Genomic DNA, 57671 nt, shown 5'->3' with positions numbered 1-57671 from the left:
GCTGCTTTCCAAAGACGAACCCGGGCGAAAATATCCGTGGATTGATTTGAAGTATCTTGAAAACGACTGTTTCCTTACTCTGAAAAAGAAAATGCGGCTGGGACAGCTGGCTTCGGAAATTCTGGAAAGTCATGCGATTTCTCCCAGAATTGCGGAACTGAGTACCATTGATACCGTTCTGTCCCTGGTGGCACAGGAATACGGTGTGGCATTTGCCAGCAGTTTCCGCATTGAGAAACATGAGACTGCTGACAAAATCAGCTTTTTCTCCTTTGGAGAACACCCAGAGGTTTGGGATTTTGTTGCCGCATATAAGCAGGACTATCTGGTTTCACAACCGGCTAGATTCCTGATTAATCTGGTTGGTGCTCTGTACTGATTCACTCCCCTTTCTGAGGTCAGACAGGTGGGAAACCATACCGCTTATTTCGAGAGGAATTTACAAAGGAGTGACATGAATGATCGATATTGTTGCACTGGGGGAAATCCTGATTGATTTTACGCCCAGCGGAGTAAATGAGCAGGGAATCGCTATGTTCGCCCGGAATCCCGGTGGTGCGCCAGCCAATGTGTTGGCTATGAACAACCGGTTGGGAGGAACCTCTGCCTTCCTTGGTAAAGTTGGTGCAGACGGATTCGGCCGTTATCTGCGGCAGACACTGACAGAATGCGGCATCTATGATGCCGGTCTGGTAGAAGACAACTCTATTCCGACAACGCTGGCATTTGTTCAACTGAATGAACAGGGAGACCGATCCTTTTCTTTCTACAGAAAACCGGGAGCGGATCTAATGCTGAAAGCATCGGAGGTTCGCAGAGATCTAATCGACCAGTGTAAGATATTCCATTTTGGATCAGTGTCTCTGACTGATGAACCTTGCCGCAGTACATGTCTTGATGCTGCGGCCTATGCAAAGCAGCAAGCTAAGAGAATCAGTTTCGATCCAAACTACAGACCGCTACTTTGGGATACGGAGGCAGATGCATGGGAACAAATCATGCGAGGTATTGCTTTGGCAGATATCTTGAAGGTATCTGAGGAAGAACTGCTGCTGATTACCGGAACAGCCGATCTGGAGGCGGGTTCCAAAATCCTGATGGAAAAGGGACCTTCTCTGGTGCTGGTAACGCTGGGAGAGAGGGGAGCATTCTACCGTAACCGAACCAACGCGCAGCTGATTCCTACATACCCTGTGAAAGCTATCGATACGACAGGATCAGGGGATGCGTTTGTCGGCGCAATGCTCTGGTCGTTGAAAGACCTGCCTGAAGAGGAATTATTCCTTGGTGACCTGAGCCAAATAGTGGATTTTGCAAATGCCGCAGGAAGCCTCACTGCAATGAGGGGCGGCGCAATTCCAGCATTGCCATCCATAGAGGAAATCCAGGTCTGCCGTCAGAAAAAAATAGGAATTTTGTAGTTTAAGCGGCTCATGGGTTTCTTAGGTTCATCCAATGAATTAATGCATTCATATGATACTGAGATAGGCTCCCTACTCAGTTCATGCATTCTTGAAAATCCCCAGAACTTCATCTTCTTCCCGGATGAAGCTCTGGGGATTATTTCGTTTTGGAATGAATGCCCACAAACCATTTCCCATTTGTGGGTACTCATTTCAAAGCGGGCTGAGATTCCAAAGGGATGGCAATTCCTTTTGCTCAGGGTTGCCCGGCATTGCTGCCGAGCATAAAGAAAGCACCGACCAGATTTCTCTGACCGATGCTAATAAACTGCTATTCTATTGAGATTTACAAATTTCGATTTGTACTTATTTCTTAAACAGCTCAGAATGTGAAGCAAGGCGAAAAAGCATCAAAACAAGAACATCTCCACGAATCTCATAAATAAGCAGCCAGTCCGGTTCGATGTGACATTCACGAGTACCTTTGTAGTTTCCTGTAAGGTCATGATCCCTGTGTTTTGCATCCAGCGTACCGCCATTCGCCAGAATATCGATTACCTCAAACAGCTTATCCAGATTCTTATTTTGCTTTTTGGCAAGCTTCAAATCCTTTTTAAACTGATTGGTAAACTACGCATCATATTTCATACTTCAAGTGCCGCCTTCAAAGCATCCATATTGGAATATCTCGGTGCAGAAGGATCAGACAGCATTTTCCGTCCTTCCTCAATCGCAGCGGTTGTAGTATTATTCGGTACTTCCAGTTTTAATTCAAAAGGAATACCATGCTCACGGATAGCGGTTCTCAGGAACATATTTACAGCAGTTGTCATATTCAGACCAAGTTCATTGAAGATTTCCTCCGCCTGATCCTTGATTGCCTTGTCTATACGAATATTTAAATTAGTTGTTGCCATACAAAACACCTCCATTCAAGTATAGTATACTCAAAAACACGTCTAATATCAACACATTGTCATTATAAAAGATGCATAAATTCTGTTAAAGGTGAATTGAAAGAAGATGAAATTTAAATGGTTAAATGAAAGTGAAATAATGATGGAGGGGGATAAAATAGAAGCGGATTTACCGTTAATTATAGACAATATCCGTGCAGGTATGGGAGTTGGACTATTGTTCCCGGTCACTTTATTAATCGTTCTTTTTATTTTTGCAAGGCAAAAAAATAATAAATGAAATCTTTTTCCCCAAAGTGGAAAAAAGTCTGAGAATAGCCAACGGCGGTACAGGCTTAAGGAGCCGAGCGGGAAGCTTGCGAAATATTTTATAGATGAAATTCTGCAGGAAACCATGTATAATAGAGATACTGGATCAGCGAAAAATAAAACGAATGAGGGAATTTGGGGAATGGAAGGAAATTTAACAAAGGGGCCGATCATGAAGACGCTGGTGAAGCTCGCTGTCCCGATCATGGCATCGGCATTTCTGGGGACGCTTTACAACATTACGGACATGGCGTGGATCGGCCTTCTGGGATCAAAGGCAGTAGCGGGAGTCGGCGTCGGGGGAATGTTTACCTGGCTTTCGCAGGGGCTGGCGTCCATGGCGAGAATGGGCGGGCAGGTTCAGGTGGCACAATGTATCGGGCGCGGGGACCGGGAAAAAGCCCACGGATTTGCCCAGGCTGCAGTGCAGCTTTCAGCGGCAATGGGAATCGCGTATGCGGTCCTCTGTCTCATATTTGTCAATCAGATGGTGGGATTTTTTAAACTTGAGGATGCGGAAGCCCAGGCGTCAGCGCTGGCCTACACAAAGATCGCCTGTGGACTGATCGTATTTTCATTTTTGACGTTGACACTCACTGGACTCTATACGGCTCAGGGAGATTCAAAAACGCCGTTTATGGCAAATCTGATCGGACTCGTGACAAACATGATCCTGGATCCGGTCCTGATCCTCGGACCGGGGCCATTTCCGAGACTTGGTGTAACCGGGGCGGCGATCGCTACGGTGACGGCCCAGGCGATCGTGATGAGTATCATGATCCTTGGGATCATTGCGCGGAAGAAGGAGAATGTGTTAAAAGGAACCCGGCTCTTTGCGAAGATCCCGGCTGAATTTTTAAGGGGGATCTGCAGGATCGGAATTCCAACCGCGATTCAGGGCATGGCGTACTGCGGAATTTCCATGATCTTAACGCGAATGGTGTCCGGATACGGTGCGGAGGCAGTGGCAACGCAGAGAGTTGGCGGTCAGATCGAATCGATCTCCTGGAATACGGCTGATGGCTTCGCGGCGGCGTTAAACGCGTTTGTGGCCCAGAACTATGGGGCAGGGGAGAGAGAACGCGTCCGGAAAGGATATCAGGTATCCCTGTGGACGGTCGGAATCTGGGGAGTGCTGGTCTCTGCCGTATTTATCTGTTTCCCAAATGCGATCGCGGATATTTTCTTTCATGAGCCGAAGGCGGTTGCGACAGCTGTGGGCTATCTCGTGATCATTGGATTCAGCGAGGCATTTATGTGCGTGGAGCTGACGACGATCGGAGCACTGTCGGGACTCGGAAGAACGAGACTCTGCAGCGTGATCAGTATTGTGCTCACGAGTGCCAGAATACCGCTTGCCATCGTTCTTAGCGGTATCATGGGGCTTGACGGAATCTGGTGGGCGCTTACGTCCACGTCGATCGTAAAGGGAATTATATTTACATGCACGTTTTTCTGGATAATGAGAGAAAAAAGCGTGTGAGCAGGCAGTGCGGCAGGATGAGCTGAGGTATGATTATAGAAAGGTTTCCTTTGAAGTGCCTGACCGAATGAGGAGACAGAAGTCTTGGAAAGCTCTGGTATGAGGAAAACAGTATGGAAAGGTTGATATTTCATGTGGATGTGAACAGCGCCTTCCTCTCCTGGGAGGCGGCGAAGCGTGTAAAGGAGGGGCTGCCGGATCTTCGGGAGATCCCGTCCTGTATCGGCGGGGACCCAAAGCTAAGGCGCAGCATCGTTGTGGCGAAATCGATTCCGGCGAAAAAGTACGGGGTGACAACAGGGGAACCTGTGGCTCTGGCACTGCGGAAATGTCCGGATCTCGTGTGCGTGCCGGGGGATTTTGCGCTGTACCAGAGATGTTCCCGGGCGTTTAAGGAGATCTGCGCATCCTATGCGCCTGCGATGGAGTCCTTTTCGATCGACGAGGTGTTTCTCGACATGACCGGTACCCATCTGATCTATCCGGATCCGGTGGCGGTTGCTCACGAGATCAAGGATAAGATCCGGGATGATCTGGGCTTTACGGTGAATGTCGGGATCGGAACGAATAAGCTGTTAGCGAAGATGGCATCGGACTTTGAAAAGCCGGATAAGGTTCACACGCTTTTTCCGCCTGAGATCCCGAAAAAAATGTGGCCGCTTCCGGTGCGGGATCTTCTATTCCTTGGAAAGGCATCGGAGCAGAGACTTTTACAGGAAGGAATTAAGACCATCGGAGATATGGCGCGGAGCGGGGAAGCTGAGCTTAAGCGGATCCTGGGAGAAAAGGCCGGGCATCAGCTTTACCGGTATGCCAATGGCATCGACGATTCCCCGGTGCGTGCGGAGCGGGAGGAAGCGAAGGGCTACAGCGCGGAGACGACCGTGGAAGAGGATCTTGTGACGTATGAGCAGGCACTGGCGCTTCTGCTTGCCCAGTGTGATGTGGTGGCTGCAAGGATGCGCAGAGACGGGAAAAAGTGCAGCTGTGTGGCGGTGACCTATCGGACACTGGATTTTAAGACGAGGTCACATCAAAGAGCTTTTGAGGATCCCACGGATGTGACGGATGAGATCTTTGCGCAGGTGAAAAAACTGTTATATGAATGTTGGAAGTGTGAGCCTCTGCGGCTGATCGGAATGGCGCTGACAGATCTTACAACGGATGATTTCAGACAGATCTCCCTGTTTGAGAATCCTGATGAACGGGAAAAACAGAAGAAAGCAGATGAGGCGTTCGACGATATCCGCAGGCGTTTTGGAAATGGAATGATCGTCCGGGGCAGTACGATGAGTACGGCCGGGAAGGTTGCGAGAAAGGCGAAAGCTCAGATGGATCAGGACGTGCGGATAAAGAAGGAAAAAGAAAAATAGGAAATTCTTTACTTGCAAATTTTCGAAGATGCGCTATAATAAGTCTTACAAAAAACAGGGGAGCTCGTTGGCGGGCTGAGAGGAAGTAATCGAACTTCGACCCTTTAACCTGATGCGGATAATGCCGCCGTAGGAAGTCATGATGTGAATTTTTACAGGGGACATGCCGCGATGGGTGTCTCCTGTTTTTATGTCATCTGACTTAAAGAGTTCGGGATCATTGTGTTTCCGAAACAGGTGGCAGAAAAAACAGTAACAAAAACCATACTTTGGGAAAGGAGGAAACGGGATCCGCCAGCAGGCGGCGGGCCGAGGGGGAGCGCCCTGGGCCATGTATGAGATCAGCGATGGGAAGCCGTGTTCCGGCGTGAGAGGATGCCAGTAAGCATCGACCGCCTTCCATACAGTGATCCGGAGAGGGGAACTGTACATTTTTATGTGGAGTACATGGTACTTCGCCTGTGGAAGCGCTGTTGTCGTACAGACGTTTCCTAAAAATGCAGCTGCGCAGGGAAGCTTTGCGGCTGCGGAAAATTTTCAAAGGAGGAATGTGTGACGGTCCGAAGGAAGGACCGGTCACGCGGAATAAAACATGAAACAGACAAATACGAAAAAATTAGCGGTGGCAGCCGTTTTCTGTGCTGTCGCAGTGGCAGGAAGCTTATTTTCATTCCCGGTATTCGGGAGCAAGTGTTCCCCGGTACAGCATATGGTGAATATTCTCTGTGCAGTCCTCTTAGGACCGGGATACGGACTGGGTGCGGCATTCGCGGCGGCGCTGATCCGGAATCTTCTGGGACTTGGAAGCCTGATGGCATTCCCGGGCAGTATGTTCGGCGCGCTGATCTGCGGGCTTGTGTATCAGAAGACACAGAATATTCCGGCGACACTGATCGGTGAGGTATTTGGAACCTCTGTTCTTGGCGGACTCACGGCCTATCCGGTAGCGGTCTTCCTTATGGGAAAGAGCGCGGCAGGTCTGGCATTTTACGCATATGTGATCCCGTTCCTTGTTTCAACTGCCGGAGGTGCAGTGATCAGCGGTGTGCTGATCTACAGCTTAAAGAAAGCCAATATCCTTGCAGGGATGCAGGAAGCAATGGGACAGTAGAGGAGAGAGAAGCATGTTAAAACAGATGTTTGATCAGGTGCGGGAGAAGAGCCCGCTGATCCACAATATTACGAACTATGTGACGGTCAATGACTGCGCAAATATGGTTCTGGCCTGCGGGGCTTCCCCGATCATGGCGGACGACAAGGAGGAGGTCGCGGAGATCCAGACGATCTGCGCAGGCCTCAATATCAATATCGGTACGCTGAACAGCCGTACCATCGAGTCCATGAAGATCGCGGGAATGCGGGCCAATGAGCTGGGACACCCGGCAGTGTTGGATCCGGTGGGCGTCGGGGCATCGACATTCCGGACATCGACGGCAAACAAACTCTTAAAAACGGTAAAATTCACCGTGATCCGCGGAAATATCTCTGAGATCAAGACGCTTGCGGTGGGAACAGGGACCACAAAGGGCGTGGATGCGGATATCGCAGACCGTGTAACCGAAGAGAACCTTGATGAGGCGGTGGCATTCGTGAAAAGATTTGCGGGGAGGACAGGGGCTGTGATCGCGGTCACAGGCGCTATTGATCTCGTGGCAGACGCAAAAAAAGCGTACTGCATCTACAATGGCCATCCGATGATGTCCTCCATCACGGGAACCGGCTGCCAGCTTTCTGCTCTTACAGCAGCATTTGTGACTGCAAATCAGGAGCATCCGCTTGAGGCGGCAGCAGCGGCAGTCTGTGCCATGGGACTCGCAGGGGAGATCGCCCATAAACGGCTGACACCGCAGGACGGGAACGCAACATACCGGAATTATATTATCGACGCGATCTATCATATGGACGGGGATGAGCTGGAGCACGGGGCGAAGTTTGAAGTAAAATAGGACTTGAAATTATGTCGATGCCCACATATACTGTGTATAGTATTTCAGACAGAAGGAAATGAACAGCATGGTCATTGATGAAGAACTTTACAGACAGTATCTGCGCGGCGATGAAGCAGGACTTGAGGCTTTAATGAGAAAATACGGTAACCCGCTGACCCTATACATCAATGGCTATCTGCATGATGTCCACGAAGCGGAGGACCTGATGATCGAAGTCTTTTCCTATCTGTTCACAAAAAAGCCACGCATCCGGGACGGCGGTCTTAAGGCTTACCTGTATAAAGCAGCGCGGCACATGGCTCTGCGCCACAAAAGCAGACATCGGCTTTTCTTCAGCCTCGATGACCTGACGGAAGAGCCGGATGGAAAGACGTTGGTGGAAGAGGTCATTCGGACAAAGGAACGGGATCAGATCCTGCATATCTGTATGGATGAGCTGAAGGCGGATTACCGGGAAGCTCTTTATCTGACCTATTTTGAGGGAATGAGCTATCGGCAGGCCGCTGAGGTCATGGGAAAAAGTGAGAAGCAGATCACCAATATGGTATACCGGGGAAAAGCGCGTCTGCGTGGATTGCTGGAGCGGGAGGGAATTACCAATGCGAAGTAATGAGGAACGGATCGCGGAAGTAAAACGTCGTATTGCGGAAAAAGAATACAAAAAAAGACTGCGGAGAGAATGGTCTGCCGCAGTTTGCTGCGTGGCCGCATGTCTTGCGGTGATCGTAGGTGTTTCCCTTTCCATGCCTGATACTGTCAGCCGGATTGAGATGGGAACTTCCTCTGGCTTTGAAACAGCGGCGACGATATTAGGCGGCAGCACCGCACTTGGATATATCGTGGTCGGACTGCTCGCTTTTGTTCTCGGCGTGTGCGTGACGGTGTTATGTTTCCGCATCCGTAGACTGAACGAAGAAGAACAGACAGGAGAGCAAAAGGGGGAAAATGCAGATGGAAGTCATCAGTAACCTCTTGCAAGCCGCGGTTACCCTGTTAGGCTTTTTTCTGGGCGGTATCCGGTATCTGAAAAGCCGGAAACAGGAGTATTTCCTGCTGACCTGCTTTTATGGCTGTTTCTTCCTTGGATCCTTCTACTGGACGCTGTATCTGCTCTTATTTTCCAAAACACCGCAGGTCTTTTATGTGTCAGAGTTCGGCTGGGTAGCAAGTGTCATTTTCCTTTTCATGCTGCAATACGCGCTTTCTTCGGCAGAAGAAAGGAGATTTCCGTGCAGGAAGGCCCTGAGTGCCGTCCTGATCGGTGTTCCGCTGTGCATGTTTTACTGCACATTTGGAGATATCCTCTCCAATCTGCTCTGGTGCGGCATGATGATCATTGTTTCCTGTTTTTCTATCCGGGGACTTGCCTATGCCAGAAGGCAGAGGGGAACTGCAAATAGTATGAAATATTTTCATATCTGGGTCCTTTGCTATGTGACATTAGAATATGCCCTCTGGACTTCTGGCTGCTTCTGGCCGGGAGATTCCATTTTCAGCCCATACTGCTGGTTTGATCTTCTGCTGGCAGGCTGCTTGCTCGCTTTGCTGCCGGCAATGGGAAAGGCGGTGCAGGAATGACGTATATTGAAAATGTTTTTATCTGTATGGCATCGCCGTTACTGATCGCTGCCCTGTGCATGGGAAAACGGCAGACAAAATTCTTTCTGTTCTGCCTTGCAGGAATGGGGGCGTGTCTTCTTTCCGCTTATATCAATACCTTTTTCGCTGCACTTTATGGTGCGGATACCTTTGCCGCCACTGCGGAGATCGCCCCGGTGGTGGAGGAAGTCATGAAGCTTCTGCCTCTGCTCTTTTATCTTCTGATATTTGAGCCAAAGACGGAACAGATCAAAATCTCCGCTGTGATCACAGCTCTTTCCTTTGCCACCTTTGAAAATATCTGCTACCTGATCCAAAATGGAGCCGGACATTTTTCCTTTATTTTTTTCCGGGGGATCGGAACAGGAGCGATGCATGTGATCTGCGGAGCCATTGTAGGCGGAGGCCTTGCGTATGTGTGGCAGCGGACCTGGCTGAAGATTGCCGGAACCTGCGGTCTGCTGGGAGCAGCCATCACGTTTCACGCGCTCTATAATCTGCTGATCGCTTACGGCGGCGCAGTGCAGTATGCTGCCTATGTTCTGCCTGTAATGATCTTGGCAGCGGGAAAGCTGATTGCCCGCCGTCTGACATCGTAATATAACTTTATTTTGTGATTTTTGGGAGCTGTTTTTAAGCAGCTCTCATTTTTTTTGAAAAATCTGCTTTCCGGGTGAGAGTTTTTCCGGATTTTTGTACCTATATAAGTGAAAGGCCTTTAAGCTGAGTTTTCAGAAAGGAGGTTTTGCGTGCATGTACGATACACAAAAGCGTGTTGCACTGGCAAAGGAGCGGATAGCGGAATCTCGCCGCCGACAGGCGCGGCGAAGCATTCGCAGTCTGTCGGCACTGTGCGCTCTGCTGTTTTTGTCTCTTCTGGGAACGGTAGGGACGGTGCAGAGCCAGCCGATGGATGCCGTGGGAATGTACGGGGCGATCCTGCTGCATGAGGGTGTGGGCGGATATGTGCTGGAAGCGGTCATTTCCTTTACCGCGGCAGTTGTGCTCACTGCTTTATATATCAAGTTCAGAAAAAGGAAACAGATACCATAGAAATGGGGGAAAATCAATGAGAAAGCCAGAAAAACAAAAGAAACAAAGAGAACGGATCTATGCGGCACTGCTCTGCATCTGTACGATGCTTTCTTTAGTTTCTGTGCCTGTATTGGCGGCAGAAATGAGAAAAGGAGTGGGCAGCCATAAACATACCCCGGAGTGTTATACGTGGATGGAAAAATGTGTCCATGAACATACGCTGGAATGTTATCCGCAGAAGGAGATAACGGAATCTGCCTCCACCTCATCTGATGCGGTGGAGGCCACCGAGTGCTGCCATGTATGCAGTGAGGAAAGCGGCTGCATCACAAAAGAATTAAATTGTCAATATGACAGCGAAAGCACTCCAATCACAGCAAAAGCGCTTATGAAAAATAAAGCGATCGCCACCCGGTCCAATGCGCGGAAAGTCTCTTCTATCGATCGCGCACAGGAAATGATCGAAGCTTTGCCGGACGTAACAGATATCAATAACGATAACATCGAGGAGGTAAGGCTTCAGTTTAAGGCTGTTGAGGACGCAATGATACAGCTTTCCGTTGAGGACTCGGTCGTACTTGATATCGCTCGCTATCTGAAGGTTGCCGCGGTGCTGTATGGACCGTTTCCTGACATCCAGAATCCTATCCTCGGCACAGATATTAAATGGACGATCAGCAGAGACAATAAGACCATTACGATATCCGGTAAAGGGAAAATGCCTGATTTCGACAATACTAGTTCCGGTAAAAGGTGTCCCTGGGAGGACAAAAAGTCTGAGATTGACAAGGTGGTCATAGAGGAAGGAGTGACAACGATTGGACAAAATGCATTTAGTAAATGCATAAGACTCAGTGAGGTGCAAATTCCAAAAACAGTCACAACAATAGGGAGTGCCGCTTTTCAGGACTGTAACACCCTCAGGCAGATTGATATTCCAAATAGTGTTAAAACTGTGATGCCCTTCGCGTTTCATAAATGCCCGCAACTTGGGCAAGTTCACACCCATTGGAAAGATCCGGATGAAGCAGTCTTGTCATTTGCATTTTATCTGCCCGGTGAATCATGGCCGGAGAATCTGAAGATATACGTTCCTGACGCGTATAAAGAAAAATTTGAAGCTGCATGGACAAACTGGAAGGTAATGGGCGAAACTTACACGGTCTCTTTTGATGGAGACGGAGCACCCGGGTATATGCAGTCAGTGGAAGGCATATCCGGGAATTATGTTCTTCCGGAGTCTGGTTTTACATATCAATCAGCGATCCTTGATTACTGGGCGCTGGATAATCCTGAGGGAGAGAAAGCGGGCTGCCCGGGAGAGACCTTTCCTGTTACGGAGAATGTGGTGTTTTATGCCAGCTGGAGACTTGTGATCGTGATACCGGAGCCAGAAAATCCGGTTGTGTGTATTCACGCATGGGGCGAATGGCAGAGCGATGCCGATAAACATTGGAGGAAATGCTCTAACTGTGAGGCAAGTGACATCAGGGAAGATCACTCCGGCGGAACAGCCACCTGCAAAGACCAGGCGGTGTGTTCTGTCTGCGGCGCGGCTTATAGGGAGCTGAATCCAGATCACCACACGGGCGGCACCGAGGTGCGCGGCAGAGTTGAGGCCACCGCCAGCGCAGATGGCTATACGGGGGACACCTATTGTAAGGGCTGTGGTATCAGAATTGCGGCAGGACAGGCTATCCCGAAGGATCCTACGACCCCGACGACACCTACGACCCCGACGACACCTACGACCCCGACGACACCTACGACCCCGACGACACCTACGATTCCGACGACACCTACGATTCCGACGACACCTACGGTTCCGACGACACCTGCGATTCCAACGACACCCACGGTTCCAACGGCCCCGACGACCCCGAAAAAGGACAGCAGCAGTTCCGGAAGCAGCGATGATACCACTAGCTATATGCTGAACTTCCATGCGAACGGTGGCGGCGGCATAAGTGCAATTGGGGGAACCTACGGTAAGACGGTCAGCCTTTCCGATTATATTCCGACCCGTGAGGGCTATGATTTTACCGGCTGGTATTCCGATCAGGCATTGACACAGAGGATCACGGAACTCAGGACGATCGGAAACAGGACGGTTTACGCCGGCTGGATAAAGAGCGATCCAGACGCAGGGACGAATCCATTTACAGATGTGTATGCGAACGATTGGTTTTATAAGGTTGTGATGTTTGTCTATGAGAAGGGATTGATGTCCGGAATCAGCGCAACGACCTTTGCACCGAACACCAATATCACCCGTGCCCAGATCGCAGTGATATTCTACCGTATGGCGGGCAGCCCTGCCGTTGAGGGAAAGAACCACTTTACGGATGTTGAGTACGGTCCCGGTACCGTAGGGGTTTACGATGCGGTAACCTGGGCACAGCAAAACGGTATTATGGGAGACTGTGACGGCAAGAAATTTGGTCCGGATGATCCTGTTACGCGTGAACAGCTTACATCGATCTTTTATCGCTACGCACAGGTCAGGGGCCATGATACCACACAGGATGGCATGGCAGCCGGCAGCGATCTTCCTGATCTGAAGGGCACGGTTACCCGCGCTGAGACTGCGGAGATGCTCCATCAATTTGTAGAAAAACAGGGACTGAAACCTGTTGCTGCGTCGACAGGTGCGACAGAATGGGTGAAACCGGCGAGCTGAGACGATACATCGGGCTGACTATCCGGTAAAAGGTGGAACCTGAGCACAGGCGGCTGATGACCTGTGTGTCCGGGTCAAAAAATGAATAAAAGACCTTTTGACATCGTTGGTTATTTTGTGTCAAAAGGTCTTTTTACTATTTATAAAATCTATGTAGTTCATGCTGGACGTCAGTTGTAGAAAACATATTTCTGGGCAGGATGGAATTTCTGCAAACAGTCCTAAAAAGAGATGAAAGAGCAGGGATTTATTTTATCTGCGTGAAGACAGAATATCCACACCCCACACAAGTAGAATCAGTCCCAAAAGGATCGCTCCAGCCTTATTCCAGTCGTACTGGTTCATCGCGAAGATAAGCGGTGCGCCGATCCCGCCTGCGCCCACGAGTCCGAGAACGGACGCCTCACGGATATTGACGTCAAAGCGGTAGAGGACGGCGGAGCAGAATGCCGGAGCGATCTGCGGGAGAACGCTGTGGAAGACGGCTGGAACCGGGTGGACACCCATGGCGAGGAGTGCACGGTACGGGCCGGGATCGATGGTCTCCAGACATTCGGTGAAGCGCTTTGTGAGAAGTCCGATGCTGCATACAGCTAACGTCAGGACACCTGTGAAGGCGCCGGGACCGGAGACCCGGATAAAGATCAGTCCGTAGATCAGGAACGGGATCGACCGGATCGCCATGATGATCAGGTTAAAGAAAAAAGCAGCCGGCGCCGGGACAAAGCGTCGTGTGTTGAGAAAGGCAAGAGGTGCGGAAAGGAAAGCACCGATGGATGTTCCGACGATAGCGATGCAGATGGTCTCAAGGAGAAGGTAGCCGAGCCCGTCTTTCTCTGTGGAGAAAAAGAAGGTCCAGTCCGGATGCGTGAGTCCGGCTGCCATACTTTTTAACGCCGCGGCACTTGTCCTTGAAAAATCCGGCGGGGTCTGAGCCGCGAGGCAGAAGAGGAAGAGGGTAGCGAAACCGAAAAGGATCATCCGTCCAGAGACACAGGCTTTTTTAGACAAGGCTTTGCTGCCTGAAAAAAGTTCTGCGATCTGTCCGCTGTGGATCACAGCTGTAAAATACCGGTTTGCGTACTCGATGACACAGACGGTGAGAAAGAGCAGCAGCAGGATCGTTCCGACTTTGTGGAATTCCCGCCAGGAGATCTTTTCATTTAAGATCAGGCCGATCCCGCCTGCCCCTACGTATCCGAGGATAGAGCTGTGCCGCACATTCGTCTCAAAGAGGTACAGGGCGTTTGTCAGAAACGCGGGCAAAATCTCCGGCAGGACGGCATGGATAAATGCCGGAAAACGGGCGCAGCCCATAGAGATAAGGGCCTGATAGGGGGCTGTGTCCGTATGCTCCGCATCCTCGTAGGTGAGCTTAGTCATGATCGCAAAGGTGTAGAGCGTGATGGCGAAGGTTCCCGCAAAGGTTCCGAGTCCGAAGAGAAAGGTCGCGGCGAGCGCCAGGATCAGCGCCGGAAAAGACCGGAGTATCTGGATCAGGAGACGCAGCAAACGCCTTGCCCAGGACGGAAACTGCAGGGACACAGCGCCGAAAGGGGAAACGATCAGTGCCAGAGCGGATCCTGTCACGGTACCAGTAACGGACATCTGGACTGTGTAAAAGAGAGGCAGCAGGACCTTCGGAAAAAAGGAGAGATCCGGCCGCATCATGTCGGCTGCCAGATCTGAAAGATGGGAGCTCCTTGAAATAAAAAGAGCCGGATCACATCCGGTGAAGGACGCGGCGGCGTAAAAGCAGAGAAGGAAGAGGATCCAGCCGGCAGGTTTTATATATTTTTTTCGATTTCTGTACATGGATTGCTTCCTCCTCTGAAATGCTTCTCTGCAAGGATCCGTTGGGACGGATAAATGCGTAAATAGCAGAGTTCTATTATTCATCACCTAAGATAGGTGGGCGTCTTCGAGACTGAGATAAATGCTTCTCAAGATTTCCTCATTCATTTCCGATGGCGTTCCATCAAAAACCACATTTCCGTCCTTCAGCCCGATGATCCGGTCGGAAAACTCCTGAGAAAATTCAAGGTTATGGCTGTTCATAAGAATCGTGACGCCATCCTTTTCCTGAATCTCCTTTAAAAGTGTCAGGATCTGCCGCCCGGTGACCGGATCCAAGGAGGCGGCGGGCTCATCAGCCAGCAGGATTTTTGGATGACGCATGAGGGCTCTCGCGATGGCGGCGCGCTGTTTCTGACCACCGGAGAGATTTTTTACCGGTTCTTCTGATTTTTCCAAGAGTCCCACGCGGTCAAGAAATTTCAGTGCTTCTGCCCGGCGCTTTTTTCCGTAGATTCCGAACACAGCGGGGAAAAATCCCATATCCGGCAGACAGGCAGTGAGCACATTTGCAAGGCAGGTGGAATTTTCCACGAGACAGAAATCCTGATAGATGGTGCCGATGGATCTCTTTACATTCTTCCTGGCGGTTCCGGACATGGACGATATGTCGCTGCCATCAAAAAGGACAGCCCCGTCCCCCGGCGTCTCCATGCCGTTTAAGATCCGGAACAGGGTGGTTTTTCCAGCTCCGGACGGACCGATCACGGAGACGAACTCGCCCTGAGGGATGGTAAAGGTTACATGGTCCAGGGCGCGTGTCCCGTTTTTAAATTGTTTTCCAATGTTCTGAAGAACGATTTCCATGAAGATACCTGCCTTACAAATAATGAATCAGTAAAAAATTGGGATCTGTTTAGTTCATAGACTTTAACATTTCCTGTGCGGCGCGTTCCCCGTCATAGTTCGCGTCATCGCCCCACTCGTAGCCGACCTGACTGAAGACTTTGATGATGTCTTTGCCTTCATCAGTTCCTGCGATCTCGATGAAGGAATCACCGAGAGCCTGACGGAAGTCAGCGTCCTGCATAAGGTCGGAAGTTTTGCTGTATGCGATCATATCGTTGTAGATTCCCTCTGTGACGCCGATGATGCCGGTCTGCTTTACCATATCATCAGTGCCGCCGAATTTCTCTTTCCAGTCCGGCGCATATTTTGTGCGGATATGGCCGTAGGAGACCATGAGGTCTGCCTGTCCGGAGGCGAGGCGGGCGAGGGATGTGGTGTAGGAATCGGACTGGACCGCATTTGCGAGGTCAGCGATGGTCTTTCCGTAGCGCTCGTTTAACCATAAGGACGGATAAATGTAGCCGGACGCGGAGGTCGGTCCCATGACTGCCCAGGTGGCGCTGTTTAAGTCATCCCAGGTAAGTTCCTCGCCGTTGTTGACTTTTGCCAAGAGCTCCTGACCTTTTTCACTCGGTCCTGCGAGAATGATGGAGCGGTAATATGTGCTCATTTTGTCTGTGTTTTCCTCGATGGTGCCGTCGTTCCATTCCTTCGGATCTTCGGAGTCCTTATTGATGGCGTAGCGGAGAGCCGTCAGGAGAACGTCGCAGTCATCGGAGAACAGGACATAGTTTCCTCCGGAGATAAATCCGATATCAGCGCTTCCTGCGCTCAGTGCCTCACCGACAGCAGTGTAGCTTGTTCCGACGGTCATGTCGATGTCTTTGACATCGTAGCCTTTTTCAAGCAGTGTCTCTTTTAAAAGGTTCTCTAACGGCTCTGTTGCTGTCGTGATCGTATCTGCGTCCGCGTACGGGGAGAAAGCGATCTTTAAAGAATCGATGGATTTTGTCTCTGCGGAAGCGGCTGCTTCAGAAGTGCTTTCCGCAGAAGCGGCAGCTGTGGTCTCCCCTGTGGAAGCAGCCGGTGCGTCCGTTTTGGAAGAACATCCTGCAGTGAGTCCGAGGCAGAGTGCCAGGGAGAGAGCCGGTACAACAAATTTTCTCATAATATAATACCTCCATAGCCCGTCAGGGCAGAATATATTTTCTGCTGAAAGAATGGGACACCGGGAAATACGGTGAAATAGTTTCAATATCCGCTAATGGTCAGGACACTGTGAGAGCGTGATCGTTCCGAATAAGAAATAGAACGCGTTCAGCTGCCATGAATCCGGAAGAGACAGGCGGATAAAGAAAAAGGCATGCTTTCTGCAGCATGCCGTAAAAATGACTTTCAGGCAGAATGCTGACAAGCCGCGGACATGGATCCGCGGCATGGGACGGTCGATCCTTTCTGGGATCCTCTCAGCCCGGAACACGGGCTCCCTCGCAATCTGGTCTTCGTCATCAAATAATTGAATTGACCGCAGCACCAGGGCGCTCCCCCTCATGCTGCATTCCGTTAACCGATTTGGATTGTAGCACAGGAGATGGAAAAAGGCAAGAGAGGAAATTTATGAAAGGTCCGCCGGGAAAAAGCGATGGGCGGGGAACACAAGGCTGTAAGCAGGCTGCACGGAATACATGAAAAATATCGATGGATCCATGCAAAATCCGCAGTCTTAAAATCATGTACGAAACCAGGTGCAAACTTGACTTTTCCGCACAGAAAGTATATAGTAAATCTTGTCAGAAAAAAGAAAATAAACAGACCGGGGAGCCTGACGGATCAGGCTGAGAGTTGGCTGCATCGCCAAGACCCGTATACCTGATTTGGATCATGCCAACGTAGGAAGCTGCTGAAGAGAAAGAGTAGAAGTGGAGATACCTGCGGGTGTCTCCTTTTTTTACGCGAACAACGAGCCAAAGTCCGCGCTTGCGCGAGACCTTGGCGACTGTCGCGATAACAAGGGGAAACTCGCGAAGCGTGTTTTCACTTGTTATTACAGGAAATTCCGGGGAATTCCCTGTTACACAAAAGGTACTGACGTGCCAATGCTGTGCACTCGCGCGAAGATGTAGATCGTCGCAAGCGGCCGCGCGAGGAGCGGGAATGTGCGAGGCGCGTTTCATGTATTGTAGGAGGTAGAAGATATGAACTGCAGACCGGAAGATATGCTGCTCTACGCGGTGACGGACCGCGCGTGGTTAAATGGTGAGACTCTGGAGAGCCAGGTGGAAAAGGCTTTAAAGGGCGGCGCGACCTTTGTTCAGCTCAGGGAAAAAGAGCTGGATGAGGAGATGTTTTTAGAAGAGGCGAAGAAGATCAAAAAGCTCTGTGCCGAATATCATGTTCCCTTTGTGATTAACGACAACGTGGATATCGCCCTCAAGGTGGACGCGGACGGCGTTCATGTGGGACAGAGCGATATGGAAGCGGGAAAAGTGAGAGAAAAGCTGGGACCGGATAAGATCATCGGTGTTTCCTGTAAGACGGTGGAACAGGCGCTTCTTGCGAAAAAGCACGGGGCAGATTACCTCGGCGTCGGAGCAATGTATCCGACAGGAACAAAAAAGGACGCCACAGCGGTGACACCGGAGGTACTCTCTGAGATCTGTCAGGCGGTGGATATTCCGGTGGTAGCCATCGGCGGGATCAATAAGAACCGCCTGGAGCCCATCAAGGGAACCGGTGTGGATGGCGTTGCGGTCGTCAGCGCGATCTTCGCGGCAGAGGATATTGAGAAGGCGACGAGGGAACTGAAAGAGGCGGTAAGAGAAATCTTATAAGACTTAGAAGAGTTTTCAATGATATGTCGATATATGATGTAAAATCTAAACAATTTGTAACTAATCAGTACCTTCATAGTTACACGCAAAAATCCATTCCAGATCAGCTTCGCTGATGGGATTTTTGCCTCCTATCCTATGTTGTCTTACGGTCAGCTGAGCAAGTGCGCAGACCTACTGAACAGTTACAATAATTTCAAAAAATATAATTTTTTAAACATTATGTTCAAACACGCCAATAAGCCAGAAGAAAAATACTACTTGCCTGAAAATATGAATTCTAAATTCACAGAGCAGCAATTTTCCCTCTGGGTTTTGGAATAGATCAAGCGGAAAACATTTCCGCGGCGGCACATTGGGGGCACCACCTTGCGTCGCCTAATAAAAAGTTATTGATGCCTGAAAGGAGTTTTTATGATGAAGACAGCATTAACGATCGCTGGAAGCGATTCCAGCGGAGGCGCCGGCATCCAGGCCGACTTAAAGACGATGATCGCAAACGGAGTATACGGAATGAGCGCGATCACAGCACTGACGGCCCAGAACACGACCGGCGTCCAGGGGATTTTCGAGGTAACACCGGAATTCCTGGAACAGGAGATCGACAGCGTATTTACGGACATCCGTCCGGACGCGGTAAAGATCGGAATGGTTTCTTCTGCGGGACTGATCAAGTCCATCGCAAAGAAGCTTCATGAACACAAAGCAGAAAATATCGTTGTGGACCCGGTCATGGTGGCGACAAGCGGATCAAAGCTGATCAGCGACGATGCCATCGGCACATTAAAAGAATACCTGTTTCCGATGGCGGCGGTCCTGACCCCGAATATCCCGGAGACAGAGGTTTTATCGGGGATGGAAGTAAAGTCCGCCGAGGACATGATCGCGGCGGCAAAACAGATCAGTGAGACCTATCACTGCGCGGTCCTCTGTAAGGGCGGTCATCAGTTGAATGATGCCAACGACCTGTTATACCGCGACGGCAGCTGCCGCTGGTTCAACGGTAAGCGTATCGACAACCCGAACACCCACGGAACCGGCTGCACCTTATCGAGCGCCATCGCCTCCAATCTGGCGAAGGGTTATGACCTCGATACGGCGGTGGAACGCGCAAAGGCTTACATCTCCGGAGCTCTGGCAGCCATGCTGGATCTCGGACATGGATCCGGACCGATGGACCATGGATTTGATTTTCGCGGAAAAGGATTTGCGGAGGAACAGGCATGACGATGACAGAACGCCTTTTAGAGGCAACAAAGGAGATCTGGGACGGCTATAACGAAACGCCTTTTGTAAAGGGAATCGCGGACGGCAGTCTGGATCATGAAAAATTTAAATATTATATGATACAGGATTATCTGTATCTTCTTGACTATACAAAGGTATTTTCCATCGGCACGGCGAAGGCGAAAAACCTCGACGCTATGCGCCTGTTCGCGGGTTATATCCATTCGATCCTGGACGGTGAGATGGATATCCACCGCGCATACATGACGAGACTTGGAATCGCGAAGGAGGAGGCGGAGCAGACACCGGTCGCTCTTGATAATTTGTCCTATACCTCTTATATGCTTCGTGTCGCTTACGAGGAAGGAGAGGCGGAGGTCATGGCGGCGATCCTTTCCTGCGCGTTGAGCTATGAGTTTATCGCGAAGAAGATCCTTGCGGAGTATCCGGCTGCAGATAAGCATGAGTTCTATGGGGAATGGGTCAGCGGATATGCGTCCGATTCCTACCACGAGGACAATGAGGTGCTGGCAGACCTGATGAACCGCCTGACGGAGGACTATTCCGAAATGCGGAAACAGCATCTCGTGGACATCTTTACAGCATGCTCCCGCTACGAGGCGGCATTCTGGGATATGGCATGGGAAATGAGGCAGTAGGATGCTGAAATTTGACAATGTAAGCTTTCAATATGATGTGGAAGATTTCTCTATCATTGACCACCTTTCCTTCGATGTACAGGACGGGGAATTCGTGTCCGTCATCGGCGCTTCCGGCTGTGGTAAGAGTACGATCTTCCGGCTTGTGAACAAGCTTCTTCTGCCGGCTTCCGGCGAGATCCTGGTGGACGGAGAGTCCATTGAGAAGAAGAGAAACTACTGTGGATACATGCCGCAGCAGGATCTTTTATTTCCATGGCGGACCGTGAGGGAGAATCTCCTGCTGCCGATGGAGATCCGGGGCGGATATTCGAAAACGGAGATGAGAGAGAAAGCGGACGCGGCGCTGGAATCGGTTGGTCTTAAGGACTGGGGTGACAAGATGCCGAAGGAGCTTTCCGGCGGCATGCGCCAGAGAGCGGCGTTTGCGAGAACGGTGCTCACGGGTTCCGACCTTCTGCTTCTCGATGAGCCATTTTCAGCCCTCGATTACCTGACAAGAATCTCCATGCGGGAATGGCTTTTAGAGCAGTGGGAGAGGGAGAAAAAGACAGTCCTTTTTATCACGCACGATGTGGAGGAAGCGGTCTTTTTGTCCAGCCGGATCCTGGTTGTAGAGGAATCACCGATCACCCATCTGCGGTCCATTGATGTTCCGGCAGAATATCCGAGATCCAGGGACGAGCTTCGGAAACCGGAGATACTGTCCCTGAAGGAGGAGTTGATCGGTATGCTGAGGAAGGAGACGTCATGAGTAAGAAGATGAAGAAGGATCATGCGCGGGTTCCTTCCGGGGCTTCGCACGGACAGACCCATAATTTTCTGAGTACGAATCTTCCGGCGGCGATTCTGGTGGCAGCTCTGCTGATCTTCTGGCAGGCGGCGGCTATGGGAATCGACGCGGCGTATATCCTGCCGTCACCGACCCAGGTGGTGGTACGGCTCTGGGAGCTTAGAGGTCCGTTATTTAAGGCACACCTTCCGGCAACGATGTCGGTGGTGGGGATCGGACTTCTGATCTCCATTATTCTTGGCCTTGGTCTGGCCGTTCTGATGGATGCCAGCGAGACAGCGGAAAAGGCACTTTATCCGCTTATCATCGCGTCCCAGACGATCCCGACGACAGCTCTGGCGCCGCTTTTTGTGCTCTGGTTCGGATATACGATCTGGAGCAAGGTGCTTGTGACGGTACTGATCACGTTTTTCCCGATCACGATCACGGTATTCGACGGATTTAAGTCGGTGAAGACGGAGATGGAAGAGCTCTTGTTTACCTTTGGCGCGGATAAACGCCAAATTTTTATGAAGTTAAAGGTTCCGGCTGTCCTGCCCTGTTTTTTCTCAGCGATCAAGATGGCGGTTCCGTTATCGATCATCGGAGCGGCCATCGGTGAATGGCTGGGAGCTCAGAGCGGACTTGGATACTTCAGCAGGAGGATGATGACACAGCTTGATGGAGCCGGAGTGTTCGCACCGATCTTATTGTTATCGGTGGCAGCGATGGCGGCTGTCTGGGTGGTCACACTGCTTGAAAAACGGATCATTCACTGGAGAAATGAGTAGAAAACACAACATGAAATTCTGGCTGACCAGTGAAAGAGCAGGACAAATTATTTTGATAACGAAAGGAAATGACATGAAAAAAGGAATGAGAATCGCTGCAGCGGTGATGGCTGCGGCTTTCAGTATGACAGTACTTGCAGGATGCGGTAAGAGTGAGACAAAGACAGCGGAGACGACGGCAGCGGCTTCAGCGGACAACAGCAGCGCGGCAGAGACAGCGGCTGCTTCTGAGGAGAAAAAGGATCTCCGTGAGGTCAACGTGGTATTGGACTGGTATCCGAACGCGATCCACACCTTTATCTACACCGCCATCGAGCGCGGATATTATGCGGAAGAGGGGCTTGATGTGAAGGTCCGCTTCCCGGCGAATGCGAATGATGCTCTGGCACTTGTCGCTGCCGGCAAGGCGGAGATCGGAATGTATTATCAGCAGGATGTGATCCAGGCGGTTGCAAATCAGGGAACGAAGATCAAGTCCATCGGCGCGATCGTGCAGTCTCCGTTGAGCATTGTACTTTCTTTAAAGGATAAGAATATTACAAGCCCGTCTGATCTTGTCGGAAAGACAGTTGGATACGGCGGAACAGCTCTCAGTGAGTCTATTGTGAAGACCATGATGGAGTATGTGGGCGCGGATGCGTCAGATGTAAATCTGATCGACGTTGGATTTGACCTGATGAGCTCTATGACTACCGGCAACGTGGATGCCACTATCGGCTGTCTTGTGAACCATGAGGTTCCGCAGCTGGAGGAAGAGGGCTTTGATGTCAATTATTTCATGGCAAACGGATATGGCATTCCGAATTATTATGAGGAAGTGTTCCTCGCAAATAATGAGATGATCGAGAGTGAGCCGGAGGTCTTAAAGGGCTTTTTACGTGCATCTGCAAAGGGCTTTGAGGACTTTAAGAAGGATCCGGACGGCTGCCTCGCGATCCTCATGAACAACCAGAATGAGGAGAATTTCCCGCTGACACAGAGCGTTGAGGAGAAATCCTGTGAGACTCTGCTGCCGCTTATGGAGACGGAGGATGTTCCGTTCCTGACACAGACGGAGGAGTGCTGGCAGGAGAACATTGACTGGATGTTTGAGAGTGGACTGATCGATCAGAAGGTTGAGGTTTCTGATGTGATGGTGGACCTCGGGGAGTAGGTTCCTTGGGGAAATCTTATAGGAATTGAGAAATACCGGGATGGCGGGGAGACTGCTGTTCCGGTATTTTTGTTGGTTTGAGTCAGGAAAAGAGAGGTTGAGTCAACTTGGCGGAAGTACGCGCAGGTCAGCTTCCGGCTCCTGGTGCTGTCGATTTCCAGGCGGTTCCTCTATGCTTGCAGAAAAATGCTAAGGGCGGAGAGAATGGGACGCAACTCGCTTCGCTCAGACAAGCGCCCCATTTCCTCCAACGCATTTTCCTGCGAGCCAAGAGGAAGCCAGGCCTGTAAATCAGGCACCCGGTTCCGGAGGCTGACCTGCGCTGGGGATTGAAGATTTAAGTATAGATCTGGATGATGTATATAGTTGTTACTGTGGAAAAGAACGCTTGTTCATATGAAAGATATGTATTATAATTGAGGTTAGATAACGTTTTTTCGAAGAAAAAAGAGATGTCTGGATGGAGGAAATGAACATGGCGGAACAGATGAAGAAGGAGAGGGCAAGACGGCTGTTTTTGATCGCTTTCGTCCTGTTTACGTTTGCGAACGGATTTGGCGGCAGTATTATCTCGAACTATTTTAAGGGCGTGTATCAGGTGGACTCGGTGCAGAGGGGGCTTTTGGAGATCCCGAGGGAGCTGCCGGGAGTTGTGGGAGTGTTTGTGATCACGGCGCTGTCGGGATGTGGAAATCTGACGTTAGCGATGATCAGTTTCTGCCTGTACGCGGTGGGAATGTTTGTCCTTGGTCTTTTATCTCCGGGATATCTCTTAATGCAGCTGTTTGTGTTTACCTATTCTCTCGGGGATCATATTGTCATGCCGGTCCGGGATGCGATCGCGATGGATCTCGCGGATGAGGGGAAGACGGGAACCTTTCTCGGAAAATACCGGGGATATGCGACGATGGGGTCCATGGCGGCATCATTGCTTGTATTTATCGGGTTCCGGTACGGGGCGTTCTGGTTCCGGGCGGACAGATCGATCGTTCCGTCGTTCTGCGTGTCACTTGTAGTCGTTGCGGCGGCGTTATTCTTCCTGTGGAGACTGAGAAGAGAGGCTCCGGCCCTTGATGTGCGAAAGCATGATGAGAAGAAAAAAGGACTGCCGCTTAAGAAGAAATACATTCCTTATTATATCGTTACGGGAGTTTATGGTTTCCAGAAACGGATGCGTCTGGTGTTTGCACCGTGGATCATTATCGAGCTCCTTGCGATGGGGGCAGATACGGTGGCGCTTCTTGGAATCGCGGCGCATTTTGGCAGCAGTATGATTGCTCCGCAGATCGGAAAATTTCTCGACCGGTATGGTGTGAAAAAGGGACTTGTTCTGGAGAGCGTGACGATCGGGGCGATCTTTCTGTATGCGGCCTGGGCGGTCCACGGGATCACGTCCGGTGTGTTTACAGGAAGAGTGGAGCAGATCTTTGCGTTCACGGCATATATTTTTATTATGATCGCAGATCATTTTAACGCGGTCCATGTGATGTTAATGAAAAAACTCAGCGACTCTCCGGCGGACGTGATGGAGAACCTGTCGTTTGGACTCAGTGTGGATCATGTGCTGGCCGTGACGGTCTCCGGGCTTTTAGGAGCTGTCTGGAAGTTTGTCGGTCCGGAGTGGGTGTTTGTATTGGGAGCAGCGGTCTGCCTGGTGCATTTCGGGGTGGCTGTGTGGCTTGGAAAGAGAGCATGATAAAGAAGACACAAAATAGCTGGCGGATATGATAAATTTAAGGAGGAACAGAATATGATTTTTGTATCGCACTATGATTCACCGCTTGGAATCCTTTATCTGGCGGCGGATGAAGAAGCGTTAAAGGGAGTCTGGTTTGAGGGGCAGAAATATTTTGCTTCCGGGTTAAAAGAGAACGGGACAGAGGAGAAGGAAACTCCTGTCTTGAAGAGGACGAGAGAGTGGCTGGATCTTTATTTCGCAGGGAAAGATCCGGAGTTTCTTCCACCGCTGGCGCCGGACGGATCAGAATTCCGGAAAGAGGTCTGGAAGCTCCTGCTTACGATCCCGTACGGGAAGACGATGACTTACGGAGAAATCGGCAGAAAAATTGCTGAGATGACAGGAAAAAAGCACATGTCCGCTCAGGCCGTCGGAGGCGCGGTCGGCCACAATCCGATCTCGATCCTGGTTCCATGCCACCGGGTGGTCGGAACAAACGGGAGCCTTACCGGGTATGCGGGCGGAATTGAGAAGAAGATCGGGCTTTTGAAACTGGAACAGACAGACATGTCCGGGATGTTTGTGCCGAAGAGAGGGACGGCGCTGTAGTTGAGAAGTGCTGGATGTTCACGTGTATGGTTTCGTCTTCTGAGCTGTGAGCAAAATATACAGTTACTGTTTGCGCAAGGCGCGAACAGTAACATACGAAATGACGGGTGTAGTGTAGAAATGTGAAAATTTTGCATTACACTTGTTTTTTATGATATTATGGTAGCGGAAGAATTTAGATTGCGTTGAGGTGCGGCATGAAAATACAGAAAAAATGGCTCTATATACTGCTGGCTGCAGCAGGTGTGATTGGTGTGGTCACAATTCTCTTTTTTTCAGGTGAAAAATGGCTGCGTGATGGCTGGTATTATATCCCTGACAGGGCGATCGCCATTGCACTTGGGCTCTGCGTGTTCTGGCAGATCGTGCTGACAGCGGGGACATTTTTTTTGCTGGCGTGGAACAGAAAGAAATTCGACGGCTGGATGAGAAGAATTATCAGGATACCGGTGATCGTGGCGGCGGTTTTTCTGTTCCTGTTTTTTGCATGGAACTGGTTTCTTTACAGTCTTGGATTTGAGCAGAAAGTGGAACAGTATGATGAACACATTGCCCTGTATGTAACGAATACATTTGTGAGAACGAGATTTCGGTATCCGCATTATATGTATGAGGAAAACTGGCTGTTTATGAGGAGTCTGAGTGATGAAGAACAGCAGGAAGCTGTTTTAAAATACGGAGATCCGGATGATTATTACAGGGAATATCATTAACGGCAGATGCAGATATGCGCCGGAAGAAAAGCTGCAGTTGGAGAGTTATGTGATTCAGAAAGGAAAATAAACGATGCGATATTTGAAACCACATTTTTACGATAAATTTGTCTGTACGGCCGGAGACTGCCTGGATACCTGCTGTGCGGGATGGCAGATTATGATCGATGAGGATTCTCTTAAGAAGTATAAAAATGTGCAGGGGGAGTTTGGAAAACGCCTGCATGGGTCGGTCAACTGGGAAGAGGAGTGCTTCTGTCAGAATGAACGGCGGTGCGCATTTTTGAATGATGAGAATCTGTGTGATCTCTATAAGGCACTGGGACCGGACGCGCTCTGCGATACCTGCCGCCTTTATCCGAGACATACGGAGGAATTTGAAGGACTCAGGGAATTATCCCTGTCCCTTTCCTGCCCTGAGGCGGCGAAGATCATTCTTTCCTGCAAGGAGCCGGTCCGGTTCCTTGAGGAGGAGACGGACGAGGAGGATGATTTTGACGAGTTTGATTTTATGATGTTTTCGAGACTGGAAGACACCAGAGATGTTCTCTTCTCTGTTTTACAGGATCGAAATCTGCCGCTGACACTGCGTATGGCAGCGTGCGAGCAGCTGGCGGAGAGATACCAGATCTGTATGGAGGAAGGAAGAGAGTTTGAGATCGATGATCTGCTTCAGGAATGCGAACGCCATCACAGGGAGGGAACCTTGCGGGAGTTTATATCGGAAAGTCTCTCAGAAAAGGGCGTGGATGCGGCATCTTTTCATCAGTGGGAGTGGCAGAAGGAAGAACTTCAGGTGCTTTATGGCCTGGAACGTCTGCGCCCGGAGTGGGATCAGGTGCTTGACGAGGCGGAAAAGCGGCTGTATCAGGGAAGCAAAGAGGAATATTTTAAGATCTGTGAGGAATTTCACCGGATGTATGGGTCGCTGAGCAGCCATAAAGAAGAGTGGGAAAATCTGGGCGAACAGCTTTTAATGTTCTTTGTCTATACATATTTCTGCGGGGCAGTCTATGACGATATGGTCTGCTCCAAGCTGGAACTGGCTCTGTTCTCAGTCCGATGGATTCAGGAATTTCTGATCGTCCGGTGGCTGGAAAACGGGAAGAAGCTGTCCATGCAGGATGTGGAGGAGCTCTCCTGGCGGTACGCGAGGGAGATCGAGCATTCCGATGATAACCTGAATGCGCTGGAGGACTGGCTGTTTGGGATGTATGCGCCGGAAGGATGTATGTTGGAGGATGAATAGAGATGATTTCATCCGGTCTTTTCGTGTGATCGGAGCCGGACATATCGCTGCATTTTGATCTGGTTCTGAATGATTTTGTTTTTGGGGGATTTCAATATTAAGGAAACGAGTTTGCTTTCTTTATACATTTTTTGCAAGAGGTACGCGCCAATGAGTCTCCGGGCGCAGACGCTTAGTGGGATTCCGGAAGGGTTCCTCTAAGCTTGCAGAAAAATGCTAAGGACGGAGAACAGGGAACACAACTCGCTGACGCTCAGACAAGTGTTCCCTGTCTTCCAACGCATTTTCCTGCGAGCCAAGAGGAAGCCAGCTCCCGGGATTCAGGCGCGCCTGTGCCCGGTGACTCATCGGCGCTGGGAATTGACTGAGCTGAAAGCGAGGGGTTATTCTCTTAATTCAGGCAGTAAATTACTATAATACTTCATTTCCCCAGACAAGACTTTATCATAGAAGCTCTGCTTCCAGTCAATAAATGCGACAGCCTGCTGCAATTTTTCGATAGACTGAAGCAGAGCTTCTCTTTTATTTTGCAGAATAATTTTTCGCGTTGGAATAGACTTTTCTCCTTCAAGGCAAAGTGCGAGATACTCTTTCATTTCAGCAATGCTCATACCGCAATTTTTCAGGCAGTTTAAACTCTGGATCCATTTAATATCGTGATTATCAAACATCCGGTAATTTCTTTTATCCCTTTTTACATTGGGAACAAGTCCTTCGTTGCAATAAAATTTCAAATTTTCGTAGGTCATATCGGTTAATTTGCAGGCCTCTTTCATGGAATACATAACATTCTCCTAAAAACATAAAATTAAATTCAAAATGCTGAATTTAACAGCTTGGATCTCAAAAAGTCCTTGACCGGTAGCAGCTACCGGCTGGTAGGATTATAGCATGATGAAAAAAATGAATCAACAGGCAGGGGGAGAACAAATGGAATATATCAGGTTACGAAAGATGAGTGTGAACGATGCGTGCGGGATGCATTGGAAGTGGGATATCGCAGCATTGATACTGCCCAGAGTTATTTTAATGAAGAGAAAGTTGGGAAGGCTATTGAAAAGTCAGAAATTGACAGAAAAGAAATATTTTTAACCTCCAAGGTATGGATCGAACATTTCAGATATGAAGAGTGTAAAAAATCTGTGCTGGAATCTGTGGAAAAACTGCGTACAGATTATCTGGATCTGCTGCTGCTGCATCAGCCGTTTGGTGATACTTACGGCGCGTGGCGTGCTTTGGAAGAATTGTACAAAGAAGGAAAATTCCATGCAATCGGTATCTCCAACCATTATACAGACCGCATGGTAGAATTTGCAAACTTCACAAATATTAAGCCGATGGTAAATCAGATGGAAACGCATCCCCTTAACCAGCAGAAAACATTAAAAGAATGGGCAGACAAATATGATATCCGGCTGGAAGCGTGGGCACCATTTGGCGAAGGAAGAAACGGTCTTTTTGAGAATGAAGTCCTGAAAGCGATTGGACAGAAATATGGAAAAACAACAGCTCAGGTAATGCTCCGCTGGCATATCCAAAGAGGTGTGATCGTAATTCCGAAGTCTGTACATAAAGAACGTATGATTGAAAACTTTAATGTATTTGACTTTGCGCTTGATGAGAATGATATGAACCAGATTTCACAGATGGATACTGCCACAAGTGCTTTTTTCTCACATCAGGATCCGGCAATGGTGGAGTGGTTTGTAAAAATGGTTGAGGAGCGCAAATCGCAGCATGACAGCAGCAAAGAAAAAAAGAACTGGTAAAGCAGCTTATGAGGTGAGTACGCACTTTTTTACTGCTATTGTCACCGGAAACTGCCGGTGGCAAACTCAGTTGGAAGGAAAAGAAATTAGGTGGGGACAAAGAATGAAAGGCCGTGTTGCAAAATATTATCTGACAGACGGAAGAAGACATACAGATTCAGAAGGTTATAAGACAAGCGTGGCATTTGAAAAATACCTTGCAGACTGCGGTCTTCAGGTGGCGACTGACAGAGACTTTGGAATTACAGCTCTGCGGTGGGCAGGAATGAAGGCGGGAATTGGAATCATACGAAAAAACAATTTCTTTTATACCGAGAAAGGGTCTTATCAGTATCTGGAGGCTTTTTTAATTGATGAGCCGCCTCAGTACATTGTGGAGAATCAGATCAGACCATGCGCTGAGAAATGTAACCTGTGCATACGATCCTGTCCGACAGAATCATTGGAAGCGCCGTACATGATGTGCAGAAACACCTGCGTTTCCTGCCTGACAACATGGGATGGCTGGGATCTAAGGACGGAACCGCTGCAGAACAAATTCGAAAAATGGATCTACGGCTGCGATGCCTGCTAGGATGCATGGCCCCATAATAGAAAAGCATGGAAAGATACAGAAGAATTCCCAGAACTCGAAGCGTGGAGCAGCCATTTTACGGATACAGAGATCGTTTTGGCGGAATACAGCTGGCTGCGATCCGTCGTGCAGCCCAAACTCTGGTATATTCCGCAGGGGAAAGAGTGGCGGTATAAAACGAATGCGCTGAACGCGATGTTAAATAACTATGATCCGAAATACCTTCCGGTTATTAAAAAAGTATGTCAGGATGAATATCGTGAGGTTCGTGATATGGCGGAGTGGGTGCTTGAAGAGATTGAAAGGAAAGGTATCGGTGAATCGGAAAATGGGCAGTGATGTTGCATATAGAACATAAAATTACAGATAATTAACTAAAATATAAATAATATATTACAAATTATGAAGATATACGGAGGTATATTGAAAAAAACAGCAATTGAAATATAATTTAAATAAGAGAAAAGCGCAAAGTGGACTGCCCCCCGGAGAGGAGGATATCAATGAAAAGACGCGAAAAAATTATGTTGGCAATATTTGCTGTTGATCTGTTCCTTTTACTGTTTTACAATCAGGTCCGCGAGGATGTGCGGACTAATTTTACCTATAAGAAAATCTTATTCTGGTGGTTCTATTTTTATCCTATTGCTTATTTTATGGGAGGATATTTCCTAAGTTATTTTATCCTCGTAAAAAGTAAAATTGTTCTTGATAAGAAAGTGCAGAGAATGCTGATAGTTTTAATTACTGCTGTCGCAGGGGTGTATGTACTTGCAACGGGAGCGATGATCGTGCATCAATTTCATCCATTTGTGCCATATTCGCTTGGCACAACATTCGAGTATGCCTTTTTTACGATATATCCCAAACATGTATATATATTTTCGATAGTTGGTTTCCTGACAGCCGTATGTTTATTCAGTCACCCGGAGGGGAGGCAGTATGAGCAAGAAGAAAATTAAAATAAGATATATCATTTTTGTTCTGATCATCATAGGCATAGTAGTTTTTGTTGGAAAAATAACTAAGCTTGATGATTTAAACGCAGAAAAAGTCACCGAGATCATACTCGTATCCCCACCTTATAAAAAGAGAATAACAGACCGGCAGGAGATCGAAGAATTTACGAGTCTGTTTAATGAAAGAAAAAAGAAACCTGTATTTTCAATCATCAACTCATCTGGCTGGAGCAAAAGAGCCATTATAACAACGGAAACATATCAATATGATATTATTTTTTGCGGGGAAAACATCACAGTGAACAGGCAAAAATATGTCATGGATGAATCGATCGATTCTGAACTGGAACAGTTTTATCGGTCCCTGAATGAGACAGAGGAAAAATATAATTAACAAAGCCCCGTTAAGATGAATGCCCCCGGATAAGGAGGTCACTATTATGGATAAATCAATAAAAACATGGAGAGTTTTTCTTTTTGGGATGTGCTGTATCTTGGTGAGCCTGTATATAAAAAAAATTTTACTCTCATTAGAAATAATAAAAGGTGATTTTTTATCCAATAGTATTGTTGGGGTTGCGGTGATCTGGTTCATAGCCGGTATTTTTCGCCTATACCATTTAAAGCGAACATATCCTGAACTTAAAACAGTCTTATCGAAAGATAAATGGTGCATAGCAGAATCTATTCTTATTTTCATTCTAGCAGTGGGATTAACATTAACTGGTGTAGGAGCGCACAATACCCAGATGTTATCTGAAATATTTCAAAGAGATGAAGATGAGAATATCACAGAATCTATAGTAAACACAGAGTATGGTTCTATAGAGGATTTTTCAGCAAACAACAGCATGGATATTTTTGTGCTTAATTTTAACAAGGAAAGCAATTTAGATAATGGATCGTTCAGCGCAGTAGATAAAACTGTTTCTGTGGCAAAGAGCTATACGGCAGTAACATATGAATGTGAGATAGATAGCGATAGATTTCAGGTAAAGTTGGCAACATATGATTCGGACAATGGCGAAGAACAACTGAACGCTGTAATAAAAAGCAATCCGGACATATTCACGAAAAAAGATATTGGAGGGAATTCCACATATTATTGCCCGGGATCAAAATATGACTGGTCGGACTGTTATGCAATGGTAGTAGATCATAAATTACTCGTGGTTAATATAGAAAAAGAATATGATCAATACATTGAATGGGTGTTAGGGCATATCACATTACAGTAATAAAGAAAGTAATTACTTTTTGTAATATTACAAGGAGCTAGTTTATGCAGATTATATTTCTGCCTGGTGATGAACCATTTTCGCAGTATCCTAATCATTATGTCGTTACTTCTAGTCTTGAAAACGTGATACTCACCATTTAAAGAATGGAGATGATCCTGATTAAAAAGATACGCATAATTGCATTAATATCTATTCTGTGCCTACTGATAGTTTATTTGCTTTGGAATAACATGAGTTTAAAAGGAAATTGGCTTGATGATTCTGATACCGTTTCCATTGAATGGTATGATTATAAAGGAATCTATCACAACCAGATTTTGACAGAAGAAAGAAGCGGACTTACTCAATTAATAAAGGATATAACCCCAAAGAAAATATACATAACTCCGCAATCACGTTCAGGAGAACAAAGTTATAATATTGACTATTCTGGCAAGCGAAGTGTTCGTTATACTGTAAAAAGTTCAGGTTTAATTATTATTTTGAATAATGAATTTCCATTTCAACATTCGGTCTGGAAAATAGGAGATTACGCGGTAATTATTCAATACATAAATAGTATGGTTGATAGATGAGCAAAGAAGAAAAAACGCATCACCATAAAAGCTGTTTGATCGTGATATGAATGGAGAACCTGTACACTGGTACACAAAATCAAAGGGAAATGGAGGGGACAAAATGAAAAAACATTGTATACTATGGACGGTAGTAATAACTCTTATTGTTTCCTGGTTTTTATTTTTTCCATGGAGTAAACAAGTATTTGAGGATGGCGGGACTATTGTCTATTCCAGTTTCACATACAAAATTTATATATGGAACTCAATAGGAGGAAAAAACACGACTGAGATATATTATTTCCCATTTAATTTTAAGTATAGAAGTGGGATATTAGATAAATGATCAAAAGTTAATGACAGCACTTTGATTATTGTTTATGAGTCTAACAACGCACATTTTAACTGTCGAAAGTCCAGAACACGGTTGATCATAGATGGATCTTGAACTGGAGCGGTTTTATCGATTATTGAATGAAACTTTGGTAAAGAGAGGATACATCGGCAAAATTTATGGAGGTGAGGACTATGAGGAAAATAAAAGAGATCCTTTTTTCTGAGAATGGCATGAAGGTGGTTAATACTCTGTTCTTTTTGGCGATGTTTTTTTATATGAGCGGCCTGTTGTTTGTCGCTTATATTGTCTGGATCTGTTATCTTGTGTTTTGCATTAGAAATACGGAATCCAGGGGAAGCAAGGTGGTTTATTCGGTGTTTGTTGGACTTGCAGTGGTTATGATCGGAGTGAGTCTGTATGGTTTGATACGAGGATGATAGATCATCCGGATTTCCTTTTGAACTTCCTGCCCTTCATGATCTTGTTACAGACTTTTTCATAGGCTCACTTGTTCTGCGCACATATCATCTCCCATGCTTCCTCATCGATCTCCTCCTCATGGAACAGTTTTCTTCTGTCGGTCTCGGTGATCCTGCGAATGACGCGACAGGGATTGCCGGCAGCGATCGACCAGTCAGGAATATCTTTTGTGACAACACTTCCGGAGCCGATCACAACGTTATTTCCGATGTGGACGCCTGGACACACGACGGTATTTCCGCCCAGCCAGACATTGTCCCCGATGGTAACTTCTTTCCCGTATTCGAACCCGGAATTGCGGGTATCCGGATGGATCGGATGTCCGGCTGTATAGATCGCAACATTCGGAGCCATCTGGCAGTTGTCACCGATTTTTACTTTTGCGACATCCAGGATCGTACAGTTGTAATTGGCATAAAAATTTTTCCCGACTTCAATATGGGAGCCGTAATCGCAGTAAAAAGGCGGATTGATCCAGGCATTTTCGGATTTCCCTAAAAGTTCTTTTACTGTCTCCGAAATCCCATCAAAATCGGAGCGGTCTGCAAAGTTAAGCTTTTGCAGGATCTTTCTGCATTTTGCCATTTCCTCCATGACACTCTGATCTGCGATGTACGCGATCTGCATGTCTCTTCTACGTTTCATGTCCATGTTTTGTTTTCCTTTCTACGCATATATAAATAAACGTTTTCATTGATTTTCATATCAGGATCTTCCATAATGATATAATAATCTCATAAGTATGACAATACCGGGTCATGGAAAGCTCGAAATAAAAGAATAAATAAAATGCGATATTTCGGAATCTATTTCCAGAGCCAAATTTGTTTTCGCACAAAGAAAGCACTATCGCTGCTGCAGTTTGAGGGGAGTGAAAAATAAAATGAAAACCTCTTGACAAGTAACCGATTGGTTACTATAATACAAAGTAACCGAACGGTTACAAAAAACAAGGAGTCGGGTCATGGCTGGAGAGACGAAAGAACGAATTTTGGAGGCTGCCCTTGAGCTGTTCGCGCAGAGCGGATATTCGGGGACTTCCATGAATGATATCGCAAAGCAGCTGGGAATTACAAAGGGAGCTTTGTATAAGCACTACACGGGAAAACAGGAGATCCTGGACAGGATCGTGGAGCGGATGAATCAGATGGATTATGAGCGGGCGGAAGAGTACGAGATGCCGGAGACGGAGCCGGATGGTTTCGCGGAGGCGTATCTTCACACGCCGATCGGGATGATCCGTTCATATAGCATGGCGCAGTTTGCCCACTGGACGGAGGAACCGTTCGCGTCTAATTTCAGGAAGATGCTGACGCTGGAACAGTATCGCGATCCGAAACTTGAAAAGCTGTATCATGATTATCTGGCGACCGGGCCAGCGGAGTATATGGCGGCGGTGTTTCGGAAGATGACGGACAGCGATGCGTCTGCCATGCAGCTTGCCCTGGAGTTTTATGGTCCGATGTTTCTGCTCTACAGCGTTTATGACGGCGCAGAGGAAAAAAGTGCAGTTTCCGGATTGCTGAGCGAACATATCGACCGTTTTATCAGGCGGATGGAAGCAGAGAGGATGGATGTAAAATGACAGAATATACAGGGCGGGAAAGATTCTGGATCCGATGTCCGGTGTGTGGGGCAAAAACACGTCTGCAGCTGCTTTGGGAGACGGAACTCAGGGCGTTTCCGTTGTTCTGCCCGAAATGTAAAAGCGAAACATTGATCGATGCAAAAAATTATATGATCCAGGTTCAGGTTGAGCGCAAGTGAGACCTGATGTGTGATCCGGTTCAGTATAAGCTGACAAAATATTATGCCCCACCACATGGAAGAAGTGGTAGCCCAATTGGAACAAGAGAAAGAGCCAGACGCTAAGACGCAGTGCTGATCGAGAAATCGATCCCGCATTGTGTCTTTTTTTACGCGAACAACGAGACAAAGTCCGCGCTTGCGCGAGACCTTGGCGGTTGTCGCGATAAGAAGGGGAAACTCGCGAAGCATGTTTTTATTTGTTGGAGGAGAATCATATGGAGGCGATCATTTATACTACGAATACCGGCAGTGCAGAGCAATATGCCAAGATCCTGGCGCAGGGAACAGGACTTCCTGCATATTCAATGAAAGAGGCACAAAAAAAGATCCGACCAGGTGCAGACGTGATCTGCCTGGGCTGGATCATGGCAGGTACCATAAAAGGATATTCAGCGGCTGTCAGGCATTATCAGGTGCAGGCTGTCTGTGCCGTCGGAATGGGACGTACGGGAACGCAGACGGATGCTGTCCGGAAAAAGAACTGCATTCCAGGGGAGTGCCCGCTTTTTACCATACAGGGAAATTTTGATGTGAATAAGCTTCATGGGATGTACCGCATGATGATGGAGCTCATGATACGGACTGCGGGGAAAGCACTTGCGGGTAAGAAGGACTGCACAGCGGAGGAAGACGATATGTTGGATATGATGCTCTGCGGTGGTGAACGTGTACGGCGGGAAAATCTGATGGAAGTGTTGGAATGGTATCACTTACAAGAACACATTTGATCTTTGAGCGAAGCGGAGAGAGGTGATATTCCGCAGGCTGCAAGTGGATTGCCATAATTGATAATAATGATAATTATTACTGATTTTAACTTGATAATGTCGCGGCAATATGGTATAATCACACCAGTTCAGAAAATAATATTGAAGAAAGGAAGTTATCAATATGCAGTATGCAATTGCGCATTTAGATCAGGACGGAAAGGCCGATTGTGACCAGAATCCGTATATCTCCGTAGATTTTGAGAATAATCTGGAGTCATGTCTTGAGGCAGCGAATATGATGGAAGACGAAGGATATCAGGAAGTGACACCGTTTATCCTGGAAGATGAAGGAAAGAGCGGCACATATACCTGGGAGTATGTGAGAATTCACACGATCTAAGAGATGGTAAGACAAAGGAAGATCCGACAGCGAATCATAACAATGATCCCCGCTGGCGGATCTTTTTGCGTTTTCCGTGCTTAAGCTATTGTGACCAGAGAACTTTATGGGCAGAGAAGAAAAAACATAGAAAAGCTTGACGAACATATGTTCTGATTATATAATAGGAGTATCGATCAGGAGAGAAATAAGTCGGAATAAAAATTTCGGAATACAGGAATAACAGAAAACAGGAATGGAAAAAAGAGAGGGCGGAGAAAATATATGGGTACGATCAACCGTGATGACATGCTGGAACTTACGAGGAGAATGACGTTAAAAAGAAACTGCTTTGACCGGATCGCCGGTGCGTATCTGGATAAAGATGGATTTGTGGACGGGACCTTTAATAAAAATTTCCGTCAGCTTTCCCTGCCGGATCAGCAAAAGAACCTTGATATCGCGAAGGTGATCCCGTTTTCTGAGACGAATGTTGCGTTAAAGGAGTATGTTTTTGACCCGGAGGAGAAGAAGCCGGGGAGTGTATGGCAGCTGCTCTGTGCGCTTCGGGAGTGTGAGTTAAAGAATGATGCACTGCTGGATATTTTTTATGAGATGTTTGGGGAAAAGTATCAGGCGTCCGGGGATTATGCGGTATATTTCTTTCATGGGAACTATGATGTGCCGAGAAAGGCAAAGGATAAGGAGAGTCTATGGGAATCGGAGGAAGTTTACCGTTTCCTGATCTGTGCGGTATGTCCGGTGAGAGGGGATTATGAGCCTGGAATGCCGGTCTGCGGATTTATGTTTCCTGCGTTTAAAGACCGTGGACCTGATAATGGGCGGATCCAGGTATTTGAGGCGGATCCGGCGCGGCCGCACAGGGATTTTTTGCGGGTCCTTCTTCCTGTGAGTGCAAAATAAAAGAAGACGGAGAGGAATACTTCTACGAAGAGTTTGGTGGCTTAAAATAACAGGAATGCGCAGAAACTCTGAATAAGATTGTAGAAAAAACAATGGGAGGGGAGAATAGCAATGGCAGATACGACAGGCAGAGAAAACAGGATCTACGCTGCAATCGATCTGAAATCATTCTACGCCTCCGTCGAGGTTGTAGACAGAAATCTGGACCCAATGACGACAAATCTTGTCGTTGCAGATCGGAGCCGGACTTCGAAAACAATCTGTCTTGCGGTGTCACCTTCCCTGAAAGCGTATGGGATTCCCGGGCGTGCCCGCCTTTTTGAGGTGGAGCAGAGAGTGTCGGAGGTGAACCGGGAGAGAAAGAAATACGCTCCCGGAGGAAAATTTACGGGAAGTTCCTGCGAGGCGAATGAACTGGCAGCAAGACCGGATCTCGCCCTGGATTTTATCGCCGCGCCGCCGCGGATGGCGCACTACATGAAAATCAGTTCGATGATCTACCAGATCTATTTAAAATATATAGCTCCGGAAGATATTCATTCGTACTCGATCGATGAGGTGTTTATCGACCTGACTTCGTATCTGGAAACGTATCATGCGACGGCCCACGAATTGACAGTCCAAATGATCCGTGAAATTCAGAAACAGACAAAGATCATGGCGACAGCCGGGATCGGAACAAATCTTTACCTCTGCAAGATCGCTATGGATATCATGGCGAAGCATATCGAGCCGGATGCGGACGGAGTCCGGATCGCAGAACTGGACGAGATGAGCTACAGAAGAAATCTGTGGGATCACCGCCCGCTGACGGATTTCTGGCGCGTGGGACGTGGGTATGCGAAAAAGCTGGAAGAGCGGGGAATTTATACGATGGGGGATATCGCAAGGTGTTCACTCGGAAGTGACGGGGATTATTATAATGAAGATCTTCTGTACCGGCTGTTCGGAATCAATGCGGAACTTCTGATCGATCACGCCTGGGGATATGAACCGTGTACGATCGCGGACGTTAAGGCATATAAACCGGAAAATCACAGTGTCGGATCGGGACAGGTTCTCGCCTGCCCTTATACCGTTGAAAAAGCGAAACTTGTTGTCCGGGAGATGGCAGACCTTCTGGCGCTGGATCTTGTGGATAAGAAACTGACGACGGATCAGGTGGTCCTGACGGTGGGGTACGATATCGAGAACCTGACAGATCCGAAACGAAAGGGAAATTATGGCGGTGAGATTGTTACCGACCGTTACGGGAGAAGAATCCCGAAACATGCCCATGGTTCTAAAAATCTTGGCGGACATACTTCTTCCACAAAGCGGATCACGGACGCAGTGATGTCTCTTTACGATGAGATCATGAATCCGAAACTTCTGGTGCGGCGGATCGCGCTCTCTGCAAACCATGTTGCCTGTGAGGGAGCGGAGCAAAAGAAGGAAACATACGAACAGTTGGATCTCTTTACTGATTACGGAGCGCAGCTGGAACAGAAAAAGAAGGAAGCGGAAGATCTGGCACGGGAAAAACGGATGCAGCAGGCGGTTCTGGAGATCAAGAAAAAGTTCGGAAAAAACGCGATCCTAAAGGGAATGAACCTGGAAGAGGGAGCGACAGCGGTAACCAGAAACAGCCAGATCGGAGGTCACAAGGCATGAGTGCGTGGGAGACATACAGAGATATCATTGATCTTCCATATCCGACAAGGTCAAGGCATCCCCGGATGCCGATCGGGGACCGGGCAGCCCAGTTTGCTCCATTTGCGGCACTCACCGGTTTCGGGGCGGTCCTGAGGGAGACGGAACGGATCACGGAAAAGCGGATCGAGCTGGATGAATATGAAAAAGAGAAGCTGGATGAGAAAATACGGCTGATATTGGAAGAGAAGGAGATTCACCCTGAAATTACGGTGACCTTCTTCGTCCCCGATGAAAAAAAGGATGGCGGTGCATATGTGACAGCCTCGGGGCATATAAAAAGAGTGGACGAGGCGGAGCAGCTGCTGATCCTGGAAGAGGGAGACAAGATCCCGATGGAAGATATTTATGAAATCTCGCGAGTGTAAAAAGGAGAAAATGCCTGTGAGCCCCGAATCTGAACAAATGATCGGTCTGCTGAGTTATGCAAGGCATATGAGAGAGTACAGTTAGGAAAATACGATCAGTCAAGTTGCTGTGGAATGAAAAAAACTGACAAGCAATTATAAGACTGAAAAAAGAACAGACTGCTTTATATAGAAAGTAAAGCTAAAACACATAAAAATATCAGAATATAAACCGGGAATCACTTGCGTTAATTATTTAACAATGATATAATACTCTCAAAGGGAAAAAGGAAACCAGGCAGGATATTCGCCAGATCTTTTTCGCTCAATATGCGATATAAACACTGCATCAATGTCTGAAAGGACAGCTTTGTGAAAGGAGAACGGAACATATGGCAAGATTTACATTACCGAGAGATATTTATCACGGAAAAGGATGTCTGGAAGAGTTAAAGAATCTGAAGGGCAAAAAAGCATTCCTTGTTGTCGGCGGTGGTTCCATGAAGCGCCAGGGATTTCTTGACAAGGCGGTTAATTATTTAAAAGAAGGCGGAATGGAAGTCGAGGTTTTTGAGGGGGTTGAGCCGGATCCGTCCGTAGAGACAGTTATGAGAGGCGCGGAAGCAATGCGCAAGTTCGAACCGGACTGGATCGTATCGATGGGCGGTGGTTCCCCGATCGACGCGGCGAAGGCGATGTGGGCCTTCTATGAGTATCCGGAAACAACATTCGAAGATCTGATCACTCCGTTCAGCTTCCCGGAACTGAGACAGAAAGCGAAATTCGCTGCGATCCCGTCTACTTCCGGTACAGCCACAGAGGTGACTGCGTTCTCCGTTATCACGAATTATCAGACAGGCGTGAAATATCCGCTTGCCGACTTTAATATTACTCCGGATGTTGCGATCGTGGACCCGGATCTCGTTATGGGACTTCCGGTCAAACAGGTTGCATATACCGGTATGGATGCCCTGACACATGCGATCGAGGCCTATGTCTCCACATTGAACGGACCGTTTACAGATCCGCTGGCACTCCAGGCGATCGAGATGGTTCTTGAATATCTGCCGGCATCCTACAACGGAAATAAGCATGCGAGAGAAGAGATGCACTACGCACAGTGTCTCGCGGGAATGGCATTCTCCAACGCACTTTTAGGAATCGTGCATTCCATGGCTCACAAGACAGGTGCTGCTTTCTCCACCGGACATATCCCGCACGGATGTGCAAATGCGATCTATCTTCCGTATGTGATTCAGTATAATGCGAAAGATACGGTTGCGGCTGATCGTTACGCGGAGATCGCGAGAAGAATGGGATTGGAAGGAAGATCCAGACAGGCACTGATCAACAGTCTCTGTGCTAAGATCAATGAATTCAACGAGAAGTTGAATATTCCGAAGACATTAAAAGAATTCGGCATCAATGAGGATGAGTTCAAGGAGAAGGTAGATCATATCGCAGAACTTGCCGTCGGTGATGCATGTACCGGCTCCAACCCGAGACCGATCGATCCGGAGGCGATGGCGAAACTGCTTACCTGCACTTATTATGGAACAGAAGTTGACTTCTGATCCATGAAAGAGGTTTTGCAGGGAAGTATGACTGGAATCACTGCGCATATCCGAACGCTGTTTATCCCGGGCGGGAGATTTTCGCAGAGATGAAATAACGGTCGCTCCCTATCTGAAGAAGATGGGAATGATCGGATCGAGAAAAGATGTGTAAAAAGTGATCCTGACACTTGCGGACACACGTTGATATGCTCCCTGCCAGACAGACAAGAGAAATGATAACACCTGTTTGTCCGGCAGGGAATTTTTTTACGCGAACAACGAGCCAAAGTCCGCGCTTGCGCGAGACCTTGGCGACTGTCGCGATAACAAGGGGAAACTCGCGAAGCGTGTTTTCACTTGTTACCTGGAAACCGTTGTTGTATATGGCAGAAAGTTTCTGAACTGAAAATTCCGTATGATACCGCTGCGGCTGCAGATTTTGCCAATTCAGAATACGAAGCGTCGGCAAAATACTGTCATCCTATTGACTTTCTATAAAAGCCACTCTATAATATATGGTATTGAATACTACATCACGGGGAACAAATAAAAATATATCAGAGCCGTGATAGGAAATAGAGCTGGAGGAAGCAGTATGAATTATAGAATTATCGGGGACAGCTGTATGGATCTTACAGAAGAGCAGAGAAAAGATCCGCATTTTACATTGATCCCGTTTACGCTGATGGTGGAAGATCACCAGTTTATCGATGATGAGAATTTTGACCAGAAGCGTTTTCTTCAGATCGTAAAGGAGAGCCCGGAATGCCCGAAGACCGCTTGCCCGTCTCCGGAGACATTTAAGGATGCTCTTTGCTGTGAGGAGGAGAATGTCTTTATTATCGCGATCTCTTCCCACTTAAGCGGATGCTACAACAGTGCGGTTCTTGCGAAGAATCTCTATGAGGAAGAGTTCGGAACTGGAAAGAAGAATATCGCGGTGATCGATTCTGAGTCGGCTTCCACGGGAGAGGTAAATCTTGCGCTTTATATCCAGGAACTGTGTGAGCAGGAGCTCCCGTTTGATGAGATCGTGAAGAAAGCACTGGAATACCGCGACAGACAGAAGACATATTTCGTTCTTGAGACACTCGATACGCTGAGAAAGAACGGACGTCTCACAGGACTTCAGGCATTCTTCGCAACAAAGTTAAATATCAAGCCGGTCATGGGCGCAGATCACGGTGTGATCATCAAGCTCGATCAGGCCCGCGGTATTCAGAAAGCGCTTCAGAGAATGGTGGAGATCGTCGTAAAAGAGGCAGGAACAACGGAAGATAAACGCCTTACGATCGCACACTGCAATGCACCGGAGCGCGCGCAGTATGTGAAAGAAAAGTTTGAGCAGACTGCAAAATTCAAGGAGATCATCGTGACGGAGATGGCCGGTCTTGCGACGGTCTACGCGGGAGACGGCGGAATTATCGCGGCGGTATAAAATTAACAATAAAACCAAAGGGCGTGTCTATGACAGACGGGAATCACATGCTTTGTAATGAAATGACTGACTGTGGATCAGAACAATGAAGGAAAGCAGCAACCGTTTTGAAAAAAATTAAAAGTCTGGTTTTCAGTGGGAAAAAGAAATTTTCTCTCATGAAAACCGGACTTTTTTGCACTTACAAAAGCCCCATTCCCTGATAGATTTTCTGCTCCTTCAGATATTTCGCGATCGAATTCAAAACAAGCCGCTTGTTTCCACTCCATTCCGGCGCAATGAGCAGAGACTTCGGTCCGTCCCCGCTGATCCTGTGGATCACGGTATCGGGCGGGAGGATTTTCAGACAGTCTCCGATGAGCTCCAGATATTCCGGCAGCTCCATCGTGCGAAAAGCGCCGGAACGGTAGAGAGCTGCGAGATCAGTGCCTTTTAAGACGTGAAGGAGCTGCAGCTTGATCCCGTCCACATGCAGAGCTCCGAGATATCGGACGGTTTTAAGCATCTGCTCTTTCGATTCTCCAGGGAGCCCGAGGATCACATGGACGATCACGGTGAGGCCCGCAGCTTTTAATCTGCGGTACGCATCCTCAAAGACAGGAAGCTCATATCCCCGGCGGATGAGTTTTGCTGTATCCTCGTGGATCGTCTGCAGTCCAAGCTCCACCCATACCGGTTTTTTCCTGTTTAATTCTGCCAATAATTTCACCGTCCCATCCGGCAGACAGTCCGGTCTTGTCCCGATGGAAAGACCGCAGATCTCCGGGAAAGAGACAGCCTCAGTGAAAAGCTGTTCCAGATAAGGGAGCGGAGCATATGTGTTCGTGTAAGACTGGAAGTAGGCGATGTAGGAATTGTCATTTCCGGATATCTTGCGTCTAACACGGGTTTTTGCGAGATCCATCTGTTCCTTAAGGGAAGAGGTGCGTTTTTCCGCGAAATCCCCGGATCCTCCGGCGCTGCAGAAGATACAGCCGCCTGTGCCGAGTGTTCCGTCGCGGTTCGGGCATGTCATGCCGCCGTCTAAGGAGATCTTATAGATTTTTTTTCCAAATTGCTTCTTTAATTCATAGTCGAGAGAGTGGTACGGTTTTCCGCCCCAGTCGGTTTGCAACATATATAAAATCCTTTCTGATTCATGTTCATTTAAGTTGAATGTGCGTGAGGCCTGACGCATGAGTCGGACCAGCGTGAGCGGCTTGCTCACCGCCTGAAAGATATGGAAGCTTATCACGACGAAGATAAAGTTTTCCTTGCAACACATATAAGAAGTATTATATAATAATAGAAAGTTTCTTTTCAATCGGATTTTGCTGCATTTCACTGGAACATACCGTAAAAAAGAAAATTTTTCATGAAGAAAAGCGAAAAAAAGAATTTGTTATCGCGACAGTCGCCAAGGTCTCGCGCAAGCGCGAACTTTGGCTCGTTGTTAGCGTAAACAAAATATCCGCAGAGCGGATCGAAAAGGAGATTGGGGTTATGGATAGAGAAGCTGCAAAAAAAGCATTACAGAGCGAGAAAGCGTCCGGATTTTTTAAGGAGATGTACGGAACCGGCGCCGCTGAGAATGAGAAGCGCTATGAGCATGTTCTCGAGGAATTCGGACAGGCGTTTGGGGAGAAGAATGTAAGCATGTTTACCTCCGCAGGCCGTACCGAGATCAGTGGAAACCATACGGACCACAACAACGGAAAGGTCCTGGCCGGAAGTATCAATCTGGACTGCGTAGCCTGTGCGGCAGCAAACGGAACCGACGAGATCCACATTATCAGTGAGACATACAACCAGAAATTCACGATCAATATCAATAACTTAAAGCCGAGCGACAAGATGGCGGGGACTATCGATCTGACAAAAGGAATGCTGGCAGGTTTCCAGGAGATGGGATATCAGATCGGCGGATTCGATGCCTACATTACGAGCAACGTGATCAGCTCCGCCGGGGTCAGCTCCTCCGCATCCTATGAGATGCTGATCTGCTCCATGATCAACGAATTCTTTAATGACGGCAAAGTGGACGTCGTTACATATGCCCATGTCGGCAAATATGCGGAGAACAAATACTGGAACAAGGGATCAGGACTTCTCGACCAGATGGCATGCGCGGTTGGCGGCATGATCACGATCGACTTCAAGAACCCGTTAAAACCGGCCGTTGAGAAGATCGATTATGATTTCGGCGCGCAGGATCACAGTCTGATCATCGTCCAGACAGGAAAGGGACATGCAGACTTGAGTGAAGAGTATTCCTCAATCCCGAATGAGATGAAACGCGTGGCAGCCGTGTTCGGCAAAGAGTTCTGCGCGGACATCACGGAAAAAGAAGTGATCGACAACGCAGAAAAAGTGAGAAAAGAGGCGGGCGACCGCGCATTTTTACGTGCACTCCACTTCTTTGAGGAGAACAAGCGCGTGGAGAAAGAAGTAAAGGCTTTAAAGGAGAACCGCTTCGACGAATTCCTGGATCTGATCACGGAATCCGGAAATTCCTCCTGGAAATGGCTCCAGAACTGTTATGTTCCGGGCTCTGAGGAGCAGGGGATCACATCCGCGCTGGCTCTCACGGAGTTATTTATCAAGGAGAAAGGCTGCGGCGCATGCCGTGTTCACGGAGGCGGATTCGCAGGCGTTATCATGGCGATGCTGCCGAACCGTGTGGCTGACGAGTACATCACCTATATCGAAAAGGCCATGGGACCGGGAAGTGCGTACCGCATGAGCATCCGCCCGTATGGCGCTGTCTGCGTGGACGGATATATCGCATGATGAAAATGCTGAAAAACAGGAAGAAGCGGGTGTGCGCGGGAATGGCGGCTCTTCTTGTTGCGTCCTGCGTGCTGTCCGCATGTTCGAATAAGGAGTCTGATAGCCAGGAGACACGGAAACTCATTATGGGGACTTTCACTGAGGACAGCGTGATGGACCGGGCCGGAAAAGCCGTGGCGGCGACCATCAGCAACACAGTTCCGGGGATCTATGTGGAGACATGGCCGTCGAAAGGCGCCTATGTGAGTATGGATCATCTGTTTGACGGGACGTATGATCTGGTGATCGTTCCGGCGGGGGCGGCTCTGGAGGCATACACGGGAACCGGAGCGTGCGAAGGCGAAAAGAAGGAAAAACTCCGCGCGATCGCGGCCTGTTACCCGATCGTCTCCACCTGGGCATCCCTGAAAGAACGGGGACTTTCTGAGGTACAGGAGTTAAAGGGACATCCGCTCGCGGCCGGAAATGAAGGTTCTGAGACTGCAAAAGTGTCCGGGGAAGTGTTTGACGTTCTGGGGATCAATGAGGAAAATTCCGAGATCTGGTACTACGGGATCAAAGGGGGAGCCGACGGGATCCGCGACCAGTGGGCGGACGGGATCCATGCGTTCACGGAGAGTCCGGTTTCAGCTTATAAGGATCTGGCATCGGAGAACAGGATCCGCTTTTTATCCTATACGGACGAAGAGCTGGATGCGATCCTGGCCGGACACCCGGAGTACAGTAAGATCACGATCCCGGCGGAAACCTACGAAAACCAGGATGAGGAGATCACGACATTTTGCGAGAAAGTCCTGGTCTGTGTCTCTGCGGACATGGACGAGAAACTTGCCCATGAGATCGCCTGGGCGCTGGAGGTCAACGGACCTGTGTATACAGCCGGACAGGATTTCATGCGGGCAATGGATGACAAAGAATTCCGTGCACTGGATCTCCCGGTCCCGCTTCATGACGGGGCTCGGCGGTACTATGAGGAACAGGGCTATTTTAAATAATGGAAATAAGACCAGGAAAAGGAGGATGTTTTATGCTTTATAAAGAATTGATCGAATTGTTTGATATTCTGGACAGTGCGTCAGCGTCCGGCAGCGAAGTGGTAGAGTATCTGAAAGCCATCAACCCGATGTGCCAGGCGGAGACATATCCATTGGCGGGACCGAACGGTCACACGGACATGGTGCGGATCCTGATCCCCGGGAAGAACGGAAAGTCGAAAGGCGGAAGTGCGGGAACGATCGGGATCCTCGGACGTCTCGGAGGACTTGGCGCGAGACCTGACCAGACAGGATTTGTCTCGGACGGCGACGGTGCACTGACAGCACTCGCAGTAGCTGCAAAACTTCTGAGAATGCAGACAAAAGGCGATTTCCTTGAGGGGGACGTTTTCGTCTCCACGCATGTCTGCCCGGATGCACCGACGGTTCCACATGAACCGGTGCCGTTTATGAACTCCCCGGTGGAGACATGGCAGGTAAATAAGGAGGAGGTGACGGATGACCTGGATGCAGTCCTCGTCGTGGATACCACAAAGGGCAACCGGATCATCAATCACCGCGGTTTTGCGATCTCCCCGACCGTATGTCAGGGATATATCCTGAGGGTCAGCGAAGATCTTCTCGATGTCATGCAGATGACGACCGGAAAGCTGCCCTACGTATTTGCGCTGACGCAGCAGGACATCACGCCGTATGGAAACGGGATCTTCCACCTGAACAGCATCCTGCAGCCTGCGACAGCCACCAAAGCGCCGGTGGTGGGCGTGGCGATCACTACCGAGACCATTGTTGCCGGATGCGCAACAGGATCTATGCACATGGAGGACCTTGACGACGCGGCGCGCTTCATGATCGAGGCGGCGAAGGCGTTCGGAAAAGGAAAACTTGAGTTTCTTGACCGGGAGGAGTTTGAGCGGATCAAGTCTCTCTACGGCGGCATGGAACATTTCCAGACGCTGGGTAAGAATTAAAAATAGGCGAATTCCGGCAGAAAATCCAGATTTTTAAGAAAATTGAAATAAAATTATTATAAATCCCGGTGGAAAAAATTTGACAGGCTCCGCCGGGATTGTTACAATTACGGGTAGAGTAAAAAAGAGGTAAATGATGTGACGGTAAAAGGATGAAGCCGTTACGAAAAGATATGAAAACCGTCCATGGGGCGGATGATGGAGAACATACATGTCAGACAGAGAAATGATGGAAGAAACAGAAAAGGAAGATCCGGTGAGCGTGGAGAACGCAGCGCAGGAGGATCAGATTACGGAAGTTCCGGCAGATGAAACTGTCGGGCAGAACGCGGAGCAGCCGTCAGGCGGCAATACGGCGGAACAGTCTCCTCAGATGCAGACGGAGTCTGTACCACAGGAAGCGGATCAGCAGCCGGATGATACTGCAGCGCAGGGACAGGAAACGGAGCCGGAGAATGAAAAATCTGAGACTCTGGGAGCGGATCAGGCAGAAACTGCTGAAGCAGAGCATGAGCCGGTACATAGGACACGTTCGGAACGAAGTTCAGAAACTCACAGAAGCAGACAGCCTGAACGCCCGAAGAAGGATCATCAGGCGAGCCAGCGCGACAATATCCTGAGACTTCGCGAGATCAAGAAGAAAAAAGCGGCGATGCCGTATATGAAGATCCTGGCAGCAGGCGGTACGGCTGTTGCGATCGTTGCAGTTGTCGCAGTCGCGGGAACCATGATCAAAAACCATAAAGACACGTTTGGCGGCATGAAGGTCGAGACGGCAGCGGCTTCTTTGGAGACGACCGAGGCGGTATCCGAGAGCGGAGAAGAGAAAAATATCGTTCTCGAGACAACGCTTTCCGCCGAGGAGATCGAATCAAAAGAATTCGAAAAGACGGTTCAGAGTATCGTGGACAGCTATGCAAATCTCGGTATCGCGGAGGTTTCCGGATATCTGAACGTCAGAAAGACGCCGGAGAGCTTCGGAGAGGTTGTCGGAAAACTTCCGAAAGGCGGTGCCTGCGAGATCCTGGATACTTCGACAGAAGGATGGTATAAGATCTCATCCGGCGGTGTGACGGGATATGTGAGTTCCCAGTATGTCTACACAGGGGATGAGGCGAAGAAACTGGCTGCTGAAAACGTGGCGGAACGCGCCGTGATCGATGCGGATAAGTTAAATGTCCGTTCCGAGCCGAAGGCGGATGCCGACGTGGTGGACCAGGTATTCAAGAATGAGCGATACGACATCAAGAGCCAGCAGGACGGCTGGATCCAGATTTCCGACGGATATATCTCCGCGGATTATGTCACGGTAAAATATGCCCTGGATGAAGCGATCAAGCAGGATATGAGACAGACCGTCTTAAGCCTCTATGATAACCTCGGTGTTTCCAATGTATCGAACTACCTGAACGTCCGTGATAACCCGGATGAGACGAAGGGCAAGATTATCGCGAAGCTGCCGAGCAATGCGGGATGTGATATCCTCGACACATCGACTGCAGGATGGCTGAAGATCCGTTCCGGAAATATCACCGGTTATGTCAAATCCGAGTATATCCTGACCGGACAGCAGGCGAAAGATAAAGCTCTCCAGGTTGCAAAACTGATGGCGATCTCCAATACGGACGGTGTCAATGTCCGGACGGAGCCGAATACGAACTCTTCGATCTACACACAGATCTCCAACAGTGAGCGATTCCTTGTCGCGGATCAGCAGGACGGCTGGGTCAAGATCGAGATCGATGATCAGGATGCATACCTGTCCAGTGACTACGTGGATGTTAAGTATGGTCTTGAAGAGGCGATCAAGTACACACCGGTTGTTGAAGTTGCGGATACCTCTAACAGTAAGAGCAATACGAAGAACAGCACCGGAAAGAGTAGTTCCAGCTCCAAGAGCAGCGGAAAGAAGAGCAGTGCAAATGACGGAGCGGCCGGATCGAAGTCCGGAAGCGTTTCCTCCAAGCGTGCGCAGATCGCGAACTATGCGGTACAGTTCGTCGGAAACCGCTATGTATACGGCGGAACGAGCCTGACAAACGGAACAGACTGCTCCGGATTCACGATGTCCGTCATGGCGAAGTTTGGTGTTTCCCTGCCGCATAACTCCGGTGCACAGTCCGGAAGCGGAAAGTCGATCACATCGAGCCAGATGCGTCCGGGCGACCTTGTATTCTACTCCGGAAGCGGCGGAATCAACCATGTAGCTCTCTACATCGGTAATGGTCAGGTATGCCATGCGTCCAATGCAAAATCCGGTATCAAGATTTCCACATGGAATTATCGTACACCTGCGAAGATCGTGAACGTATTAGGAGACTAAAAGTTATACGATCAAAAATATAAATCAGAATAAACAGTCCGGTAGAGATACCGGGCTGTTTATCTTAGGCAGATCAGACGGAGACAGACGCTTTGCAAAGGCGCACATGGTCCGGGGACAATGGATCACGCGCAGAGGTTCATGTATATTTAACCGGAAGGAAAACGGGGTGCCTTTTGAGGCAGGAAAGGAAAAAGATGAGAAAACAGAAGCGATTTAAAACATTAAAACCAGTCCTGTGTGCGGGACTGTTCACGCTGTTTACGATGACAATGCCGATGACCGCTCTTGCGGACACCGTTTATGTGAACGCTTCCAAATTAAACTACAGAAGCCAGCCATCGACAGCTTCCGGGAAGGTGCTTGGAACCTTATCGAGAGGGACCGAGGTTTCAAGAGTAAAAAATAACGGAGAGTGGAGCGAGATCCAGGTGGGAGGTTCCAAAACAACGGTCTATGTGGCAAGCCGTTACCTGGCGGCCAGCAAACCGCAGGCGGGAAACGGCTCAACGAGTACGGCAGCCGGAGGTACGGCTGCAGTCTCCGCAGATGGAACCGTTACGGTCCCTGATTCCTTAAAAGCGTACGTGGACAAGGCATGGCAGGTCGGAATGAACTCCGGCTGGAAATATGCGGATTTTTCCGCGATCAACAGCGGACATGCGGTCTACTATCACAATGGAACAGCAAATAGAAAAAATAAAGTGATCGCCGTGAACGCCGGTCATGGAACTTCGGGCGGTGCGAGTGTCAAGACCTACTGTCACCCGGATAAGACTGTGAAGGTGACGAGCGGAACGACATCGGCCGGAGCGACAAAGGCTGTCGCGGTATCCGGCGGAATGACGTTTGCGGACGGAACAGCGGAGAGCACGGTGACGCTCCGGATGGCACAGATCTTCCGCGACAAGCTTCTCGCGGCGGGATATGATGTCCTGATGATCCGGGACGGAAAGGATGTCCAGCTCGATAATGTGGCGAGAACCGTGATGGCGAATAACACGGCAGACTGCCACATCGCCCTTCACTGGGATTCGACAAAAAAGGACAAAGGCGCCTTCTATATGAGTGTGCCGAATAATGCCGCTTACCGCGCGATGGAGCCGGTAAAATCCCATTGGGAGTCCCACAATAAGCTTGGAGGTGCGCTGGTTTCCGGATTGAAACAGAACGGAGTGAAGATCTTTTCTTCCGGCTCCATGGAGATGGATCTGACCCAGACTTCCTACTCTACGATCCCGAGTATCGATATTGAGCTTGGAGACGGAGCTTCCGCCCATGATGACGCGACGTTGGGCAAACTGGCAGACGGACTTGTGGCAGGGGTGAACAGCTTTTTTGTTCCATAGAAAATTCCGATGGAACAAAAATAACAGAGGTGATAACAAAAACACCATCCGGAAAACGGATGGTGTTTTTTATGGACCTGATCGGATTCGAACCGACGACCCCCACAATGCGAATGTGGTGCGCTCCCAACTGCGCTACAAGCCCGTTTATGAAATTGTGAGATGTCTGAAATCTCTCAACGGTCTTATTATCGCACCGGAGGAAGATTATGTCAAGAATTTTTGATGGAAAGTCAGAAAAATTCTTCGTGTAAAAATTCTGGATCTGCCTGTTTCTACCCTGGATTCCGCTGCTGAAAGAAACTTTACAAAAGGAAAAGGAATCGAACATATGGTTGCCTGCAAGGCGGAAATGTGGTAGAATACGGGATAGGATCGAAAGATATGATACAAGGGGAGGGGAGCATATGATACTGATCGTATGTGTGGATGACCATAACGGGATGATGTTCAATCACCGCAGACAGAGCCAGGACCGGATCCTGCGCGGGGATATCCTGGAGCTGACAGAAGGAAAAATCCTGTGGATGGATGCCTACAGTAAAAAGCAGTTCGTGGAAGAAGGGATGACGCAGATCCGTGTGGAGGAAGATTTCCTGCAGAAAGCGGGCGAAGGTGAATTCTGCTTTGCGGAAGATGCGGATCTTTCCGGGGAGGAAGAGCGGATACAGGAAATCTATCTGTACCGGTGGAACCGGGATTACCCTGCGGATGTGTATTTCCCGGTCGATCTTTCAGGATGGAACTGTGTAGAAACGAAAGAGTTTGCCGGTTCGTCCCATGAAAAGATCACGAGAGAACGTTATGTGAGGTAAATCTTTCAGAGGGAAGAACGGAATAGAATCATGACATCGGAGGAGAATGACAGATGAGGAAAAATTTAAGAAAATGGCTGCTCGGCGTGATCGCCGCAGTATCACTCGCGGTAACTGCCTGCCAGGGCGCGGATGTCGCATCGGGAGCAGGCGCGGCGACTGATATTGCACAGGCAGCAGGAAATATTCTGGGAGATCTTGCGGAATCAAAAGCATCCGGAGCGGGCAGTGATCAGTCAGGAAAAAGCAATTCCGGCTCATCGAAAACGAGCGGAAGCTCCGGAACCTTCCTGTTATCGGATATTCCGGAATATTCCGGATCACCGTATGTTGCGGTCAATGGAAATGTTCCGTATTTTTCGGAGAGCGATCTCACGGATGTCTCCTTTGAGAGCTACAGTGACCTCGATGCGCTGGGACGATGCGGCGTGGCATACGCTTCGGTAAGTACGGATACGATGCCGACGGAAAAACGCGGCTCGATCGGGGAGGTCAAGCCGACGGGCTGGCACAATAAGAAGTATGACTTCGTGGATGGAAAATATGTGTATAACCGCTGCCACCTGATCGGATACCAGCTGACGGCGGAGAATGCAAATGAGAAGAACCTGATTACCGGAACAAGATATCTGAATGTCCAGGGAATGCTGCCGTTCGAAAACCTGACAGCCGACTATGTAAAAGAAACCGGGAACCATGTGCTCTACCGGGTAACACCGATCTTTGAGGGAGACAATCTTCTGGCTTCCGGCGTTCTGATGGAAGCGGAGTCGGTGGAGGACGATGGAGACGGCGTCCTGTTCTGTGTCTATGTCTATAATGTCCAGCCGGGCGTTGCGATCGACTATGCGACCGGGGATAACTGGCTGGCGGAAGATGGAGGCGCCAAAAGCGCAGCTGCTGCAGGCAGCGGGAATAGCAGCGCTTCCGAAAATGGCGCAAATACTTTTTCGGGCGGAAAGAACACGTCCGCGGGCAGTTCCGGCAGTACAGTTTCGAAAACATCTGATTCGGAGAGCGGTACCTACATCCTCAATACAAAGACCATGAAGTTCCACCGCCCGGATTGTACCTCTGTCGAGAAGATCAAGGCGGAAAATAAGGAAGAGTATACGGGAAAACGGTCGAAATTGATCGAAGAGGGATATGAGGCTTGTAAGAGTTGTAAGCCGTAGGAGATAAAAGAATATCGGGAGAATGACGAACTGGTTTTGTGTGCAGAGAATGTACATAAAACCAGTTTTTTGTTTAACAGAAAATTCCGATGGAACTTCCAGGTAAACAAAAAGGCACTGCGTGCCTAAGATACGCACTCGCGTGAAGATGAATGGTGTTGCAAGTGATTACGCGTGATACGAAATGTCTACGAGTATAAGTTTTGTGTTAATGAGAAAATTTCCCATATAAATGATATTGAAAATCATTCTCATATAATCTATTGAGAAAACACCATTGAATTGCTATAATGTGCTAGCATTCAAATTGAATTGAACATACGAGGAGGATAAAAGGTGAAAGGTATTCGAAAAAATGGATTCAAGGGAGTGGCGGTAGCCGCTGCATTATCTATGACGATGACGACCATGGTGTCTCCGGCAGCGACTGCGATCCCGACAGGAAGATGGGAGCAGTCGATGCAGACAGGAGCATGGAAATACAGAAGTGTTACAGGTGAATATGCCGCAGACCAGTGGCTTTTTGAGAACGGGAAATGGTATCGCTTCGACAAAGACGGAAATATGATCACCGGATGGTATCAGAATCCGGTGACAAAGGACTGGTACTATCTGTGGGCGAACGGAAGTATGGCAACCGGCTGGGTTCCGGTTGGTGGCCGCTGGTATTATCTGAGTGCGTCCGGTGAAATGGCACATGACGGTACGACACCGGATGGCTACAAGGTAAATGCGAACGGTGCTTGGGTTGATGCAAACGGAAAAGAGTATGATGCACCGGGTGGTGAGCAGAAGACATCCGGAAAAAGATCCGGTGGAAGTGATGGATCTTCGGACAGCGATTCAGGAAGCAGTTCCGGCGGGAATTCCTCCAACAGTGGAAATACAGGCAACAATGGAAGCAGTTCTGAAAATGGCGGAAGCACCGATATCGGTGGGGACAATTCAGGTAATAACGGAAGCACGGACAATAGTGGAAATAATTCCGGAAACAACGGAAACGCAGGCGATAGCGGAAACAATTCCGGAAATAATGAAAATACAGGGGACAATGGAAACAATACCGGCAGCAATGAAAAACCGGGAGACAGCGGAAATGATTCCGGAAATGAGGAAACTCCGGAGACAAAAACTCTTGTTGTAGAGAGCCAAACAAAGCTGGTGGATCTCGGATGGAGCCAGTATGTGACGGTTGCGTTTGCAAAAGGCTACTCCCTGGATGACTGCACACTCACAGTCGATGGAACCGATGTGACATCTGCGTTCACAAAAGTAGATCGTGACGGAACCATTGCAAAATGGGAGATTACAAACTTAAACCCGGCGGTTCTTGCCGTGACAGGAAAAGATGGAGAAACACAGATCATCCGTCTGAGCGAAAATGAGAATCCGGAAGCACCGGAAGTTCGCGAAAATACAGCACCGGCTGCCTTTCTGGCACATGGATCTGTATATGTGTGGGATTATAATCTTGATAACTATGATGAGAACGGAAATATCAGACGGAAACCGGAGACAACGACCTTTGATCTCGGAGAGGAAAAGAGCGGGATCCGTTACTATGCACCGGCAGCAGAGCTGACAGAGGACAAGAGTAATCTGTATGGCGTCGGCGGACAGGCTGTCGTAATGTTTAACTATACGGAAGAGGTGGACAAACAGTGGTTTGATGAGATCACAAAAGTAGCACTGGTATCTGGAAAGGGTTACAACAATACGATCAACGGTGATCTCCGATATGAGAAGAAGCTGGGGGAGCATTACGGAAATACGGTTGGACAGATCATTGTACCGCTGGGCCAGTCGAATTTCTACTCGAACGGTTCTTATTACCTGCGCATCACCTCCGGCGGAAAGAATACACTGATACCGATCGAGGTTGTAAACGGAACGGCTCCGAGCATGGTCTTAAAAGAGGCTGGAGCGATTACAAGCGGAAAGAATATTCACTTTGAAGTGAAGAACATGACTTATGGAATCGAGATTCCGGTCAGCAAGGTGGAACTTACAGATCCGCATGGAAATACGACCGAACTGGAGAAGATCCGTGACTGGTATCTGATCGGAAACACGTTTGTCCTTTACAATGATGAGAATGCAGAAAACGGACGCAACAATATTCCGGAAGCAGGAAAATATACGATCACTGTACATTCTACCGGATTTAAGGATATGAGCTACACATTTACCGTGAGCACAGGTGCAGCTGCGCAGAACAGTGTAGTTACAGAAGATATCTATGGAATTGATGCGATGTCCAGCGCATCCATCAGCGGCGGAAGCACAAGTGGAAGCGGAAATGCAGCAGAAGGCGGAAGCACGACGATGTCCGCAGATCTGATGTTCGATGCGGATCTGCTCACGAACGCACTTCTCCTTCAGAATATCGGAGTGAAAAATGAATCTGCCCAGGCAATCGCGGATCGTTGGAATTACGATATGAGCGGTTGGGATGCGGTGATCGGGGAAGATGGGACAACATTCTATTCCTTTGCAGAATACCGTGATGCAGTTGAGAAAGCGAAAAATGAGAACGGGGAATATTTAAGCTTTGCAGACTATATTGCAGATGAGAGCGCAGCAGAAACCCTGAATCGCCCGTATGCGGTAAAATATGTGCTTGAAGATAATCGCCTCGGTGGGACGATGATGAGCGGATCCTATCTTGGAAAGACTGCACCAAAGCTTGTTCTGGTCGATGAGAATGGCGATCAGGTCAATGAAATTTCGGAAGGACAGGATGTCCGGATCATGTCGGATGACACCGCGTACTTACAGAAGATTGTTGAAAACGGAAAAATCTACCTGAACGGCAATTCCTATCAGGCGGTTGATCAGGGGCTTTACAGACTGGAAGACAATATTCTTGTTCTTGACAGCTCACTCTTTGCAGTCGATAAAGACAATAAAGTGACCATCAAAGTTGACGGGTATGAGGATAAAGTATTCAATATTGCGATTGCAAAGGATCTCAAAGATGTAGCACTGGAAGCTGGCGGTGATTTCAAGACCGGAGCAGAAGTGACGATCACCAACACGGCGGATGAGACCGGTGATATCTGGAAGAATCTCCAGAGCATTGTGCTTACAAGACCGGACGGAACGAAAAAGACACTTTCTCCGGATGGACAGGAGAGCCTTTTCGAAAAGATCGGATATACGATCAATGGAGCAAGCCTGTTACTCGGAAAAGATCTCTTTAAAGAGGCTGGCGAGTACAGTGTGGAGATCTCGGCGCAGTATTATGGCGTGGAGACGGTTGAGTTTGAGATCACAAAGAAAGAGGAAGAAAAAGGAGACGATAATGGTCGGTTAAAAGAGGCTCCGACGGTAAGTGACACAGATTATTTCTTTGGCAGTTATACGATTGCAGTGGGAATGGGAAATGATGATTGGATGAAGGCAATCACAGGTGTCACAGTAAATGGAGAAACATACGAAAAAGGATATTATAGGGATAATACATACTCGTTGTCAACGACAGATGGAAAGATTTCTCTTGATAAAGCCGGATTCACAAAAAACGAGAATGTTGTTGTAATCAGTGCGGAAGGATATGAAGATCTGGAAGTAATTCTCGATCAGAAGGGAAATCTCGTAGAGAAAGCACCGGAGGAGTCAGAGGAAAAGCCTGCTCCACTTGTGGGTGACACAGACTATTTCTTTGGCAGCTATACGATTACAGTGGGAATGGGAAATGATGATTGGATGAAGGCAATCACAGGTGTCACGGTAAACGGAGAAGCATACGAAAAAGGATATTATAGAGATAATACATATTCTTTGGCCACGACAGACGGAAAGATTTCCCTTGATAAAGCTGGATTTACAGAAAATGAGAATGTTGTTGTAATCAGCGCAGAAGGATATGAAGATCTGGAAGTAGTACTGGATAAAAATGGCAAACAGGTCATCGAGAAAGCATCTACTATGGCAATCGAACTTCCGGAAATGATCGTGAATACAGAAATCCCGGTTGTCAACGCAGATCCTATTAAGGAAGAGAAGCCGGTCGTTTCAGAAGATATTTCCGGGAAAGACTTTGAGATTTCTGAAAAGAATGTTTCCGGTGATGAGACTAAGGAGGAAGACAGCAAAGAAAGCACCGAAGACGCAGAAGATGTCGAAAACTCCGGAGATGCAGAAACGGCGGAAACAGAAAACGAAACAGAAACAGCAGCAGAGTCTGAGCCGAACACAGAGGATGCAGCAGAAGAAAATGTACTGGAAGAGGCAGCAGAGCAGTAAAGAAAATACTCAGATACGGGTAGAAAAAAAGCCTGCTGGATGAAAAAAGAAAAGTCCTACGGAAGTAAGATCCGGAGGACTTTTCTTTTTTATAACAAATGCCGGAGCATGTCATGATCCAAACAGATAAGACTTTTGATCTTTAACTGAGTCAGGGACATCCTTTGCTTCTGCTGCGTAAAGGAATAAGCAAATACTGAAGGCTGACTGCGAATATTCTTTGACAACAGTGACACAGATTTTCGCTTTACCAGAACAGGAGTGCAAATTTACTTCGCCTGATAATGCTTCCGTCTCCGCGCCTTCGTATACTCCTTCAGTACATGAAAACATGTCTCGATCTCCTCATCGGAACAGGTTTCGCGGAGATAGGCGAGCGTCTGTCCAAAGACGTTCATATCGTATTCGGTGTGGGCGCTGTGAAGCTGGATCCCCTGTTCGGTGGCATGGTAGAGCTGCTTTTTGTTATTACCGGGTTCGGTCGTCCAGGAGATCAGACCTTTCTGTTCCATGCGTTTTAACATCTGGGAGATCGCCGGCTTGGTGCGGTCCCATTCGCGGGAGAGCTCGGTGACTGTTTTTCCCGGATGATCGATGATATATTTTAACATATGGACTTCCACGGAGGTGTATTTTGTCCCGGTCCCATAGTCGATCGGGAGATTGGAGGCCATGTAGAGCATGGAGGCCTGGTGGAGGATATCTGCCATCTCGGCAGTCCGGTTCGGTTTTTCGGTCATATTGTGTGTCTGTCCTTCATCTTAATTTGCGCATTACATCAATCTATGCTATCATTACTATATCAAAAAAGAATGCAAAATTCTATATGAAGTTTTACGACAGCTGTTGCTTTCGTTATTTTTCGCGGATAGGAATTTTCAGAACTGAAAATTCCGTACGATACCGTTGTGGTCGCGGATTTTGCCGATTCGGAATGCGAAGCATTGGCAAAATCCCGTTGAAATAGGGCTACCGCAATCCCACTGGCTTTAGACGGTGGGTTAAGGTAGCCGGAAGCGGAGGTTTGTGCTATACTTGCGTTATGGAAACGTGGAAATCAAAAACAGACACAAATATTTGTTACAGTATCATATTATTTTCGTATGCAAGTATAGAAAGAAATTGCTGATGTCAAAACAAATATCAGATGATATAAAGCAGTTTTCTTATGAGATATGTCA

55 protein-coding genes, 1 tRNA gene, 2 pseudogenes and 2 riboswitches (1 of these 60 running past the window's edge) are annotated in these 57671 nt (G+C 48.4%); of the genes and pseudogenes, 48 read left to right on the top strand and 10 right to left on the bottom strand.

Annotated elements, in window-relative coordinates; genetic code table 11:
* Together V2546_RS03200 and V2546_RS03195 are read left to right on the top strand one after the other, a co-directional pair.
* On the top strand, nucleotides 1-379 hold the final stretch of the coding sequence (locus V2546_RS03200; RefSeq protein WP_185911849.1) for a LysR family transcriptional regulator. The gene continues 539 nt to the left of window position 1, outside the view; only the last 379 of its 918 coding nucleotides appear in the window; its start codon lies off the left edge, out of view; it ends in the stop codon at nucleotides 377-379.
* Between the two features lie 79 nt (nucleotides 380-458).
* The gene (locus V2546_RS03195; RefSeq protein ID WP_329751554.1) at nucleotides 459-1421 is read left to right on the top strand and encodes a carbohydrate kinase; all 963 of its coding nucleotides are present in this window, start codon (nucleotides 459-461) and stop codon (nucleotides 1419-1421) included.
* 348 nt (nucleotides 1422-1769) lie between these two features.
* On the opposite strand, the pseudogene V2546_RS03190 reads toward V2546_RS03195, so the two are convergent.
* Together V2546_RS03190 and V2546_RS03185 are read right to left on the bottom strand one after the other, a co-directional pair.
* Nucleotides 1770-2033 (bottom strand): annotated as a pseudogene (locus V2546_RS03190) (type II toxin-antitoxin system YafQ family toxin); the annotation flags it as partial.
* Between the two features lie 14 nt (nucleotides 2034-2047).
* Nucleotides 2048-2320, bottom strand: coding sequence for a type II toxin-antitoxin system RelB/DinJ family antitoxin (locus tag V2546_RS03185; protein WP_118529556.1), 273 nt, complete (start codon nucleotides 2318-2320; stop codon nucleotides 2048-2050).
* 106 nt (nucleotides 2321-2426) lie between these two features.
* Between V2546_RS03185 and V2546_RS03180 the strand changes: the two genes are divergently transcribed.
* From V2546_RS03180 to V2546_RS03130, 11 genes are all read left to right on the top strand, one after another.
* Nucleotides 2427-2600, top strand: a complete 174-nt coding sequence (locus tag V2546_RS03180) for a hypothetical protein (RefSeq protein ID WP_182426724.1) — start codon at nucleotides 2427-2429, stop codon at nucleotides 2598-2600.
* A 171-nt stretch (nucleotides 2601-2771) separates the two neighbouring features.
* A complete protein-coding gene (locus V2546_RS03175) occupies nucleotides 2772-4112 on the top strand; it encodes an MATE family efflux transporter (RefSeq protein ID WP_329751553.1) in 1341 nt (446 codons plus the stop codon).
* A gap of 113 nt (nucleotides 4113-4225) precedes the next feature.
* A complete protein-coding gene (locus tag V2546_RS03170) occupies nucleotides 4226-5485 on the top strand; it encodes a DNA polymerase IV (RefSeq protein ID WP_329751552.1) in 1260 nt (419 codons plus the stop codon).
* A gap of 46 nt (nucleotides 5486-5531) precedes the next feature.
* Nucleotides 5532-5638: riboswitch (TPP riboswitch) on the top strand.
* A 439-nt stretch (nucleotides 5639-6077) separates the two neighbouring features.
* Nucleotides 6078-6596, top strand: a complete 519-nt coding sequence (gene thiW / locus V2546_RS03165) for an energy coupling factor transporter S component ThiW (RefSeq protein WP_015554054.1) — start codon at nucleotides 6078-6080, stop codon at nucleotides 6594-6596.
* A 13-nt stretch (nucleotides 6597-6609) separates the two neighbouring features.
* Nucleotides 6610-7431, top strand: a complete 822-nt coding sequence (gene thiM / locus V2546_RS03160) for a hydroxyethylthiazole kinase (RefSeq protein ID WP_329751551.1) — start codon at nucleotides 6610-6612, stop codon at nucleotides 7429-7431.
* Nucleotides 7432-7498: 67 nt separating this feature from the next.
* Nucleotides 7499-8044, top strand: a complete 546-nt coding sequence (locus V2546_RS03155) for an RNA polymerase sigma factor (RefSeq protein WP_021905704.1) — start codon at nucleotides 7499-7501, stop codon at nucleotides 8042-8044.
* Entirely contained in the window at nucleotides 8034-8402 is a 369-nt protein-coding gene (locus tag V2546_RS03150) for a DUF4179 domain-containing protein (protein WP_329751550.1), read from the top strand. The genes V2546_RS03155 and V2546_RS03150 overlap by 11 nt, the downstream gene beginning before the upstream one ends.
* Nucleotides 8386-9012, top strand: coding sequence for a histidine kinase (locus V2546_RS03145; RefSeq protein ID WP_329751549.1), 627 nt, complete (start codon nucleotides 8386-8388; stop codon nucleotides 9010-9012). Before V2546_RS03150 ends, V2546_RS03145 begins: the two co-directional genes overlap by 17 nt.
* Nucleotides 9009-9632, top strand: a complete 624-nt coding sequence (locus V2546_RS03140; protein WP_117515633.1) for a PrsW family glutamic-type intramembrane protease — start codon at nucleotides 9009-9011, stop codon at nucleotides 9630-9632. The genes V2546_RS03145 and V2546_RS03140 overlap by 4 nt, the downstream gene beginning before the upstream one ends.
* A gap of 154 nt (nucleotides 9633-9786) precedes the next feature.
* On the top strand, nucleotides 9787-10086 hold the full coding sequence (locus V2546_RS03135; protein WP_021905700.1) for a hypothetical protein: 300 nt from the start codon (nucleotides 9787-9789) through the stop codon (nucleotides 10084-10086).
* A gap of 16 nt (nucleotides 10087-10102) precedes the next feature.
* On the top strand, nucleotides 10103-12748 hold the full coding sequence (locus V2546_RS03130; protein WP_329751548.1) for an S-layer homology domain-containing protein: 2646 nt from the start codon (nucleotides 10103-10105) through the stop codon (nucleotides 12746-12748).
* Between the two features lie 252 nt (nucleotides 12749-13000).
* Here V2546_RS03130 and V2546_RS03125 read toward each other — a convergent pair whose 3' ends face one another.
* The 3 genes from V2546_RS03125 to V2546_RS03115 all read right to left on the bottom strand — a co-directional run bounded on the left by V2546_RS03125 (nucleotide 13001) and on the right by V2546_RS03115 (nucleotide 16559).
* Complete coding sequence (locus V2546_RS03125; RefSeq protein WP_329751547.1) at nucleotides 13001-14563, bottom strand: ABC transporter permease subunit; 1563 nt, start codon at nucleotides 14561-14563, stop codon at nucleotides 13001-13003.
* Between the two features lie 87 nt (nucleotides 14564-14650).
* Complete coding sequence (gene phnC / locus V2546_RS03120) at nucleotides 14651-15409, bottom strand: phosphonate ABC transporter ATP-binding protein (RefSeq protein ID WP_329751546.1); 759 nt, start codon at nucleotides 15407-15409, stop codon at nucleotides 14651-14653.
* 49 nt (nucleotides 15410-15458) lie between these two features.
* Nucleotides 15459-16559, bottom strand: coding sequence for a phosphate/phosphite/phosphonate ABC transporter substrate-binding protein (locus tag V2546_RS03115; RefSeq protein WP_118607036.1), 1101 nt, complete (start codon nucleotides 16557-16559; stop codon nucleotides 15459-15461).
* A 636-nt stretch (nucleotides 16560-17195) separates the two neighbouring features.
* Nucleotides 17196-17303, top strand: a riboswitch (TPP riboswitch).
* A 283-nt stretch (nucleotides 17304-17586) separates the two neighbouring features.
* On the opposite strand from V2546_RS03115, the gene thiE reads away from it, so the two are divergent.
* From thiE to fliB, 10 genes are all read left to right on the top strand, one after another.
* Complete coding sequence (gene thiE / locus V2546_RS03110; RefSeq protein WP_329751545.1) at nucleotides 17587-18222, top strand: thiamine phosphate synthase; 636 nt, start codon at nucleotides 17587-17589, stop codon at nucleotides 18220-18222.
* Between the two features lie 417 nt (nucleotides 18223-18639).
* On the top strand, nucleotides 18640-19449 hold the full coding sequence (gene thiD, locus V2546_RS03105) for a bifunctional hydroxymethylpyrimidine kinase/phosphomethylpyrimidine kinase (protein WP_329751624.1): 810 nt from the start codon (nucleotides 18640-18642) through the stop codon (nucleotides 19447-19449).
* The gene (tenA, locus tag V2546_RS03100) at nucleotides 19446-20108 is read left to right on the top strand and encodes a thiaminase II (protein ID WP_329751544.1); all 663 of its coding nucleotides are present in this window, start codon (nucleotides 19446-19448) and stop codon (nucleotides 20106-20108) included. The genes thiD and tenA overlap by 4 nt, the downstream gene beginning before the upstream one ends.
* 1 nt (nucleotide 20109) lies before the next feature.
* A complete protein-coding gene (locus V2546_RS03095) occupies nucleotides 20110-20862 on the top strand; it encodes an ABC transporter ATP-binding protein (RefSeq protein ID WP_117515649.1) in 753 nt (250 codons plus the stop codon).
* 68 nt (nucleotides 20863-20930) lie between these two features.
* A complete protein-coding gene (locus V2546_RS03090; RefSeq protein WP_117485407.1) occupies nucleotides 20931-21671 on the top strand; it encodes an ABC transporter permease in 741 nt (246 codons plus the stop codon).
* A gap of 73 nt (nucleotides 21672-21744) precedes the next feature.
* Nucleotides 21745-22824, top strand: a complete 1080-nt coding sequence (locus V2546_RS03085; protein ID WP_329751543.1) for an ABC transporter substrate-binding protein — start codon at nucleotides 21745-21747, stop codon at nucleotides 22822-22824.
* A gap of 475 nt (nucleotides 22825-23299) precedes the next feature.
* Nucleotides 23300-24520, top strand: a complete 1221-nt coding sequence (locus tag V2546_RS03080; protein ID WP_329751542.1) for a hypothetical protein — start codon at nucleotides 23300-23302, stop codon at nucleotides 24518-24520.
* 54 nt (nucleotides 24521-24574) lie between these two features.
* The gene (locus V2546_RS03075) at nucleotides 24575-25111 is read left to right on the top strand and encodes a methylated-DNA--[protein]-cysteine S-methyltransferase (protein WP_329751541.1); all 537 of its coding nucleotides are present in this window, start codon (nucleotides 24575-24577) and stop codon (nucleotides 25109-25111) included.
* Between the two features lie 197 nt (nucleotides 25112-25308).
* On the top strand, nucleotides 25309-25824 hold the full coding sequence (locus V2546_RS03070; RefSeq protein ID WP_117552521.1) for a hypothetical protein: 516 nt from the start codon (nucleotides 25309-25311) through the stop codon (nucleotides 25822-25824).
* A 73-nt stretch (nucleotides 25825-25897) separates the two neighbouring features.
* On the top strand, nucleotides 25898-27073 hold the full coding sequence (fliB, locus tag V2546_RS03065; protein WP_329751540.1) for a flagellin lysine-N-methylase: 1176 nt from the start codon (nucleotides 25898-25900) through the stop codon (nucleotides 27071-27073).
* A 383-nt stretch (nucleotides 27074-27456) separates the two neighbouring features.
* On the opposite strand, the gene V2546_RS03060 is transcribed toward fliB, so the two are convergent.
* The gene (locus V2546_RS03060; protein ID WP_118529572.1) at nucleotides 27457-27858 is read right to left on the bottom strand and encodes a MerR family transcriptional regulator; all 402 of its coding nucleotides are present in this window, start codon (nucleotides 27856-27858) and stop codon (nucleotides 27457-27459) included.
* Between the two features lie 186 nt (nucleotides 27859-28044).
* Here V2546_RS03060 and V2546_RS03055 point away from each other — a divergent pair, with 186 nt between their 5' ends.
* The 7 genes from V2546_RS03055 to V2546_RS03025 all read left to right on the top strand — a co-directional run bounded on the left by V2546_RS03055 (nucleotide 28045) and on the right by V2546_RS03025 (nucleotide 32191).
* On the top strand, nucleotides 28045-28842 hold the full coding sequence (locus V2546_RS03055) for an aldo/keto reductase (protein ID WP_486463551.1): 798 nt from the start codon (nucleotides 28045-28047) through the stop codon (nucleotides 28840-28842).
* Between the two features lie 103 nt (nucleotides 28843-28945).
* The gene (locus tag V2546_RS03050) at nucleotides 28946-29416 is read left to right on the top strand and encodes a hypothetical protein (protein ID WP_329751539.1); all 471 of its coding nucleotides are present in this window, start codon (nucleotides 28946-28948) and stop codon (nucleotides 29414-29416) included.
* Nucleotides 29417-29512: 96 nt separating this feature from the next.
* Nucleotides 29513-29755, top strand: a complete 243-nt coding sequence (locus V2546_RS03045) for a hypothetical protein (RefSeq protein WP_329751538.1) — start codon at nucleotides 29513-29515, stop codon at nucleotides 29753-29755.
* A 164-nt stretch (nucleotides 29756-29919) separates the two neighbouring features.
* The gene (locus V2546_RS03040) at nucleotides 29920-30378 is read left to right on the top strand and encodes a hypothetical protein (protein ID WP_329751537.1); all 459 of its coding nucleotides are present in this window, start codon (nucleotides 29920-29922) and stop codon (nucleotides 30376-30378) included.
* Nucleotides 30359-30769 carry a hypothetical protein gene (locus V2546_RS03035; protein ID WP_329751536.1) on the top strand — a complete coding sequence of 137 codons (411 nt, stop codon included), beginning with the start codon at nucleotides 30359-30361 and terminating at the stop codon, nucleotides 30767-30769. The genes V2546_RS03040 and V2546_RS03035 overlap by 20 nt, the downstream gene beginning before the upstream one ends.
* A gap of 46 nt (nucleotides 30770-30815) precedes the next feature.
* Nucleotides 30816-31613, top strand: coding sequence for a hypothetical protein (locus V2546_RS03030; RefSeq protein WP_117504723.1), 798 nt, complete (start codon nucleotides 30816-30818; stop codon nucleotides 31611-31613).
* A 233-nt stretch (nucleotides 31614-31846) separates the two neighbouring features.
* Entirely contained in the window at nucleotides 31847-32191 is a 345-nt protein-coding gene (locus V2546_RS03025; RefSeq protein WP_329751535.1) for a hypothetical protein, read from the top strand.
* 823 nt (nucleotides 32192-33014) lie between these two features.
* Here V2546_RS03025 and V2546_RS03020 read toward each other — a convergent pair.
* A complete protein-coding gene (locus tag V2546_RS03020) occupies nucleotides 33015-33641 on the bottom strand; it encodes a sugar O-acetyltransferase (protein ID WP_118529578.1) in 627 nt (208 codons plus the stop codon).
* 313 nt (nucleotides 33642-33954) lie between these two features.
* Between V2546_RS03020 and V2546_RS03015 the strand changes: the two genes are divergently transcribed.
* The 9 genes from V2546_RS03015 (at nucleotide 33955) to V2546_RS02975 (ending at nucleotide 41845) form a co-directional block, all read left to right on the top strand.
* Complete coding sequence (locus V2546_RS03015; protein ID WP_329751534.1) at nucleotides 33955-34575, top strand: TetR/AcrR family transcriptional regulator; 621 nt, start codon at nucleotides 33955-33957, stop codon at nucleotides 34573-34575.
* Complete coding sequence (locus V2546_RS03010; RefSeq protein WP_118297797.1) at nucleotides 34572-34757, top strand: cysteine-rich KTR domain-containing protein; 186 nt, start codon at nucleotides 34572-34574, stop codon at nucleotides 34755-34757. The genes V2546_RS03015 and V2546_RS03010 overlap by 4 nt, the downstream gene beginning before the upstream one ends.
* 257 nt (nucleotides 34758-35014) lie before the next feature.
* Nucleotides 35015-35527 (top strand): hypothetical protein, encoded by a 513-nt coding sequence (locus tag V2546_RS03005; protein WP_329751533.1) that lies wholly within the window; start codon nucleotides 35015-35017, stop codon nucleotides 35525-35527.
* A gap of 163 nt (nucleotides 35528-35690) precedes the next feature.
* Entirely contained in the window at nucleotides 35691-35909 is a 219-nt protein-coding gene (locus V2546_RS03000) for a hypothetical protein (protein WP_118297799.1), read from the top strand.
* A gap of 264 nt (nucleotides 35910-36173) precedes the next feature.
* On the top strand, nucleotides 36174-36812 hold the full coding sequence (locus V2546_RS02995) for a DUF4317 family protein (protein ID WP_329751532.1): 639 nt from the start codon (nucleotides 36174-36176) through the stop codon (nucleotides 36810-36812).
* Between the two features lie 111 nt (nucleotides 36813-36923).
* Nucleotides 36924-38465 carry a Y-family DNA polymerase gene (locus tag V2546_RS02990; RefSeq protein WP_329751531.1) on the top strand — a complete coding sequence of 514 codons (1542 nt, stop codon included), beginning with the start codon at nucleotides 36924-36926 and terminating at the stop codon, nucleotides 38463-38465.
* Nucleotides 38462-38872, top strand: a complete 411-nt coding sequence (locus V2546_RS02985; RefSeq protein ID WP_118529583.1) for a YolD-like family protein — start codon at nucleotides 38462-38464, stop codon at nucleotides 38870-38872. Before V2546_RS02990 ends, V2546_RS02985 begins: the two co-directional genes overlap by 4 nt.
* A 371-nt stretch (nucleotides 38873-39243) precedes the next feature.
* Entirely contained in the window at nucleotides 39244-40425 is a 1182-nt protein-coding gene (locus V2546_RS02980) for an iron-containing alcohol dehydrogenase (protein ID WP_329751530.1), read from the top strand.
* Between the two features lie 577 nt (nucleotides 40426-41002).
* A complete protein-coding gene (locus V2546_RS02975; RefSeq protein WP_329751529.1) occupies nucleotides 41003-41845 on the top strand; it encodes a DegV family protein in 843 nt (280 codons plus the stop codon).
* 181 nt (nucleotides 41846-42026) lie between these two features.
* Here the strand turns inward: V2546_RS02975 and mnmL are convergent, their stop codons facing one another.
* On the bottom strand, nucleotides 42027-42962 hold the full coding sequence (gene mnmL / locus V2546_RS02970) for a tRNA modification radical SAM protein MnmL/YtqA (RefSeq protein ID WP_329751528.1): 936 nt from the start codon (nucleotides 42960-42962) through the stop codon (nucleotides 42027-42029).
* A 365-nt stretch (nucleotides 42963-43327) separates the two neighbouring features.
* On the opposite strand from mnmL, the gene V2546_RS02965 reads away from it, so the two are divergent.
* The 5 genes from V2546_RS02965 to V2546_RS02945 all read left to right on the top strand — a co-directional run bounded on the left by V2546_RS02965 (nucleotide 43328) and on the right by V2546_RS02945 (nucleotide 50252).
* Nucleotides 43328-44614 carry a galactokinase gene (locus V2546_RS02965; protein WP_329751527.1) on the top strand — a complete coding sequence of 429 codons (1287 nt, stop codon included), beginning with the start codon at nucleotides 43328-43330 and terminating at the stop codon, nucleotides 44612-44614.
* Nucleotides 44611-45609 carry a TAXI family TRAP transporter solute-binding subunit gene (locus tag V2546_RS02960; protein ID WP_329751526.1) on the top strand — a complete coding sequence of 333 codons (999 nt, stop codon included), beginning with the start codon at nucleotides 44611-44613 and terminating at the stop codon, nucleotides 45607-45609. Before V2546_RS02965 ends, V2546_RS02960 begins: the two co-directional genes overlap by 4 nt.
* 32 nt (nucleotides 45610-45641) lie before the next feature.
* Nucleotides 45642-46580: a DUF1177 domain-containing protein gene (locus V2546_RS02955; protein WP_329751525.1), complete on the top strand. Its 939-nt coding sequence runs from the start codon at nucleotides 45642-45644 to the stop codon at nucleotides 46578-46580.
* A gap of 211 nt (nucleotides 46581-46791) precedes the next feature.
* Nucleotides 46792-48903 carry an SH3 domain-containing protein gene (locus V2546_RS02950; RefSeq protein WP_329751524.1) on the top strand — a complete coding sequence of 704 codons (2112 nt, stop codon included), beginning with the start codon at nucleotides 46792-46794 and terminating at the stop codon, nucleotides 48901-48903.
* Between the two features lie 197 nt (nucleotides 48904-49100).
* Entirely contained in the window at nucleotides 49101-50252 is a 1152-nt protein-coding gene (locus V2546_RS02945) for an N-acetylmuramoyl-L-alanine amidase (RefSeq protein ID WP_329751523.1), read from the top strand.
* Nucleotides 50253-50324: 72 nt separating this feature from the next.
* On the opposite strand, the gene V2546_RS02940 is transcribed toward V2546_RS02945, so the two are convergent.
* A tRNA-Ala gene (locus V2546_RS02940) sits at nucleotides 50325-50397 on the bottom strand.
* Nucleotides 50398-50659: 262 nt separating this feature from the next.
* On the opposite strand from V2546_RS02940, the gene V2546_RS02935 reads away from it, so the two are divergent.
* The 3 genes from V2546_RS02935 to V2546_RS02925 all read left to right on the top strand — a co-directional run bounded on the left by V2546_RS02935 (nucleotide 50660) and on the right by V2546_RS02925 (nucleotide 56490).
* Entirely contained in the window at nucleotides 50660-51067 is a 408-nt protein-coding gene (locus V2546_RS02935) for a ribonuclease Z (protein WP_118529588.1), read from the top strand.
* A 53-nt stretch (nucleotides 51068-51120) separates the two neighbouring features.
* The gene (locus V2546_RS02930) at nucleotides 51121-52242 is read left to right on the top strand and encodes a DNA/RNA non-specific endonuclease (protein WP_329751522.1); all 1122 of its coding nucleotides are present in this window, start codon (nucleotides 51121-51123) and stop codon (nucleotides 52240-52242) included.
* Nucleotides 52243-52578: 336 nt separating this feature from the next.
* A complete protein-coding gene (locus tag V2546_RS02925; protein WP_329751521.1) occupies nucleotides 52579-56490 on the top strand; it encodes a hemoblobin-interacting domain-containing protein in 3912 nt (1303 codons plus the stop codon).
* 269 nt (nucleotides 56491-56759) lie between these two features.
* Here the strand turns inward: V2546_RS02925 and V2546_RS02920 are convergent, their stop codons facing one another.
* Nucleotides 56760-57230 carry a MarR family transcriptional regulator gene (locus tag V2546_RS02920; protein ID WP_215702860.1) on the bottom strand — a complete coding sequence of 157 codons (471 nt, stop codon included), beginning with the start codon at nucleotides 57228-57230 and terminating at the stop codon, nucleotides 56760-56762.
* A gap of 302 nt (nucleotides 57231-57532) precedes the next feature.
* Between V2546_RS02920 and V2546_RS02915 the strand changes: the two are divergent.
* Nucleotides 57533-57671, top strand: a pseudogene (locus V2546_RS02915) (transposase); the annotation flags it as partial.

The organism is Clostridium sp. CM74B_53, assembly GCF_036318045.1.
Taxonomy (GTDB): domain Bacteria; phylum Bacillota; class Clostridia; order Lachnospirales; family Lachnospiraceae; genus Pilosibacter.
The sequence above is the reverse complement of the archived record's forward strand: the minus strand, read 5'-3'. Positions and strand labels throughout refer to the sequence as shown.

Bases quoted from the DNA above. Each gene is read 5' to 3' on its own strand.
- V2546_RS03195 (WP_329751554.1), top strand. From the start codon at position 459: ATGATCGATATTGTTGCACTGGGGGAAATCCTGATTGATTTTACGCCC.
- V2546_RS03185 (WP_118529556.1), bottom strand. From the start codon at position 2,320: ATGGCAACAACTAATTTAAATATTCGTATAGACAAGGCAATCAAGGAT.
- V2546_RS03180 (WP_182426724.1), top strand. From the start codon at position 2,427: ATGAAATTTAAATGGTTAAATGAAAGTGAAATAATGATGGAGGGGGAT.
- V2546_RS03175 (WP_329751553.1), top strand. From the start codon at position 2,772: ATGGAAGGAAATTTAACAAAGGGGCCGATCATGAAGACGCTGGTGAAG.
- V2546_RS03170 (WP_329751552.1), top strand. From the start codon at position 4,226: ATGGAAAGGTTGATATTTCATGTGGATGTGAACAGCGCCTTCCTCTCC.
- thiW (WP_015554054.1), top strand. From the start codon at position 6,078: ATGAAACAGACAAATACGAAAAAATTAGCGGTGGCAGCCGTTTTCTGT.
- thiM (WP_329751551.1), top strand. From the start codon at position 6,610: ATGTTAAAACAGATGTTTGATCAGGTGCGGGAGAAGAGCCCGCTGATC.
- V2546_RS03155 (WP_021905704.1), top strand. From the start codon at position 7,499: ATGGTCATTGATGAAGAACTTTACAGACAGTATCTGCGCGGCGATGAA.
- V2546_RS03150 (WP_329751550.1), top strand. From the start codon at position 8,034: ATGCGAAGTAATGAGGAACGGATCGCGGAAGTAAAACGTCGTATTGCG.
- V2546_RS03145 (WP_329751549.1), top strand. From the start codon at position 8,386: ATGGAAGTCATCAGTAACCTCTTGCAAGCCGCGGTTACCCTGTTAGGC.
- V2546_RS03140 (WP_117515633.1), top strand. From the start codon at position 9,009: ATGACGTATATTGAAAATGTTTTTATCTGTATGGCATCGCCGTTACTG.
- V2546_RS03135 (WP_021905700.1), top strand. From the start codon at position 9,787: ATGTACGATACACAAAAGCGTGTTGCACTGGCAAAGGAGCGGATAGCG.
- V2546_RS03130 (WP_329751548.1), top strand. From the start codon at position 10,103: ATGAGAAAGCCAGAAAAACAAAAGAAACAAAGAGAACGGATCTATGCG.
- V2546_RS03125 (WP_329751547.1), bottom strand. From the start codon at position 14,563: ATGTACAGAAATCGAAAAAAATATATAAAACCTGCCGGCTGGATCCTC.
- phnC (WP_329751546.1), bottom strand. From the start codon at position 15,409: ATGGAAATCGTTCTTCAGAACATTGGAAAACAATTTAAAAACGGGACA.
- V2546_RS03115 (WP_118607036.1), bottom strand. From the start codon at position 16,559: ATGAGAAAATTTGTTGTACCGGCTCTCTCCCTGGCACTCTGCCTCGGA.
- thiE (WP_329751545.1), top strand. From the start codon at position 17,587: ATGAACTGCAGACCGGAAGATATGCTGCTCTACGCGGTGACGGACCGC.
- thiD (WP_329751624.1), top strand. From the start codon at position 18,640: ATGAAGACAGCATTAACGATCGCTGGAAGCGATTCCAGCGGAGGCGCC.
- tenA (WP_329751544.1), top strand. From the start codon at position 19,446: ATGACGATGACAGAACGCCTTTTAGAGGCAACAAAGGAGATCTGGGAC.
- V2546_RS03095 (WP_117515649.1), top strand. From the start codon at position 20,110: ATGCTGAAATTTGACAATGTAAGCTTTCAATATGATGTGGAAGATTTC.
- V2546_RS03085 (WP_329751543.1), top strand. From the start codon at position 21,745: ATGAAAAAAGGAATGAGAATCGCTGCAGCGGTGATGGCTGCGGCTTTC.
- V2546_RS03080 (WP_329751542.1), top strand. From the start codon at position 23,300: ATGGCGGAACAGATGAAGAAGGAGAGGGCAAGACGGCTGTTTTTGATC.
- V2546_RS03075 (WP_329751541.1), top strand. From the start codon at position 24,575: ATGATTTTTGTATCGCACTATGATTCACCGCTTGGAATCCTTTATCTG.
- V2546_RS03070 (WP_117552521.1), top strand. From the start codon at position 25,309: ATGAAAATACAGAAAAAATGGCTCTATATACTGCTGGCTGCAGCAGGT.
- fliB (WP_329751540.1), top strand. From the start codon at position 25,898: ATGCGATATTTGAAACCACATTTTTACGATAAATTTGTCTGTACGGCC.
- V2546_RS03060 (WP_118529572.1), bottom strand. From the start codon at position 27,858: ATGTATTCCATGAAAGAGGCCTGCAAATTAACCGATATGACCTACGAA.
- V2546_RS03050 (WP_329751539.1), top strand. From the start codon at position 28,946: ATGAAAGGCCGTGTTGCAAAATATTATCTGACAGACGGAAGAAGACAT.
- V2546_RS03040 (WP_329751537.1), top strand. From the start codon at position 29,920: ATGAAAAGACGCGAAAAAATTATGTTGGCAATATTTGCTGTTGATCTG.
- V2546_RS03035 (WP_329751536.1), top strand. From the start codon at position 30,359: ATGAGCAAGAAGAAAATTAAAATAAGATATATCATTTTTGTTCTGATC.
- V2546_RS03030 (WP_117504723.1), top strand. From the start codon at position 30,816: ATGGATAAATCAATAAAAACATGGAGAGTTTTTCTTTTTGGGATGTGC.
- V2546_RS03025 (WP_329751535.1), top strand. From the start codon at position 31,847: ATGAGTTTAAAAGGAAATTGGCTTGATGATTCTGATACCGTTTCCATT.
- V2546_RS03020 (WP_118529578.1), bottom strand. From the start codon at position 33,641: ATGGACATGAAACGTAGAAGAGACATGCAGATCGCGTACATCGCAGAT.
- V2546_RS03015 (WP_329751534.1), top strand. From the start codon at position 33,955: ATGGCTGGAGAGACGAAAGAACGAATTTTGGAGGCTGCCCTTGAGCTG.
- V2546_RS03010 (WP_118297797.1), top strand. From the start codon at position 34,572: ATGACAGAATATACAGGGCGGGAAAGATTCTGGATCCGATGTCCGGTG.
- V2546_RS03005 (WP_329751533.1), top strand. From the start codon at position 35,015: ATGGAGGCGATCATTTATACTACGAATACCGGCAGTGCAGAGCAATAT.
- V2546_RS03000 (WP_118297799.1), top strand. From the start codon at position 35,691: ATGCAGTATGCAATTGCGCATTTAGATCAGGACGGAAAGGCCGATTGT.
- V2546_RS02995 (WP_329751532.1), top strand. From the start codon at position 36,174: ATGGGTACGATCAACCGTGATGACATGCTGGAACTTACGAGGAGAATG.
- V2546_RS02990 (WP_329751531.1), top strand. From the start codon at position 36,924: ATGGCAGATACGACAGGCAGAGAAAACAGGATCTACGCTGCAATCGAT.
- V2546_RS02985 (WP_118529583.1), top strand. From the start codon at position 38,462: ATGAGTGCGTGGGAGACATACAGAGATATCATTGATCTTCCATATCCG.
- V2546_RS02980 (WP_329751530.1), top strand. From the start codon at position 39,244: ATGGCAAGATTTACATTACCGAGAGATATTTATCACGGAAAAGGATGT.
- V2546_RS02975 (WP_329751529.1), top strand. From the start codon at position 41,003: ATGAATTATAGAATTATCGGGGACAGCTGTATGGATCTTACAGAAGAG.
- mnmL (WP_329751528.1), bottom strand. From the start codon at position 42,962: ATGTTGCAAACCGACTGGGGCGGAAAACCGTACCACTCTCTCGACTAT.
- V2546_RS02965 (WP_329751527.1), top strand. From the start codon at position 43,328: ATGGATAGAGAAGCTGCAAAAAAAGCATTACAGAGCGAGAAAGCGTCC.
- V2546_RS02960 (WP_329751526.1), top strand. From the start codon at position 44,611: ATGATGAAAATGCTGAAAAACAGGAAGAAGCGGGTGTGCGCGGGAATG.
- V2546_RS02955 (WP_329751525.1), top strand. From the start codon at position 45,642: ATGCTTTATAAAGAATTGATCGAATTGTTTGATATTCTGGACAGTGCG.
- V2546_RS02950 (WP_329751524.1), top strand. From the start codon at position 46,792: ATGTCAGACAGAGAAATGATGGAAGAAACAGAAAAGGAAGATCCGGTG.
- V2546_RS02945 (WP_329751523.1), top strand. From the start codon at position 49,101: ATGAGAAAACAGAAGCGATTTAAAACATTAAAACCAGTCCTGTGTGCG.
- V2546_RS02935 (WP_118529588.1), top strand. From the start codon at position 50,660: ATGATACTGATCGTATGTGTGGATGACCATAACGGGATGATGTTCAAT.
- V2546_RS02930 (WP_329751522.1), top strand. From the start codon at position 51,121: ATGAGGAAAAATTTAAGAAAATGGCTGCTCGGCGTGATCGCCGCAGTA.
- V2546_RS02920 (WP_215702860.1), bottom strand. From the start codon at position 57,230: ATGACCGAAAAACCGAACCGGACTGCCGAGATGGCAGATATCCTCCAC.